Genomic DNA, 57671 nt, shown 5'->3' with positions numbered 1-57671 from the left:
ATCATATATGTTGTTGTTCCGTCCCCATCTAATGAAACGATAATAGTAAGGATAGCTGTACCAACAACAATTTTTAAAGGATCACCTTTTACAAATTTTAAAATTTTACTAATAACAGGATCGAATAAACCGCTATCAATCATAATTCCAAAATATAAAATAGCAAACATAAGCATAATACCGGTAGGTGCTAGTTTTTGAATTCCTTCTAACATCATAGGTCCCATATTTGCATAAAAGCCGCCAATTAATGCGAAAGTAATTGGAATTAATATTAATGCTACTAATGCTGACATACGTTTCGTCATAATCAAAAACATAAAGACAAGTACCATCGCAAATCCAAGTAGTGCTAACATGTAATCTCCCCCTCAAAATAATGATTGCGCTTTCAAAATAGAATAAAAATTCAGAAAAAGGTTTTTTGTTTATAATAAAAGCATTCATTCAAATGGTAAATAATTTGAAAAATAACATCATTAGAAGCATAATTTTTATTTTGGTCATTTTGTTCATGAAGGTAATTTTGAATTTTTAAAAAGATAATTTACTTCGCACAAGAATGGTAGAATAAGGTGAAAATAGCGAAGCGTGAAGCAGGGAGTAGATTTTGAATGGAAACAAGAATAGAAGAGATTTATAGTTCGTGTAAAGGAAGAGTAGAAGAGATTTTTATTAATGAATCCTCTTACGTATATGAATGGGAAAAATTAATGATGATCCGAAAGCACGATGGTGAGCTTGAAAAAATCGGGGTTGGGATCAGTGGAAATATAAGATTAATAAATGTAGAAGTTGGACAGGAAATTAGTGCGGATACATTATTAGTTAAGATAGAAGATGATTTGTTAATTACTGGTTGTGAATGATGAGAGATGTGTAGAAATAACTGCACATCTCTTTTTTGTTCCATATATTACAAAAAGAACAATGTTTTTTCACAAATCTCACACAACTTTTTGATATTCTCCTAGTTGAGTACAATGAATAAATTTTTAGGAGTAATGTATTGTCATTAATGGGGAGGAAATAGGGATGAGAGTAAAGTATGCTGTGCTTGTTATATGTTTATGTTTCGTATTTACAATAGTAGGATGTGGGAAAAAGGACATAGAAGCTATTGCGGTTGATGAGAAAAATGATAAGTGTGATATTTGTCAAATAGGGGTAATGGATAATCAATTCGCAACAGAAATTATTTTAGATAATGGAAAAGCCTTAAAGTTTGATGATATTGGCTGTATGTATAAATGGATGGATAACAATAAAAATGAGAAGACGAAAGAAAAGTTTGTACGAGACTATAATACGAAAGATTGGGTTCCATTACAGGACGCAACTTACGTATATGATAAAACAATAACAACACCTATGGCTTATAACGTGATCTCGTTTAAAGATAAAAAAGATGCGGAAAGTTTTGTATCTAAATATAAGGGGAAGGTCCTTTCCGACAAAGAATTATCAGAGCATAGGTGGGAAATGAATAAAGAGATGATGGGGAAACCGAAAAAAGGGAATGGCGGAGGACATTCTCATTAATACGAAGAAGTAGCTAGAGCAAGGACAACCACCCCAAGGTTGTCCTTTTCTATTGTCAGTGAGATGCAAATAGAAAGATAAAAGGTGTAAAATAGTTAGAAGAACAGTTACAATATAATATAGTGACATATTCAGAGTGCATTTGAGTAATTAAGGGTAACAAAGATGTACAAGTATCGCTGAAACATGCTAAACTAATTGCTCCATAATATTAATGATGAAGCTGGGTGGCATATCATTCCAAACATGAATTTATATGTTGAGAAAACATGAACATAAGTATACTATGACAATTGAAGAAGGAATATAAGGTGCTTATGGATAAATCTATTGAAGAAGAGTTATTGCATGTGATGGAGGAATGGTTAAGAAAACATTATCTTTCATAGGAGCTGTAGTTGTGAGAAAACAAAAAATTTTATTATGTACATTATTAGGACTTTTAATGATGGTAGTGGCTTGTGAGAAGCAAGAAGAACCTGAATCGAAACCGGTTCATGTGAAAAACGAAAAAAAGCAAGAAAAGCATAAAGAAAAGGAAACAGATAAAGAAGAGACTGGTATAAATTTAATGGATAAGCAATTATTGCTTTCTGCGACCCTAGGTGATACAGAAACGACTATGAAGTTAATAAAGGACGGGGCAAATATAAACGTAGAGGGCGATAATGGAGAAACACCTATCTTGGCAGCGGTGTATCAAAATCATATAGAGACAGTTAAAGCGTTAATTGATGCAGGAGCCGATATTGAAATCCAAGATGAAAAACAAAGCAATCCATTTCTTTATGCTAGCAGAGAGGGCTATACAGATATTGTAAAACTACTAATTAATGCAGGAGCTAATACGAAAGAAACTACTAAGTCAGGTGGAACAGCATTAATTTCTGCATCAGAGCGTGGTCATGTAGATGTCGTAAAAGAATTATTAGAGCATACAGATATTGATGTGAATTATAAAAATAATCGTGGTGGGACAGCATTATTAGAAACGATTGTTTTAGGAAATGGTAGTGACAGCCATAAAAGGGTAATTCAAATGCTTATTGAGCATGGAGCGGATGTAAATATGGCTAACAATGAAGGGACTACGCCATTGCAACATGCTGAAAAAAGAGGCTTTAAAGATATTGCAACTATGTTGAGACAGGCTGGGGCGAATGAAGTAGTGCAGCCACAACAACCAATGGAGTAAAAAGACGAAGAAATAAAGAGTACGAATTAATCCCATTTAGATAGACAGAATGAAGAAGTCATTTAGTATGATGGATTCAGTAATGTGTATTTAAATGGGATTTTTGTTTTGAGCATGAAAAGTAGAGTATGAATGGATGGTATATGGAGGCTACACATAGTAACTAAGGAGGGTATAAATGAGGCTTCCAGAACTTGAGTTGATAGCAATTCAGGCAGAGGTTTTATTTGTTCATAATCAGGTAGGAAGAATAAAGAGTGTAAATGAAAATGGAAATCCAAAAGCACCGCGTTTTTTTCTTGGCCGAACTCGTGAAGGGAATATAATGAGATATCATTATAACCTGGATAGTGAAATGATAAGTAAGATTGAGAAATTAATTCGAGAATGTTCAAATCACATAGAGATAGCAAAGATCATTAAAGTATTAAATGAAGAAAGAACAGTGGAGAATATTTGGATGGGTCCTGCTTACATGTTTCCCGAAAATTTAAATAAGCCGACTAGGGCGATACAAATAACAGAGAAGAATAAAGAACTCATGCGAGAAAATTTTCCTAATCTAATAGGACAGATGGAATGGAGGCAACCTTATTTTGCGATTGTTGAAAATGAACAGGCAGTTTCTATATGTTGCAGTGCGAGAAGTACACCCGTAGCTACGGAGGCAAGTGTAGAAACTTTAGAGGAGTTCCAAGGAAAGGGATATGGTGCTGATGTTGTTGCAGCCTGGGCAATATCAATACAAGAAGAAAACCGCATTCCGCTTTATAGTACTTCTTGGGATAACTTTGCTTCGCAAGCAGTGGCGAGAAAACTAAAAGTGATTAACTATGGAATGAATTTACATATCACTTGAATTTTAAACAGAGTTGTTTTCTGTTGGAAGTTATTCGTATATCTAGATTATTGTAAAAAAAATATGGTGAATATTAACATGCGATTAACATCTAATTAACAATCTATCAAAACTGGCTTAATAAATACGTAATATAGTAAAGGTAACAAAATAACTAGGGTAGAGAACATTTGAGAACACCCGCTTACATATAACGTGCCACTTTCTTAGGTGTGCTCTATTCCCTAGAGTTCAAATAAGGAGAAAGGTGTTCTATGTAAGTAGGTGTTTTTAGTTTGGATAAAAATAGAAAAGCTAGGTGGAATGAATGTTTAAAGAACCTTATATTGCGATGATAAAGGATTGGAAAGGGTACAAAACATACAAAAAATTACCGAAAACAGTTTTTCTTATGACTGGATCAATGCTGGAGTTACCAGAGCGTGTATACGAATTACAGAAACATGGACATGATGTATTTCTTCATTGTGATTTTATACAAGGCTTAAATACGAACACAGAGGAAGCTCTTTTGTATATTCAAGATGTTATCGGAGCACAAGGTATTATTTCAACAAAGGGTTCGACAATTCGAAATGCCAACAAAATTGGATTAAAAACGATTCAACGTATTTTTATTGTCGATACTTTATCTCTTACAAAATCAATTGAAAATTGTAAAACGACTAAACCGAATGCAGTAGAGATTATGCCTGGTATTATGCCTTCTATTATTAAGCAGCTAGCAGAGGAAATAGAATTTCCTATTATTGCAGGCGGACTGATTCAAACGCGAGAAGATGCGGAAATTGCAATTCGTGCAGGAGCAAGTGCGATTTCAACGAGTCATTATGAAGTATGGATACAAGAAGAAAAAAGGAGTGCAATCTTGTGATTGAATTGAAAAATGTTTCAAAGGTATATAAAAATGCGGAAGAGATAGCAGTTAAAGGCGTATCGGTTCACATTAAGAAGGGAGAATTTTTTGTTTTAGTTGGACCTTCGGGATGTGGAAAAAGTACATTATTACGAATGCTGGCTGGTTTAGAAGAAATTTCTTCGGGAGATTTAATTATTAATGAACGTGTTGCAAATGATTTAGAGCCAAAAGATCGTAATCTATCAATGGTATTTCAAAACTATGCGTTATATCCGCACTTATCTGTAGAAGAAAATATTTTATTCGGACTTAAGGTAAGAAAAGTACAGAAAGAAGAGCGGAAAAAACGATTAATGGAAGCTGTTGAAATGGTAGGACTGAAAGAGTATGTGAAAATGAAACCGGGACAATTATCAGGTGGACAAAGACAGCGTGTTGCACTTGCCAGGGCGATTGTGAGTCAAGCACCGATTTGTTTAATGGATGAGCCGCTTTCGAATTTGGATGCGAAATTACGTGCGCAAATGAGGATTGAAATTAGAGAAATTCAGCAGCGATTAGGAATTACGATGATTTATGTTACTCACGATCAAATAGAAGCGATGACTATGGGAGATCGCATCATGGTTTTAAATAAAGGAAGTATACAACAAGTTGGAACACCGCTTGATATATATAACTATCCAGCAAATGAATTTGTTGCGAGCTTTATAGGTTCTCCTTCTATGAATATTAATGATGGTGAATTGGATAAAGAAAAGGGTGTATTACATATAGGACAATTGCAAATTCCATTATCTATTGGACAGCTAAAGCAATTACCAGAAGGCACTATTCGAATAGGCATGCGTCCTGAGCATATTGTACTGTCTGAGGGAGGGCAAGAAGTGACGCTACAATCTGTAGAAGTATTGGGGAATGAATCTATATTAAACTTTGCGGTAAATGGAACAACTTGGAGTGCGAAAGTCATCGGACAATTACTCCTGAACAAAGGTGACAAAGTAAAATTATTATTCTCGCCAGAAAAACTATGCTTCTTTCACCATAATACGAATGAACGATTAAAAGTGGTAGCTGAAGAAGAGTTGAAAGTGGTGGCGAAGTAATGATTGAAGTAGGTAAGTTACCAGTTCAAACAAAAGTGTCAAGAAAGAAGAATTTATGGAGCAGAACGAAAGATTTAAGAACGGGGCTATTATTTTTAGCACCATCTATCTTGCTATTTTCGATTTTTCTTTTCTATCCATTGTTTAGGACGATTTACTACAGTTTTTATTTAACAGATATACACGGGGAAGCTAACCTTTTTGTGGGCTTAGAAAATTATCAATATTTATTTTCTGATCCTGCTTTCTACAAGAGCGTAAAGTCAACTTTATTATTTGTTGTATATACAGTGCCTACTAGTATTGTATTTGCTTTATTTCTTGCATTAATTGCAAATGAAAAAGTAAGAGGTATTGGGTTATTCCGAGTGCTTTTTTCTTCAACGATGGGGATATCAGTAGCTGCTAGTGCAGTAATCTGGCTATTTTTATTCCATCCAAGCGTAGGGCTATTTAATAATATATTAGCCTCTATGAATCTTCCTGCAATTGCATGGTTAACGAGTCCGGACTGGGCATTGTTTTCTGTATCTGTTACAACTGTTTGGGTGAATACAGGATTTGCATTTTTAGTTATATTAGGTGGTTTACAAAATATTGATACGTCTTTATATGAGAGTGCATCTATAGATGGCGCTAGCTATTTATATAAGCTACGCCGCGTTACATTACCGATGTTATCACCAACTTTATTCTTTATCGTAACAGTAACTTTAATTAGTGCATTCCAAAGCTTTGGGCAAATCGATATTTTAACACATGGTGGACCAAATGATGCAACGAATTTAATTGTGTACTCGATTTATAAAGAAGCATTTGTGAATCATCAATTTGGAACGGCAAGTGCACAAGCGATGGTATTATTTGTTTTCATTTTCATTGCTACATTACTTCAATTCAAGTTTGCAGAGAGAAAGGTGCATTATAAATGATCGTGAACAAGTGGAAGCAAAATTTTCTTTTATATATGTTGCTCATTATCAGTGCAGTAATGGTGTTTTTTCCTGTACTTTATGCATTTTTAATAAGCTTTATGACACCAGACGATATTCAAATGAGAAGGTTATTTCCGACTCAATTTACTTTTGATAATTTCATTAATATTTTTCAAAAAGTACCGCTTTTTACATATTTATATAACAGTTTAATTGTATCGACAGTTGTTATGTTTGGACAACTTATCGTATCAAGCTTAGCAGCTTATGCTTTTGTCTTTCTTCAGTTTAAAGGAAGGGACTTTATTTTCTTCTTGTTTATTTCAACGATGCTCATTCCGTGGGAAGCGACGATGGTACCAAACTTTTTAACGATTCAAAACTTCGGATGGATCAATAGCTTTGCTGGGATGACAGTGCCATTTTTTGCAACAGCTTTCGGTATTTTTTTACTACGTCAGCATTTTATGACACTTCCAAATGAACTGAAAGAAGCTGCTTTTATTGAAGGGATTGGAAATGTAAGATTTTTATTCAGTGTTGTAATTCCGTATTGTAAAACGAGTTTTATTACGCTTGGAGTATATAGCTTTTTAACAACATGGAATATGTATTTATGGCCGCTTTTAGTGACGACTGATGAAAAAGTAAGAACAGTTCAAATTGGTGTGAAGCAGCTCCAGTCTCAAGAAGTTGCAACTGATTGGGGAAGTGTAATGGCTGGTGTTACTGTTATCGTCATTCCAACACTGATTTTATTATTTTTAGGACAAAAGCAATTGCAACAAGGATTAACAAAAGGTGCAATTAAATAAGCATACATAGGAAAAGGTGGGATTGAGATGAGTTTATTGAAAAAAAGTGCTGCTCTTTTGATGGCAGCCACAATGGCGTTAACTGGGGCAGCTTGTTCAAGTAGTAAAACAGAGGGGAAATCTGAAGCACAGGCAAAAGTAGCTCCTGTTGAAAAAAATGGTGATAAAACTGTAATTCGCTTTTGGCATGCGATGGGTGGAAAAACACAAGGTGTGCTAGATGGGCTTGTTGCAGACTATAATAAGTCACAGAATAAATACGAGATAAAGGCAGAGTTTCAAGGAACATACGAAGAGTCTTTAACGAAGTTTAAAACGATGTCTGCTACGAAAGAAGCGCCAGCTCTTGTTCAATCGAGTGAAATTACAACGAAATATATGATCGATAGCAAAAAGATTACGCCTATTGATAACTGGATTAAAAAAGATAAGTACGATACATCAAAATTAGAAAAAGCAATTACGAATTATTATTCAGTTGATGGAAAAATGTATTCTATGCCATTTAATTCATCTACACCAGTATTAATTTATAATAAAGATGCTTTCGCAAAGGCTGGGTTAGATCCGGAGAAAGCTCCAAAAACATATGCAGAATTACAAGAAGCAGCGAAAAAGTTAACGATTAAAGAAGGCGGAAATGTAAAACAATATGGATTCTCCATGCTCAACTATGGTTGGTTCTTTGAAGAATTATTAGCGACGCAAGGTGGGCTATATGTAGATAAAGAGAATGGACGTAAAGATGCAGCAACGAAGGCCGTATTTAACGGAAAAGAAGGTCAAAAAGTATTTGGAATGTTAGATGAATTAAATAAAGCTGGCGCACTTGGAAAATATGGAGCAAGTTGGGATGATATTCGTGCTGCATTCCAGTCTGGACAAGTTGCTATGTATTTAGATTCTTCAGCTGGTGTTCGGGATTTAATTGATGCATCTAAGTTTAATGTAGGCGTTTCGTATATTCCGTATCCAGAAGATTCGAAACAAAATGGTGTTATTATTGGCGGTGCATCATTATGGATGACGAATATGGTTTCAGAAGAAACGCAGCAAGGTGCTTGGGACTTTATGAAATATTTAACGAAGCCAGACGTACAAGCAAAATGGCATACTGCAACAGGATATTTCTCAATTAATCCAGATGCATATAATGAACCGTTAGTAAAAGAGCAATACGAAAAATATCCACAGCTAAAAGTAACGGTAGAACAACTACAAGCGACGAAGCAATCTCCAGCAACTCAAGGTGCACTAATTAGTGTATTTCCAGAATCACGAGATGCAGTTGTAAAAGCATTAGAAGCAATGTATGACGGGAAAAATAGTAAAGAAGCATTAGATGAAGCTGCAAAAGCAACAGATAGAGCGATTAGTATTTCAGCTCGTACGAGTCAACAATAAGAGAAAGCCGTATCCTTAAAAGGGATACGGCTTTCTTTACAGGGAGATAAGGGATCAAAGAAATGAGGAACTCTTATCTCCTTTATATGAGTAAAGGGTCTAGAATGAATCTTGTCCTTTTCATTATTTATTTAACTCCATTGCAACTTGTGTGCCGTTTACGAAAACCTCTGCCACCGCTACTACAACTTCCATCATTTTTTTCATATCTCATCTCTCCTTATTTTTTGTTTCATTTCTTACTTTTAGTATAAGGACATATAGTAATTGCAACTATCGAATTGGATGACAAGAGACTTACATTGTTGTAAGTATAATAGTTTTATTTGTAATAAACATGATTTTGAATTCGAGTTCAGAAATTTCTGTTGTTTTAATCTATAATTAGAAAGAGAGTAGTTTAGAAAGAAGGGGAAAAAATGAAGAGAATCCTTGTCATTAGTGATATTCATGGAGAAATTGATAAATTTGAAAAGTTACTTGAGGAAACACAATACAATGCAAAACAAGATCAATTAATTCTATTAGGGGATTATGTAGATCGTGGCCCGAATGCACGTGCTGTAATTGAAAAGGTGAAAGAGTTAAAAGAAGAAGGAGCGTTCATTTTAAAGGGAAATCATGAGGATATGATGATTAAAGCATTAACGACAGATGAGGAACGTTCATGGAACCATTGGGTAAAAAGAAATGGTGGAGATAAAACGTTATATAGCTATGGGTTTGTAGAAGAAGATATTGCGGTTAATGAGGAGGACTTCCAAAAGCCGATTTTACAATCTCATGTATTAGAGGACCATGTAAAGTTTATTCGAGAATTAGATCATTACATTGAAACAAAAGAGTATATATTTGTACATGCTGGTGTTGAGCCGATGAAACAAGTTTCTGAATCTGAACCTTATACGTTAATGTGGATCCGTAATGAATTTCATAGTGGATATAGTGGCGAAAAGGTTGTTGTATTTGGCCATACGGAAACGAAGACGCTTCATGGTAATGAAAATTGCGGAGTATATTTTGGTAGTAATCGTATTATTGGAATTGATGGTGGGGCTGTGTATGGTGGTCAGTTAAATTGTTTGGAGTTGCCGAGTAAAAAGGTGTATGTAGTGAAAAATTGAAAGAGATAAGGGAAATCTTATTTCTTTCAATTTTTTATTAAGCAAAATTTAAGAAAGAGCTTTTATAATAAAGGTTCAAAATTCTATATCAAGCAAAACCTTAGAAGGAAATAGTTAAAAATGAAAGTACATAATATGATTACATTCTTTCGTTATGAAGAGAAGAGATGCAATAATAAAGAGAGTTGAAATAGATTGTGGAAGGTGAGAATATGCGCTTACTTGTAGTAGAAGATAATACTTCTTTATTAGAGTCTATTGTCCAAATCTTACGTGATGAGTTTGAAGTAGATACAGCGTTGAATGGAGAAGATGGATTATTTTTAGCACTGCAAAACATTTATGATGCAATCCTACTTGATGTCATGATGCCAGAAATGGATGGATTTGAAGTTATCCAAAAAATAAGAGATGAAAAGGTTGAAACGCCAGTCCTGTTTTTAACAGCGAGAGATTCTTTAGAAGATCGAGTGAAAGGCTTAGATTTTGGCGGGGATGATTATCTCGTTAAGCCGTTTCAAGCACCGGAACTAAAAGCGAGAATTCGTGCTTTATTAAGACGAAGTGGTAGTTTAACAACAAAGCAGACAATTCGTTATAAAGGAATCGAATTGTTTGGAAAAGACAAAGACGCACAAGTCGATGGACAAGCGATTAAGCTGACATTAAAACAGTATGAACTTCTAGAGTACCTCATTCAAAATAGCGGTAAAATTTTAATGCGGGAACAAATTTTTGATCGTGTTTGGGGATTTGATTCAGATACAACAGTAGCTATCGTAGAAGTGTATGTACATCATTTGCGTAAAAAATTAGAGCCATTCGGTTATCAGAAAGATATTCAAACTGTTCGAGGTATTGGATATATATTAAAAGAACAATGAAAAAGGGAAGTATGTTTCAAAAGACACGCATTCGTTTAACTATATTAAATTCGTTAGTGTTTATCCTATTAATAGGAGTTTTAGGCAGCATTATTTATGCATACACATATAAACGTACTTATAATGAAGTAAATAGATCTATAGAAAAAACGGTTCAATATAGAGAAAGATTAGATGATAAAATTCCTAATAGGAAATTTATAGGGAAAATTCCGATTGGAGATCCGCGGGTAGTGCAGTTAACTTGGATTGGAAAAACGGTAGAAGTAGATGTTGATAATCGCAAACTTCGTCCCACTTTTGAAGAGAATTTAGAGAAGTTTTATCCCAAAAAGTTAGAATCCGTACAAGATATCGAAGTGCAAGGGAAATATTTTAGAACATTTTCGTTTCAAAAAGATGGAAAAATAGTTCAAATCGTACGTGACACAACGGCAGAAGAAGAGATGTTAAATACACTATTTTTAATTCTCGTTATAGGTTGTAGCGTAGGAAGCCTATGTGCAATAGGCATTGGCTTTTTCCTAGCGGGTAGGGCACTTGTACCTATTCAAAATTCATGGGAGAAACAGCAGCAATTCGTTTCCGATGCATCGCATGAATTAAGAACGCCACTTGCAGTTATTCAATCAAAAACAGATGTGTTATTTCAGTCACCATCCGCTACGATAGAAGAAAAAGCGATGGATATTTCCACAATTTCAAAGGAATGTAGGCGGTTATCGAAACTCGTTAGCAATTTATTATTATTAGCACGTTCGGATTCTAATCAAATTGAGATGGATAAAAAAACATTTGAAATGGATAAATTGTTAGAAGAAATAGTAGATCCATATAAAGAAATTGCTTCTTATCAAGAAAAAGAGATGATATTAAAAGTAGAACGTGATATATCGTTTATGGGTGATAGAGAGAGAATCCATCAAATGATGGTTATATTGTTAGATAATGCGATGAAGTATACGAATGAAGATGGGCATATTCAAATTGATTGCACACAAACGAGTAATTCAATTCGTATACGGGTGAAAGATAATGGGATAGGAGTTAAAGAAGAAGATATTCCAAAATTATTTGATCGTTTTTATCAAGGAGACAAAGCAAGAAGTGCAGCAGAAGGTGCTGGATTAGGCCTTTCAATCGCTAATTGGATTGTAGAAAAGCATTACGGAAAAATATCGGTAGAGAGCAAATGGGGAGAGGGCACTTGCTTTGAAGTAATTTTTCCTAAAAACCAAAGAATATAAGTGAGAAGACGATCTTGTTTTTACAAGGTCGTCTTTTTTAAGGGAAAGTTAAGGAACAACTTGTATCATGTATTACATCATGGAAACTTGTAATAGAAAGAGACGCTGGAGTAGATGTTTTTTGAATGAATTTGATGAATTTGATGAATTTGATGAATCATACTGTTATTTCTAACAGTGATGAAGTTGATGTATAGTATTGAAAAAATTATGGTAAAGATGGAAAAAGAAAGCGTGAGAAGGAGGACGAAGTCTTGAAAAAGAAGATGATGATGGTATGCGCTATTGGAGTAATGAGTTTAAGTATATTAGGGGGTGCCTCTCCTTCTGGAATGACAAAAGGAAAAACAGATTACACGCAGCGTAGTAAAGAACAATTAAATGATGGGAAAATACATGCAATGCATACAGAAGAAAAAGCGGAAAAGTTAGGCATTGAAACGGATGGGAAAGAACAAATTACGCTAGAAAAAGAAATTCATGAGACGGAAGTAGGAAGAGAAGCTGATCAATTAGGTATCTCGGCAGAAGGAAAAGATGTTGGAATTCTTTCAGAAGAAATTTATGAAACAAAAGTGAGGCAAGAAGCGTTGAAACTAGGAATATCTATAGAGAATACGTCGATTGTAAGTTTAATTGATCAAATTAATAAGATTAAAATTAATAGTGAAGCAGAAAAGCTTGGTGTTTCAATTGAAGGAAAAGAAATAGAAGAAATTGAGGAAGAAATCTACGGCACGAAAGTTAAAGAAGAGGCAGAAAAGCTAAGTATTGCTCAACAAGGAAAAGAGATGGAAGAGTTAGCTCAAGAAGTGTACGAACAAAAAGTACAGGAAGAAGCAAAAAAATATCATATTGATTTATATGGCAAAGATATATATCAAGTATTAAGAGAAATAAATGAACAAAAAGTGATGCAAATGGCAGATGAGCTTAATATGGATAAAACAAATATGAATATTCAAGATTTAGCAGAAAAAATAAAACGAGAACAACCTGAAAAGGGAAAAGAACTAAATTTTGTACCGATGATTCAAACCGATGCAGATGCGTTTTATTCTTATTTAACGAATTAAAGAGGACGTGAGAATAGGAGCATGATACGAAATTGGAAAGTGTGTATGTATGTGATTATATTCGGGGCGGTAATATGGGGCATATATACGAATGGGTTTACAAAGAATGCCGAGAAAGTAAAGAGAGTAACAGTATCCACTAATAATCAAGGTGATGAAAGAATCGTCTTATCAAATGTGCCTTTAATTCAGCAATTACCAGAGCTAGAGAGAGGGTGCGAAGTGACGAGCTTAGCGATGATGTTACAATACGCAGATGTTTCTGTAGATAAGATGCAATTGGCAGATGAAATAAAGAAAGTTGATTTTTTGGATAATGGTACACGTGGAAACCCGAATGAAGGATTTGTAGGGGATATTTATACATTTTCTGAATCAGGATACGGTGTATATCACGGACCGCTTTTTCAATTAGCGAAAAAATATTTACCGAATGAAGCTGTGGATTTAACAGGAAAAAGTATAGAAGAAATTTATAAGAGTGTAAAAACAGGGCAACCGGTAGTAATGATTACGAATGCAACATATGCACCATTAGGTGAGGGTGAATTTGCTATATGGGAAACAGATAGTGGCGATGTTTCGATTACTTATAGTGAACATTGTGTTGTACTTGTTGGATATGATAAGGAGTCCGTATATATTCAAGATCCTCTTAATGATAGTCCGAATATAAGCGTACCGAGGGAGAATTTTGAAAAGGCTTGGATACAGATGGGGAGCCAAGCAATTAGTTATGTGAAAAGTTCAAAGTGAATTAAGAGAATAAGAGTATACGGATTATAAAGAAGGTTTTGTGAGAAGTGTTTTAAAGAAGCAAAATTGATAAGAAGAAAGGGAACTTCTATGTATGGAAGTTCTCTTATTTTGTAATTTAAACTTTTAAGAATAATTACATATGTAAAAATGCATAATCAACAAAAAAAATACGTGTTATTATTATATTTTGTTTCAAAAATTAATCGAGCAGCAGAAACAATGAAAGGTTTAGCTGGCGATGAAAATGAAGTAACGAATGCTATTGATGAAATTGCAAAGGCTACAGAAGAACTATAAGAAATGATTAGTAAATTTAAAGTATAATAACAGCAAATAAGTAAGGTGAAAATAATATCACCTTACTTATTTTTCTATTCAGCAATTAGGGGAGTCATTAACGGGATGAAAAAAAGAAAAAGACTATGGAATTTATGGAAAACGATTACATTATTAGTGTGTACTGTTGTCATTTTTTCTTTACTTGTGACAGATATTTTAATCAGCCATAATGTTGAACGAACGACAGAAGAAAGCCAAGCAGAGAAGGCAAAAACGATTGCACATATTGTAGCGAATGATTCGGTGGTAATCGATGGTTTAATTGGGAAAGCAGATACTTCCGCCATCCAAACGTATACAAATAGGATATTAAAAAATACAGGTGTTCAATTTATTGTCGTTATGGACATGGATGGAATAAGAAAATCTCATCCAAATCCCCAAAAAATAGGTCATCATTTCGTTGGAGGGGATGAAGGAACGGTATTGAAGGGAAAGGAATACGTATCTTTAGCAGAAGGAACTTTAGGTATTTCAATGCGAGTATTCGTTCCTGTTTTTGCTGACACAGGTGAACAGCTTGGTGCGGTTGCTGTTGGTATTTCAGCTGATAATGTAAAAGAGAGAGTTAAGGAAAGTAGACATATTATTTATATAGGTGTCGGAGTTGGATTGTTAATTGGAATTATAGGAGCGATATTGCTAGCTAGACATATAAAGAAGAGTCTGTTTGGTCTGGAACCGCATAGGATAGCGAAAATTCTTGAAGAAAGAAATACGATGTTGCTTTCGGTGAAGGAAGGTATTATTGCTGTAGATAAAGAGGCGAACGTAACCTTAATCAATAATGAGGCAAAACGGTTATTTAAGAAAAGTGGACTTGAAGAAGATTTTATTGGTAAAGACGTTGAATTGTATATGCCGAATTCACGTATAAAAGAAGTGTTACAAACTGGAGAGGTACAATTAAATGAAGAACAAAATATTTATGGAATTACGATTGTTACGAATCGTGTTCCTTTATATGTAAAAGGAGAAATAGTCGGTGCGATTGCAACATTTCGTGATAAAACAGAAATCAGAAAATTGGCAGAAGAACTAACTGGTATTAGGCTATATGCGGAAGCATTACGGGCTCAATCTCATGAATTTATGAATAAAATGCATGTCGTATTAGGGCTAACACATATGAAACAGTATGAAGAATTGCAGAAATATGTAAGTAGTATGGTATCAGAGCATCAATATGAAATTGGGGGGATTATGAAAAAAATTCAAAGCCCAGTATTTGCTGGATTTTTACTAGGTAAACTTAGTTATGCTAGAGAGAAAAATATAAAGTTAATTATAAAAGAAGATTCTTACTTACCAGAAATATATGATGAACGTATCATTCATGAACTAATCACCATTGTCGGAAATTTGATTAATAATGCATTAGAAGCAGTGATGAATTGTGAGAAGAGGCAGGTTGAAGTTGGAATACAAGATGGGGATACATTAATCATTACAGTACAAGATACGGGGAAAGGCATAAAAGAAGATGAAATTGATGCATTATTTATAAAAGGTTATTCCACAAAGGGTGATAATCGGGGGTATGGTTTGCATCTTGTAAAGGAAAGCATACAGCGAATAAATGGGAGAATTTATGTTCATTCATTGTTAGGAATGGGAACGACAATAACGATTGAAATACCTAAAAGTAGGGATGAGAGATAAGATGATCAAAGTTTTGATTGTAGAAGATGATCCGATGGTTGCGATGTTAAATACGCATTATTTAGAGCAAGTGGGAGGATTTGAACTTGTTCATGCAGCTAAATCAGTAAAAGAGGCGATAGAAGTATTAGAGAAATCACGAGTAGATTTAGTATTACTTGATATTTTTATGCCTAAAGAGACTGGATTTGAGCTGTTAATGTATATTCGGAATCAAGAAAAAGAAATTGATATTATGATGATTTCAGCTGTACATGATATGGTGAGTATTAAAAAGGCATTACAATATGGCGTAGTAGATTATTTAATTAAACCATTTACATTTGAACGATTTAAAGAGGCATTAACTGTATATCGAGAAAAACTCATTTTCATGAAAGAACAACAAAAAATTAGTCAATCGGAATTAGATTCGTTAATTTTGCAAAAAGAAAAAAGAGAATCTTTTGTTAATAAAGAACTTCCAAAGGGATTAACGAAGCAAACATTGCAACTAATTTGGAAGAAAATCGAATCGCTTAATGGACAAGCATTTACAACTGATGAAATGGCACAATTAGTAGGGGTTTCGAGAGTTTCTATTCGAAAGTATGTAATGTTTTTGACTGAAATCGGAGTATTAGAGAATGAAATGGTGTATCAAAATGTGGGAAGACCGGTGAGTAAATTAAGGTGTATTGACCAAAATAAAATAAATTTTTACGTATAAGCGACTTATTATAGGTTGCTTATACTTTTTTTAATTACAAAAGTAGTTACAAAACTTACAAAAACTATTTTTACTATTGAAAGCGTTTTAATATTGTTATTAAGAAAACAAGGGGGTGCCATATGGGAATTCAAAAGAATGTGGAAGCGGTATCATTTTCTGAAGGAAATGAGGTACAAAGAGAATCGTTCGCTTCTAAAATTATGAATGTAAAAATCGGTGTAATACCTTTACCGTTATATGTAGTACTGGCTGCTATTATTTATGGGGCATCTGTATATAATAAATTGCCAGCAGATATGATTGGTGGATTTGCAGTTATTATGATTATGGGTATTTTCTTAGGTGACATTGGGATGAGAATTCCAATTTTAAAAAATATCGGTGGTCCAGCAATTCTCTCATTATTTATTCCATCGTTACTTGTATTTTTTAACTGGATGAATCCAGCTTCAATGGAAGCTGCGACTATGTTAATGAAAAAATCGAACTTTTTGTATTTATATATTTCTTGTTTAGTAGTTGGAAGTATTTTGGGAATGAATCGTAAAGTATTAGTACAAGGTTTCGTTCGTATGTTTATTCCTTTAGTAGTAGGGACGTTAGCTTCTGTAGCAGTAGGTTTATTAGTTGGTTCACTATTTGGATTTGAAATGAAGCAGACATTCTTCTTTATCATCGTACCAATTGTGAGTGGTGGTATCGGGGAAGGGATTTTACCATTGTCGCTAGCTTATAGTGATATTTTAAATGAATCATCAGCAACATTTGTATCACAGCTTATTCCGGCAGCTATTATTGGGAATATGTTTGCAATCGTGAGTGCAGGGTATATGAAGCGTTTAGGTGAGAAGAAACCGGAGCTTAGTGGTAACGGTGTATTAGTGAAAACAGACAATCAAGCAGAGTTATTAAAAGAACAAAATACAGAGAAGCCAATTGACTTCTCATTAATGGGAGCAGGTTTATTAATTGCATGTACGTTCTTCATCTTCGGAGGATTTGCTTCTAAGTTCATCGGTATTCCTGGGGCAATCATTATGATTTTCTCAGCAGCACTTGTGAAATACTTTAAATTAATGCCAGCAAAAATGGAGCAAGGAGCATTCCATTTATATAAATTTATTTCAAAGAATTTAACTTGGCCGTTAATGGTCGGGTTAGGATTGCTATACATTCCGTTAAAAGACGTAGCAGCAGTTCTTTCTGTAGGATATGTTGTTGTTTGTGCATCAGTTGTTCTTACAATGGTAGCATCAGGTTTTCTTGTAGGGAAAGTGATGAAAATGTATCCAGTTGAATCAGCGATTGTAACTGGATGTCATAGCGGTTTAGGTGGAACTGGAGATGTTGCTATTTTATCAGCTTCAAATCGTATGGAATTAATGCCGTTCGCACAAATTTCAACGCGTTTAGGTGGGGCTGCAATGGTCGTAACAGCGACAATTTTATTAAAAATGTTTTCATGATCAAACAAGCTAGCTATATTCATATAGCTAGCTTGTCAAATTAAGGGGAGATTATAAGTATGTTAGAAAAACAAATTAATGAAAGATCATTGTTATTGCATAAAGAGTTAGTAGGGAAAATTGAAATTACAAGTAAAGTAGAAGTGAATACAGCGGACGATTTAAGTTTGACCTATACACCGGGGGTAGCAGAGTCTTGTAAAGCAATTGCAGCAGATGAAGAAACAGCTTATGACTATACAGCACGTGGTAATATGGTGGCAGTCGTTTCAGATGGAACTGCAGTACTAGGCTTAGGGAATATTGGGCCGAAAGCGGCTATGCCTGTTATGGAAGGGAAAAGTATTTTATTTAAGAAGTTCGCGAATGTAGATGCTTTCCCGTTATGTTTAGGGACGACGGATGTGGATGAAATCGTTACCCTTGTGAAAAATTTAGAACCTACATTTGCAGGAATTAATTTAGAAGATATTGCAGCACCACGTTGCTTTGAAATTGAAAAGCGCTTAAAAGAAGAAACGAATATTCCTGTATTCCATGATGATCAACACGGAACGGCTATTGTTGTTTTAGCAGCTGTAATTAATGCATTAAAAGTTGTAAGTAAACAGATGGATGATGTGAAAATCGTTATTAACGGTGCTGGTTCAGCAGGAATTGCAATTGGAAAATTATTATTAAGAGCTGGAGCAAACCATATTACATTAGTAAGTTTAGAAGGTATTGTTTGTGAAGGTGAAGCGTGGATGAACGAAGCGCAAATCGAAGTTTCACAGAAGACAAATCGAGAATATGTACGTGGAACATTAAAGGAAGCGATTCATCAAGCTGATATTTTCATCGGTGTATCTGCTCCAAACGTATTAACGAAAGAACTTGTACAGACGATGAACGAGAAATCAATTGTGTTTGCAATGGCGAATCCAATTCCAGAAATATTCCCAGAAGATGCATTAGAAGCTGGGGCAGCTGTAGTAGGAACTGGGCGTTCTGATTATTCGAATCAAGTAAATAATGTATTGGCGTTCCCTGGAATATTCCGCGGTGCATTAGATGTGCGCGCGACTGATATTACAGAAGAGATGAAATTAGCGGCAGCATATGGGATCGCTAACATAATTACGGATGAAGAGCGTAATGCGAATTATGTCATTCCAAATCCATTAGATAAAAGAGTTGTTCCAAGTGTTGCAGAAGTAGTAGCGAAAGCAGCCATTGATTCAGGGGTGGCGCAAATTATGAAAATACCAAGCTATAAATAGTAAAAAGCAGTGCCTAAAAAGGCACTGCTTTTTTTGAGACAAGAAATCAAAATAATGAAGAAGTGTATTTACTCGGCATTAATTACAAATTGATCATAATATCTTTCATTCACATATATGTTTAATATCCATAATCCAGATGAAGGTAGTGACATAGTGAGAGGGAGTTCGGTTGTAGTAGAATCGATTGTATTTGAAGTGGTCCAAATTTGTTTGGAAGTTTCTTTTTGAAAGAGTACTGGTGTTGGAGTTACAGTTCCTTGTTTTAGCGCGATAATAGATAGTTTTCCAGTTGGCATTTCAGGATCTAGAAAATACCACATAATTTCATTTTGTTCATTTGTGACAACAGTGGTATCAGCCATTGCAACTTTTCCAGCGATGCCTTTTAAAGGCATTTTTCCTTCTACGAAAGATGGCGCTTCTTCCCAATTTACATCTTTTAAGACACTAAGATGAAAAAAGGAAGGTGCGTTAATTTCCGAGGATGAGGTTTCTAGTGCTTCTTTTTTAGGTACATTTGAATCGGGCTGCACTTGCGCGCATCCAGTGATGAGGAAGGAGAGAAGTAGCATAGTTCCGATTTTTTTCATGGTGCCACACTCCTAATTTTTATTGTTAGTGTAATTGTATTTGCTAGCAGGCGGGACAATTCCTTTAAATCATAAAAAGAGGTCGTAAGTTTTGTACGACCTCTTTTGACATTTTCTATATTTGTTCAGTTGAAAAGGTGGGTTCTCTCTCTTTTTGAGGCATTGTTAAGAAAATAACAGAAAGAACGATACATACTCCGCCTAATAATTGATATGCTCCAAAAGATTCATTAAGCCAAGCGATTGAAACGATGGCAGCTACAAGTGGTTCAATGCTAGATAAAATACTTGTTTCTGTTGCTGCTAAGTATTTAAGACTCCCGATATAAAGAAGGAAAGAAAGAGTGCCACTTATAATGATAAGAATAAGCATAGAAAAAGTTTGAAGTGTGAAAGTTTGCGAAATCTGATTCCATTCAAAAGAACGATTACAAATAAGCAGTGCAATCCCTCCAATTAACATCCCCCAGCCAATTACTATAGTTGTTCCGCATTCTTTAATAAGAGAAGCCGGATGAAGGGTATAAAACGCAAAACCAATCGCTGTTAATAGGCCGAAAGTGATAGCTGCTTTAGATAAAACAATATTTTCAATTGAACCGTTTGTAATAATAAAGTATGTCCCTGTTAGAGCAGTTATAATTGCGAGTATTTGCATAGAAGCAGGGAATTTCTTTTGCTCAAACGCAACGTAAATAGTAATAAGAACAGGACCTAGAAATTGAAATAGTGTTGCCGTTACGGCATTACTAATATGAACTGTTTCGATAAAAGCGTACTGCGCACCAAGCATGCCAAGAAGAGAGAAAATTATAAGATGTATAAAGTGTTTAGGATGTTTCCAAATTTGAAATATTTTTTGTTTCTTTATAAGTAAGAAAGACAAAATAAATATTCCTGCAAGCAACAGGCGAATTGTTAAAAAATCAATTGATGATACGTTGGTATGTCGAAATAGCCACTGAATCATGGGACCAGATAATCCCCATAGGATAGCTCCTGTAATAATCATCATAAGTCCGATGCGTCTACCATTGTTCATTATCATGCATCTCCTCTCTAGTATTTGATTATTAATGTGTTACATGATAAAAGGAATTATATAGAACTTCTGGCACTGTAAAAAGTATCAGTTATGTATTTTTAGGAGGGGTCAGATGTTGTGTTAGAATTAACGCCTAATTTGAATGCAAATAGTAAAACGGCATTGTATGTGCAATTGTATGAGTATATAAAAAAAGAGATTAAAGATGGAACGATTCCGGCCTTTACGAAATTACCGGCTAAGAGGAAGCTGGCGACATATTTACAAGTGAGTAAAAATACAGTTGAAGCTGCTTATGAGCAACTTCTTGCCGAAGGATACATTGAGTCGATTTCTAGAAAAGGTTATTTTGTATGTGAAATCGAGCAAATGATTCATGTGGAAGGCAGCGAAGAGGTAATAGGAGAAGCGCCTTTTCAAGATAAGAAGTATAAATTTGATTTCACTCAAACGGGTGTTGATACTAATACTTTTCCGTTTCGTGTATATCGAAAAATTACGAATGAGGTATGGCAATTTGGAAATAAAGATTTACTTTTTATTGGACATCCGCAAGGGGAGGTAAGTTTACGAGAAGCAATCGCGAGCTATTTGTATGAATCAAGAGGTGTACGATGCGTAGCAAGTCAAATTGTAATAGGAGCGGGTACGCAAATATTAGTAAAAATGTTATTTCAGCTGTTAAAGGGAAGTCGTTATGCAGTTGAGAATCCTGGGTACCATCGGAAAATGGTTGTTTTTGAGCAAGGGGAACAAAATGTACAAATGTTATCTTTAGATAGAGATGGAATTCGTATGTCACAGTTAGCTGATAGCCATGCAAATGTTGTATTCGTTACACCTTCGCATCAGTTTCCTTGCGGGATGATTATGCCAATTACGAGAAGAATGCAGCTTTTACAATGGGCGAAAAAAGAAGAAGGAAGATATATTATTGAAGATGATTATGATAGTGAATTCCGCTATTCAGGAAAGCCGATTCCAGCGCTGCAAGGGCTAGATAGAGATGGGAAAGTAATTTATATGGGGACGCTCTCTAAAGCGCTATTGCCATCATTACGGATGAGTTATATGGTGTTGCCAAAATCCCTCATTAAGCAGTATCAAGAGCAATATTTATTTTATACACAAAGCGTTTCGAGAATGGATCAAGAGATCATTAGAAAATTTTTAAATGACGGGCATTGGGAAAAACATATTCATAAAATGCGTGTTGTGTACCGAAAGAAGAGAGACCGTCTTGTTTCTGTATTAGAAAAATATTTTTCTAATCGTATTGAAGTAATAGGGGAAGATTCTGGCCTACATATTTTATTAAAAGTGCATAATGGGATGGAAGAGAAAGAATTAATGGAAACTGCAGCTGAAAGGAGTATTAAAGTGTATCCTGTTTCGATGTATTATAAGGAAGGGACTTCTCCCAAAAATACAGTATTACTTGGATTTGCGACTTTATTAGAGGAAGAAATTGAAGAGGCCATTCAATTATTATATACAGCATGGTTTACAAGAAAGTAAAAAACATCCTCATAAATGGAGGATGTTTTTTTGTTATTTTTCTTCATCTAGGAAAAGAACCATATGCTCTTCATCCCAATATTGTCCGTTATATTTTAATGAGCGTTCTTGCACACCAAATGTTTTAAATCCTAATGACTCATAAAGCTTTTTTGCACCATCGTTTCCGACAACAACATCAAGCATAACTTGTTCTACCTCTAAAGATTTAGCAAGTTCCAGACATTCTTTAATAAGTGCTTTTCCTGCTCCAAGTCCGCGTGCTTTTGGAGACACGTATACTGAACCGATTTTCGCTTTATGTTCTTGTTTTACATATGGTTTCGTTTCCAGTGTTGCAACTCCGATTAATTTTCCATCTTTAAATGCACCTAGTGTATAGTTTTCATCTTGTGCTAATTTTTGGGCTTTATATTCAATAGCACACTCTTTATTAATAATATCTTCATAAGAAGAGCTGAAAGCTTCCGGGTTTTGTTTTAATCCTTCTACTCGAAGTTCTAAGTAAATTTCTGCTTCGTCTTTTGTTAATACATGGATATCCAATTATATCACCCTCCAAATCTTTGACAGTTATACCTATATTTTATATTGAAATAAGAATAATTTCAAAAGCTTAGCTTATAATAGTTGGTTTTATAAATAAAATAGCACCAGTAGTGTTGACTACTACTGGTGATTTCACGCATATATTATTCAAATGGTAATTCAATTATAAATTCTGTTCCGACTTCTAATTCGCTTTTAACTTCAATAGAACCATTATGAAGTTCTACAATTTCTTTTGCAACAGCTAGCCCAATACCTTTTCCGCCTGTAGCTCGTGTTCTAGATTTATCGACACGGTAAAAGCGATCGAAAATGTGTGGGATATCTTCTTTTGGAATCCCTTCACCTTCATCTTGAATACTTATTGTAAAAGTATTCGCACTGGTTAGTACACGTATTGTTATAGAAGTGTTTTCTGGTGAATGTTGATAAGCATTATGCAATAAATTTAACAGCACTTGCTCCATACGTCGTTCATCTATACAAACTTCTAAATCATTTTTACAGTATACATGAATTTCTATTTGTTTGTTGGTTAATGTTGTTTTTGTTTTTTCAACCATGTGTTCTAAAAATAGCCTCAGGAGCATTTTTTGTTTTTTAATAACGAATTGATGTTGCTCTAATTGTACGAGCATAAATAAATCTTGTACGAGATCAGTTACACTATCGGTTTCATCCTCGATGATTTGTAAATACTCTTCACGTTCTTCCTTCGTTAAAGAATCTCTCTTTGCCACTTTCGCATAACCTTTCATATAAGTTAGTGGAGTTAGTAACTCGTGCGCTACACTGGCAAGAAATTCGTTTCGCTCTTTTTTCATATACGTAAGTTCACTAGACAGTTCCTCAATGGTTGTGGCTAAACTTCCAAGTTCATCATTTCGTTTAATTCCTAATTGAATTGGCTGGTTCAATTTGGACATTTTTTCAGTAGCTCTTTTCATCTTTATAAGAGGTTCTGTAATCACCCGAGAAAAAACGAAGACAGAAATAGTTGTTAAAATAATTGTTAAAATACTAATGATAATAAATTGATTCATGAGTTTAAGTAACATATTTTCTAAGAAAGATGTCTTTAATAACAAATGTAAGTTACCTTGAAATCCATTTATTTCAAGTGGGCTTACTGTTGAGATGAATTTCGATTTTTTCCAGTTTTTTTCTACAATCAACCCGCTTTTAGGAATAGTTTCCGTTTTACAAGTAAGTTGTTTTTGCATTTCTTTCGTTACGGGTTCTGAGGTGGAAATGATTTTGCCGTTATTGTCAGTTATAATGATAGTGATATCGGTGTTAGCAATTAATTCTAAGCCAATTAATTCTTCAGCTGCATGCTCGATAGTGAACTCTTGATACCAAGGGCGTTTAGTACGTTCGGTGTTTGGATTTTGTTTAGAATGTTCACTCCATTTTGCACGGTTTACAATTTTGTCACGATACCGATTGCCTTTCTCTAATAGAGCAACTGTTTCCTCTTCAACCCGCATTTTTGAAAGGCTTTTATAAAAAGATACGAAAGCAATTGTTTCAATACATAAAGCTAATATTAAAAAGTATGTCCCAATTTTAAGGGAAAGTTTACTCATTTTCTCACCATACCTTATTTTATATAAAGTGAAATTTTGGAGATTTCACGGATTATTATCCTGCATTAATTGGAGCCTTATTGCCCATTAATGCAGGATAAAGGGTCAGTGGACTACTATTGTCCACTGACCAAATTAATTATTCACCTTTCCATTTATATCCGACTTTATAGACAGTTTCTAAGTAATCTTCAACTGGAAATCCTTTTTTGCGTAATTTATCACGGATATTGCGAATATGTGAATCGATTGTTCTATATTCGATGTCTGTTTCATAGCCCCAAATTTTCTCGATTAAATCATCTCGACTATAAGCACGATTTGTATTTTGTAAAAATAGTCCAAGTAACGAAAATTCGATAGGTGTTAGTGAGATTCTTTCATCATAAACTGTAACAGTATGTTTTGTTTTATCCCACTCAATACCATTGAAGCTAACAAAGCTATCTTTCTTTGTGCGACGTAATATAGCCTCGATTCGTGCGACTAATACATGTTCATCGAATGGTTTTGTAATATAGTCATCTGCTCCCATGGTCAGGCCTTTGACCATATCATAATTTTGGTTGCGAGCTGTTAGCATAATAATTGGAACGTTGGAAATTTGACGGATTTGATAGCAAGTATCCCACCCATCCATATTCGGCATCATAACATCTAATAAAATAATATCGAAGTCCTTTTGTTCGATTAATTCTAGCGCTTCAAGGCCAGAAGTAGCTTTCATACAAAAATAGCCACGAGGGCTTAAGAACAGATCTAATAATCGTAACATACGTTCTTCATCGTCTACTAATAAAATTTTCACCATAATCTTGTGCACCCCAAACTATTCATTCTACTTGTATAGTTTACATGAAAATAATAAAAAACTCTTTTTATGTGATTGAATGGATGGCTGATTTTTTCAATCAGGGCAATTGACATAAAAAATGCACTAGTTTTGCACAACTATTTTTTATAATAGAAAACGTAGCGACACAAATACCCTATGTTGCGACATAACGTCATGTCATTTTATTTATAAAATGACAATTCCATTCTATTGTGTATGTGAGATAGAGAGGGTTTTCGTATTCACCTCGCATCGGATAAGAAAAATTTCCTATCTCACACTTTTTTTAATATAAAGGGGATTGTACACATGAGTAAAAAAGTAGAACTTTTACAAAAAGAAAAGCAAGATCGTAATGCGATTGTAATGTGTGTTGCGGTATCTATGCTTATTATGATAAGTTGTGTAAATAAATTTTTCGGGATTTTATAATAGAAAAAAAGCTTATTGCTTCTTAAGAAGCAATAAGCTTTTTTAATGTGTTCTATATAATAAACCAAGGTAGAATTGCCAGTCCAGAAGTTACAATTGCTGTAGCAAATATTAAAAAGATAGCTTGTTTGTTTTGTTTCATGTTACATTCTCCTCTACATATCAATTGCATGCTATACGTTCATTTAATAATCAGCGGGAGATGGTTCCTCCTCTCTGAGTAAAGTTTCACTTTATATTTTTAGTATAACGAATGGAAAGGATTGGAACGATCGATAAAGGTGACATGAAGATTACATTGTTGTAATGAAAAAAGCATCTTAATTAATAAGAAGATGCTTTTGAAAAATTATATTAAAATGTTAATTATTTAAGAATAAAACCATATGCTCTTCGTCCCAATATTGGCCATTATGTTTTAAGGACCGTTCTTGTACGCCGTAAGTTTGGAAGCCGAGGGACTCATATAATTTTTTTGCAGCAGTGTTATCAGCAACAACATCAAGCATGAGCTGTTCTACATGTAATTTATCGGCATTTTCAATAATCGCTTTAATTAAAGCTCGTCCTGCACCGAGACCACGCGCTTTTGGAGAAACAAAAACGGAGCCGATTTTCGCTTTATGCTCTTGCTTAATAAACGGCTTTGTTTCTAGAGTAGCAATACCGATTAAATCATTATCTTTGAAGACACCTAGAGTATACTTATCCGGATTGCTTAATCGCTTTGCCATAGCAGCGACAGGGTTTTCCTGTTTCAAAACATCCTCGTAAGAAGAGCTAAAAGCCTCAGGGTTTTTCATTAAACCTTCCATACACACTTTCAAATAAATTTCTGCGTCCTCTGTTGTTAATAAGCGAATTTCCATAGTTGTAACCTCCTAGGTTGATTCAAATTTAATTCATTAACTTTGTAAGATTAAGTATAGTTAAATGTATTCTGTGACTATTCTTTCTTAATTTGTAAAAGAATGAAAAGATTATGCTACTATGTTTTCATTTTATTTATGTAATGAAATTATATATTAACTTTATTAACTATTCAAGGTTTTAATATATTGCATTTTTATAACTAAAATAACCCGTTTGTAAAGGAGTCATTTTTATCTCACTATTCATGGGAGTCAGATTGCCCGTAAAAATCCGATTGGTGTGGGCTAATAATCAGTGGAGGAGGGACAAAACCCCCACTGATTAAAGTTTCATTTTATTTTACCTATTCAATCGTTTATTTTGTAGCCATCAATTCGCTCTGGATGTGTATAAATATTGCAAGATCCATTTCGAATAAACCCTACTACGGTAATACCTAAATCATGGGCGAGTTGCAGAGCTAGTTTAGTTGGAGCTGATTTAGATAGAACAATTTCGCAACCTATTTTTGAAACCTTTAACAAAATTTCAGATGAGATGCGTCCGCTAAACGCAATGATTTTCCCTTGAACAGATATATTGTTTCGTAAACAATGACCGTATATTTTATCTAGCGCATTATGTCTTCCGATATCCATTCGTGCTAAAAGAATGTTTTTTCGATCACATAGAGCGGTATTATGCACACCACCCGTTTGGCGAAATGTAGTTGAAGATTGTTGTAAGGACGTCATTAGGTGAAAACATTCTTCCGGAGTAATAGTTATATGTATATTATGTAACTTTTTTGCTTTTGCTGCATCGTTGACGAAAACAAAACCTTGTCTACCTTTTCCGCAACAAGAAGTTACGTACCGTTTATTATATAAAGTTTGATAGAGCGGATTGATTTTTGATGATTTCACATGAACAATTCCGTTTTCTTTTTGGATCCATAAATCTTCAATATCTTTATAAGAAGAAATAATTCCTTCAGAAATTAAAAAACCGATTACCATATCTTCAATGTAATTAGGAGTGCATACAATCGTTACGTATTCTTCGCTATTTAATTTAATTGTAATAGGAGATTCTGTAACAACCTCATCGGTTTGTTTTGAAAATGTACCAGATTGATAGCGTACAATGGTATATCTTTCTTGAGTAGGCCCCATGTTAAATTCCCCTTTATATATATTTTTCTCCATATTTATCATAAAACATCGAAAAAACAAAAGCATCTACTAGTAAGAAGATAGCAGATTATTTTGGTTATTATTGTATATGTACGATATAATAAATTTGTAGAATAGCGACATTTTCAAGCTTTCGTAGTTATACCTTATAACATCTAGAATCGACTTCCAAAGGAAAGTATTTCAACAGGGCGTTTCAAAAATATGTACAGCAACGCAATTTTGAAAACGGATTCATAATTGTGTTGTACAGTTAGTTGTAAGGAGAGGGGAAACTATGACAGAACAGACAGTCCGTGTAACCGTTGATGGTAAAGAATTTTTCGCATCAGGTGAAAAGACGATACTCCAATTATTTAACGAAAGTAATTTAGAACATCCTCAAATTTGTCATGTACCAGAGGTAGATCCTATTCAAACTTGTGATACATGTATTGTAGAAGTAGATGGGAAGTTAATGCGTGCTTGTTCAACAAGGTTAGAAGAGGGCATGCATATTGAAAGACAATCACAGCGTGCTAAAGAGGCACAGACCGAGGCAATGGATCGAATATTAGAGAATCATTTATTGTACTGTACGGTATGTGATAACAATAATGGTAACTGTAAGGTCCATAATACAGTGCATATGATGGAAATTGAGGAACAGAAATATCCATATGAACCGAAAGTAAGCGCGTGTGAAGTAGATACGTCTCATCCTTTTTATCGTTATGATCCCAATCAATGTATTGCATGTGGACAATGTGTAGAAGTGTGCCAAAATTTACAAGTGAATGAAACTTTATCGATTGATTGGAGCTTAGACCGCCCGCGTGTTATTTGGGACAATGGTGTGAGTATAAATGACTCGTCTTGTGTTAGCTGTGGGCAATGTGTAACAGTTTGTCCTTGTAATGCATTAATGGAAAAAACGATGCTAGGAGAAGCTGGATTTATGACTGGTTTAAAACCAGGTGTGCTAAATCCAATGATTGATTTTGTAAAAGATGTAGAGCCTGGATATAGCAGTATTTTAGCAGTTTCAGAAGTAGAGTCCGCGATGCGTAAGACGAAAATTAATAAGACAAAAACAGTTTGTACATTTTGTGGTGTAGGTTGTTCATTTGAAGTATGGACGAAAGATCGTCAAATTTTAAAAGTGCAACCTGTTTCAGATGCACCGGTTAATGGTATTTCCACATGTGTAAAAGGCAAATTTGGATGGGACTTTGTGAACAGTGAAGAGCGTATTACAAAGCCGTTAATTCGCCAAGGGGATATGTTTGTTGAGGTTTCATGGGAAGAGGCTCTTGAAGTTGTTGCATCTAATATGCAACATATTAAATCAGAATATGGTAGCGATGCGTTTGGGTTTATTTCTTCTTCGAAAGTAACAAATGAAGAAAACTATCTTATGCAAAAACTAGCTCGTCAAATATATGGAACAAATAATATAGATAACTGTTCACGTTATTGCCAATCTCCAGCAACAGATGGTTTATTTAAAACTGTCGGTATGGGCGGAGATGCTGGAACAGTGAAAGATATTGCTGAGGCAGGTCTTGTTATTATTGTTGGTGCAAATCCAACAGAAGGACATCCTGTACTTGCAACTAGAGTGAAACGTGCTCATAAATTACATGAACAAAAACTGATTGTCGCAGACCTTCGTAAACATGAAATGGCGGAGCGTGCTGATATATTTGTTCACCCGAGTCAAGGAACGGATTATGTATGGCTTGCTGGGATAACGAAATACATTATTGATCAAGAATGGCACGATAAAAAGTTCATAGCTGAAAATGTAAAGAATTTTGATGAATATAGCAAAATGCTAGAAAAATATACGCTTGATTATACTGAGGGAATTACAGGGATTTCTAAAGCTCAGTTAAAAGAAATGGCTCGTATGGTATATGAAGCAGATGGTACTTGTGTACTTTGGGGAATGGGTGTAACTCAAAATACAGGAGGAAGTACAACGTCGGCAGCAATTTCAAATTTACTTCTCGTTACAGGTAACTACCGTCGTCCTGGTGCCGGTGCGTATCCGTTACGCGGGCATAATAACGTACAAGGTGCTTGTGATATGGCGACATTACCGAACTGGCTTCCGGGTTACCAAGCGGTTTCAGATGATGTACATCGTGCGAAATTTGAAAAAGCATACGGTACTACCATTCCGAAAGAACCGGGATTAAATAATATCGCAATGTTACTTGCGGCCGAAGAAGGAAAACTGCGTGGTATGTATGTTATGGGAGAAGAAATGGCTTTAGTAGATTCAAATGCCAACCATGTACAACATATTTTAGCGAATTTAGACTTTCTTGTTGTTCAAGATATGTTCTTATCGAAAACAGCTCGTTTTGCCGATGTTATTTTACCGGCAGCACCAAGCTTAGAAAAGGAAGGAACATTTACAAATACAGAGCGCCGTATTCAAAGATTGTATGAAGTATTGAAGCCACTTGGTGATTCTAAGCCAGATTGGTGGATTTTACAAAAAGTAGCTCGTGCACTGGGCGGAGACTGGAATTATGGAAGTCCAAGTGAAATTATGGATGAAATTGCATCGCTTGCCCCGTTATACTCACAAGCAACGTATGACCGTTTAGAAGGCTGGAATAGTTTATGTTGGGGTAGCCATGATGGTAGTGATACACCATTATTATATGTAGATGGATTTAACTTCCCAGACAAACTAGCACGTTTATCACTAGATGAATGGGTTCCGCCAGTTGTAGCACCAGATGAGTATGATTTACTATTAAATAATGGCCGTATGCTAGAGCATTTCCATGAAGGAAATATGACGAATAAGTCGGCTGGAATTTTATCTAAAGTGTCTGAAGTATTTGTTGAAATTTCACCTGAGCTTGCTAAAGAACGCAATGTGAAAGATGGTGGTCTTGTAGAGTTAGCATCACCATTTGGAAAGATTAAAGTACAAGCGCTTGTTACAGATCGTGTAACTGGAAATGAGTTATATTTGCCGATGCATGCGACAGTAAATGAAGAGGCAATCAATATTTTAACAGGAACAGCAACAGATATTTATACGTGTACACCAGCTTATAAACAAACAATGGTGAAACTGCGCGTATTACGTGAAAAAGGAAATCGTCCGTTACCATCTTCAAACCCGAGAGATAAAAAGCGTCATCCGCAAAATGGTGTTGAAATCGAGCAAAAGTGGCAAAGAAACCAATACGTATCACTTGTGGACCAGAATTAGGGGGCGGAGATAATGGCAAAAGAGATTACTTTAATTAAAAAGAAGATTGTAACAGAAGAAGAAAAGAAACAGCAAGTAACAGATGAACTGTTAAATGATCTAGCTGAAAATAGAGAAGCAGTAGAAGAGACGATGCAGCTATTAGCGCAGTTGCAAAAAGCTGGAATTTTAGATGCAGCAATTAGTTTACTTGCTGCAAAAGAAGATGTTTCCAAAATAGCTGTTGAACAATTGAATCGTGAACCAGTAAAAAACGCATTAAACAATATGATGGGGGCAGGAGAGGTATTATCTTCAGTGGACCCAGAAATAACGAAACAAATTACATCAAGCCTAGTTACTGGATTACAATTTGCAACAGAAGAATTAAATAGTGGTAAAAAAACAAAAGTGATGGATTTCTTTAAAGTATTAAAAGACCCGGATATCAATAGAGCAATTACATTCGGTTTTAGCTTTTTGAAAGCATTTGGGCAAGGATTAGAGAAAAAATAGAGTAGATGAAAAAGTGATGGGAAATAGCCATCACTTTTTTCATTGTATGTATAAGAGTGTTCATGTTAAGCGGAATATATTATTATTAAAAAGATGGATTAGAAATGGAAATGTGGAATCCATTTCAAATATCGTTTTAGAATGTGGAGGAATATATGCAACACCGTAAAAGACTATCTATACCAGGAGTAATGAGCCATTCCTTTCAAACAGTAAAATTTGCTTTTTGGAATGTATTAACCTTTCAACTTGCTTATAAATTGTTAGCAGCGATTGTATTTGTTCCACTATTTGGGATAATTTTTAATAAATTATTGTATTTTGGTGGTTACGCAAATGCGACAAATGATGAATTATTAGCATTTTTAAAGACACCATACGGCATTTTGGCAATCGTAATTTTATCATTGTTAGCACTGTTTCTTATCTTTACGGAATTTGCGGTGCTTATTATTATTTCGTATTTCGCTCATAAAAGACAAAAGGTGAAATTACGCCCGATTTTATATAAAACCGTAACGTATTTACCTACTCTTTTCACATATTGCTTACCAGGATTTATTTTATATGCTGTCGTATTATTACCTCTTTTAAATATGGGATATGAAACGGCATTAATTCCGCAAATTCAAATTCCTAACTTTATTACAGGAGAACTCTTCAAGACAACGATGGGACAAGTTGGTTATTACACGTTCTTTGCTGTAGTCGCGTATTTGAACCTTCGCTGGATTTTTGTTCTACCTATTGTCGTTTTAGAGCAAAAAACATTTCGCGTGGCAGCACGCAAAAGTGCAGCTTTAGTAAAAGAAAGCTTTTTTAAAGTACTATTCTTTTTAGTAGGTTTTTTCATTTCAATAGGGATTGTGTATGTTGTATTTTGGGGAATATATTTATTGTGCCTATGGGGTGTATATGAATTTACAAACCCGAAAGGAACATTCGCATTGTTAGCTGAATCAACAATGTCTGTATTCCTAACAAGTACATTGTATTTATTTAGCTTTATCGTGACACCATTTTATATTATGGCTATAACAAGATTGTACTTACAAAAGGTTCCAGTTGAAGATGTGTTATTAGAAGAAGGATTAGATTATTCGAAAACGAAAGCAGATAAATGTTTCTTCCAAAAACATCGCTGGAAATTTATTAGTGTATATATTGTAGGGATTATTACGGCCGGAATGGTTGTTGCCTTCATTGTAACGTTTATTTCAAATTCGTATAAAGAACCGATTATTATGGCGCACCGCGGATATATATCAAAAGGTGTAGAAAATACGAAAGAGGCTGTGCAAGGTGCTATTGATGCAAAAGCAGACTACGCTGAAATAGATGTATTACAAACGAAAGACGGTGAACTGGCGGTTATACATGACTTGAAGTTAAAACGTCTTGCAAATGCCAATGTGCATGTGTCAGATTTAACGATGAATGAATTAAGACAGCTTACTCTTAGTCAAGATGGATTTTCAGGACAAATAAGTACACTTGATGAAATCATTAAGCTTGCAAAGGGGAAAATCAAACTCAATATTGAAGTGAAGCTTCATGGGGGCGAAAAAGACTTTGTAAACAAAGTCTTAAAAACGATTAAAGATAATGAATTTGAGAAGCAATGTGTAATTCAAACGTTACACTATCCACTCATTAAAGAGTTTAAGCGTGCAAATTCAGATATAAAAGTAGGATATATACTGTATGCAAGTAGAGCTAACTTAAAGAATGTGAAAGCTGACTTTTATGTAGCAGAAGAATACATGTTAAATAAGAAATTAGTAAAAGAAGTAAGGAAGTTAAATAAGCCAATTTACGTATGGACAGTGAATGATATGGAAAGTTTAAAGGCATATTATAAGTTAAACGTAGATGGTATCATTACCGATTATCCTGAAGACGCACGTGAAACAATTAAGATGTTAAAAGAACAAGAAGCTGAAGAAAGCGATATATTTGATAAAATTACAGAAACGACAGAAGATTTATTTTCAAAGTTATTTATAAGTTATCCAGCTGCTGGCTAAATGCTAGTAGCTGTTTTTTTATGAAAAGAATATATTTCTAAAGTATTGTACAAAGTAATAAGTGTATATGTATACGTAACTACTTAGTTTTTTTGCATTGTTACATTATTGTCAAATAATAAATAATTACTATGCGTTTTGAATGAATATAATGTAAATAGAGTACTAGATGATGAAGTGGTACGAATAACCCAATAGAATCAATGTTTTATATATTTACACTATTCTAAATATATAAACTTTAAAAAAATAGTATGTTAGCGTTTTCATAACTTTTAAGTTATGCTAGAATAAGGACATAAGTTATTAATTATTACAAAAAGAAAAAAGAATTCCTTTTTTCTGTTAATTATAAGGGGGCATTTCATTATGCGTATTGGGGTACCAGCAGAAATTAAAAACAACGAAAACCGTGTGGCAATGACACCAGCAGGTGTTGTACATTTAGTTCGTAACAATCACGAAGTATTCATTCAAAAGGATGCAGGTGTAGGATCTGGTTTCACAGATGCTCAGTATGTTGAAGCGGGAGCAAAAATTGTTGATACAGCTGAAGAAGCTTGGAACATGGAAATGGTTATGAAAGTTAAGGAACCAGTTGAAAGCGAATACAAACATTTCAGTGAAGGTTTAATCTTATTCACATACTTACACTTAGCTCCAGAGCCAGAATTAACAAAAGCGTTAATTGAAAAGAAAGTTGTTGCTATCGCATATGAAACAGTACAATTAGAAAACCGTTCATTACCATTACTTGCACCTATGAGTGAAGTAGCTGGTCGTATGGCTGCACAAATCGGTGCGCAATTCCTTGAGAAAAACAAAGGCGGTAAAGGTATCTTACTTGCAGGTGTTCCAGGAGTTAAACGTGGTAAAGTAACAATTATCGGTGGTGGACAAGCTGGTACAAATGCTGCTAAAATTGCAGTTGGACTAGGGGCGGATGTAACAATCATCGACTTAAGTGCAGAACGTCTTCGTCAATTAGATGACATTTTCGGCAACCAAGTAAAAACTTTAATGTCTAATCCTTACAATATTGCAGAAGCTGTAAGAGAATCTGATCTTGTAATCGGTGCAGTATTAATCCCAGGTGCAAAAGCGCCAAAACTTGTAACAGAAGAAATGATTCAATCAATGGAACCAGGTTCTGTTGTTGTAGATATCGCGATTGACCAAGGTGGTATTTTCGAAACAACTGACCGTATTACAACTCATGATAACCCAACTTATGAAAAACACGGCGTTGTACATTATGCAGTTGCAAACATGCCAGGGGCGGTTCCACGTACATCAACTCTTGCATTAACAAACGTAACAGTACCATATGCAGTACAAATTGCTAACAAAGGCTACAAAGAAGCTTGCCTAGGCAACACTGCATTATTAAAAGGTATCAATACATTAGAAGGTTATGTAACATTCGAAGCAGTTGCAGAAGCTCACGGTGTAGAGTACAAAGGTGCAAAAGAATTATTAGAAGCAGAAACAGTATCTTGCTAATAGCAGCATTATACAAAAAAAAATCGAACAATATATAATACAACATGATAAGAGCTAAGAGATAATACCTCTTAGCTCTTCTTAGTAAAAGGGGGCATTCATCGTGGCCAACCTATTCAAAAAGAAATCCGTTACGCAATTGTTAGGGGAAAGTAAAAGTAAAACTTTGACGAAAACGCTAGGGGCATTTGACCTAACAATGCTAGGGATTGGTGCGATAATTGGTACAGGAGTTCTAGTATTAACGGGATTAGTAGCAGCAAGAGATGCTGGTCCAGCAGTTATTTTTTCATTTATGATTGCAGCAATTGTTTGTGGATTTGCAGCTTTATGTTATGCAGAGGTTGCATCTGCACTTCCTGTTTCAGGTAGTGTGTACACATATTCATATGCAACAATTGGTGAATTTGTTGCCCATTTAATGGGATGGACATTGCTATCCGTATATGTCGTAACGACTGCCGCAGTAGCTGGCGGTTGGACAGGTTATTTCAATAATTTAGTGAGTGGATTGGGACTTGAAATTCCAAAAGCATTGTTAACGATTCCATCGCAAGGTGGTATGGTGAACTTACCCGCAGTTATCGTTACGTTGGTGATAACTTGGTTATTATCACGAGGTACAAAAGAAAGTAAGCGTGTGAATAACATAATGGTATTAATTAAAATTAGTATTGTTGTTTTATTCATTGCAGTTGGTGTATTCTACGTGAAACCAGAAAACTGGATACCATTTGCACCGTACGGCTTAAGTGGAGTCTTTGCCGGAGGAGCAGCAGTATTCTTCGCTTTCTTAGGATTTGATGCATTAGCAACTTCTGCGGAAGAAGTAAAAAATCCGCAACGTGATCTGCCGATTGGTATCATTGCTTCATTAGTCATTTGTACAATCATTTATGTTGTAGTTTGTCTCGTTATGACAGGTATGGTTTCTTATAAGGAATTAGATGTACCTGAAGCGATGGCCTATGTACTAGAAGTTGTAGGGCAAGATAAAGTGGCTGGTGTAATTGCTATTGGAGCTGTAATTGGTATTATGGCTGTAATTTTCGCTTACATTTATGCGACAACACGTGTATTCTTCGCGATGAGCCGTGACGGTTTATTGCCAAAATCTTTTGCGAAAATTAACAAGAAGACTGAAGCACCAACATTTTCAGTTTGGTTAACAGGAATTGGTAGTGCTTTAATTGCTGGATTTATCGATTTAAAAGAATTGTCAAATTTAGCGAATATTGGAGCGTTATTAACATTCGCGATGGTTGGTGTAACTGTCATCATTCTTCGTAAAACGCATCCGAAATTACAACGTGGATTTATGGTACCACTTGTACCAATCTTACCGATTATTTCAGTTGCATGCTGTCTATTCTTAATGGTAAATCTACCATTAAGAACATGGATATACTTCGGTGTTTGGTTGGCAATTGGAGTAGTTGTATACTTTGTATATTCGAAAAAGCATAGTCATCTAAAAGAAGATGGAAGTTCGCAAGATAGTTTAGAAAAAGCTAATTAAAGGGATATAAGATAGTAAGCCTTGTGCGTCTAGGGAGCGCGCAAGGCTTTTCTTTTGGGGAAATAAAGGTGACCAATGCTACTTTGTCGAATTTTTATGTCGGAATATGAAAAAAGGGGTTGGAGGATGGAGATGAAAGTTGTCGTTGGAGCAGAGGGATATAATAATAACCCAGGTTGGTTACATACAAATGAGGATGAATTAAATTTATTAAGAAGAGAAATGTGGATTAATAAATTTCAGCCTAATTCTTTATCAGTAATTTTAGCTGAACACGTATGGGAGCATTTATCGTATGAAGAAGGTGTTGAAGCAGCTAAAATATGCTATGAGTTTTTACAAGATGATGGTTACATTCGGTGTGCAGTACCAGATGCATTTTTTCCAAATGAAGAATATCAGCAAGGTGTGCAAGTAGGAGGGCCAGGTCCATTAGATCATCCGGCTGCCAGTCATAAAATTGTACATAACTATAAAACGATTGTATCTATGTTTGAAGTAGCGGGTTTTCAAGTAAAGTTGCTAGAGTATTGCGATGAAAATGGAGAATTTCATTATAATGACTGGAATGAGCAAGGAGGTTTTATTTATCGCTCGAAGCGCTTTGACCATAGAAATCAAGATGGAAAGTTAGGATTCGCTTCGTTAATTGTGGATGCAGTGAAAGTTAATAAATAAGAAAAGGATGCACGATAGCTTTCGTGCATCCTTTTTGTATGAAGATCATGATAGATGCTGAGAATATTTATAGGTGTATTTTGAAATGTGAACGGAATTATCAAAAAAATCTTGCGGTTTTTATTGACACATATGAATGGACGCTCATATAATAAAGTTATAAGATATATGAATAGTTGTTCATATGTTCAAATGAAGAGGTGAGCTGTGATGGCTGAAAATAAAGTAGAAACGCAACAGGAAGCATGTTCTCAAACGGTAATTCACGAGGAAATCGTGGATCAAGTAAAACAAACAATTCCGGCTGATGAAAGTTTAAGTAAAGTAGCAGAATTATTTAAAGTATTAGGTGACCGTACACGTACGAGAATATTACATGCATTATTTGAAGCTGAAATGTGTGTTTGTGATTTAGCGTATTTATTAGGAATGACGCAATCTTCAATCTCACATCAGCTTCGTGTATTAAAGCAAGCAAAGCTTGTAAAGAACCGTAAAGAAGGAAAGGTAGTTTATTATTCATTAGCTGATCAACACGTAATTCATATCTTCGAGCAAGCGTTTGAACACGTAAACGAGGAAGAATAAAAACGCGAGGAGGGAGAACGATGGCAGAAGCATTAGTGAAAAAGAAACTTATGCTAGAAGGTTTAGATTGTGCAAATTGTGCAATGAAAATTGAAAAAGGTGTTGGGAATATAGAGGGAGTAACGTCTTGTTCCGTAAACTTCGCAACAAAAACGATGCTTTTAGAAACACCGCAAAATAAAGAAAATCAAGTTGTTACGGAAGCGAAGCAACTTGTTACAAAATTAGAGCCGCATATTAAAGTGCAAGAAGAACAAAAAACAAAATCAATAAAAGAAGTATTTGTATTAGAAGGCTTAGACTGTGCAAATTGTGCAATGAAGATTGAAAATAAGGTAAAGGAAATGCCAACAGTTTCAGAAGCGACTGTTGATTTCGTATCAAAGAAATTACGAGTAGAAGTTGCGAATAAAAGAGAACTTGAATCGACTGTGCAAAATATAAAAAATGTTGTTCAAAAGTTAGAGCCAGATGTAAAAGTTGTTCGTGAAGAGGAAAAAGGACACGATCATAGTCATGATCATGGTGATGGAAATGTGAAAAAGATGATAGGGCGATTAGTAGTCGGTGGAATTTTGACAGGAATTGCTGCGCTAGCCGGATTACCGCAAATGATAACAATTCCATTATTTGTCCTTGCGTATTTATTAATTGGTGGAGATATTGTTTGGAGAGCGGTAAGAAACATAACTCGCGGCCAAGTATTCGATGAAAACTTTTTAATGGCGATTGCAACTTTAGGAGCTTTCGCGATTCAACAATATCCAGAAGCGGTAGCAGTTATGCTATTTTACCAAGTAGGGGAACTGTTCCAAAGTATTGCAGTAAATCGTTCTCGAAAATCAATTACGTCATTAATGGATATTCGTCCTGACTACGCGAATGTGAAAGTTGGAAATGAAACGAAACAAGTATCACCAGAAGATGTGCAAATTGGTGAGTATATTATCGTAAAACCAGGTGAAAAAGTACCGTTGGACGGGAAAGTAATTGAGGGAACATCAATGATGGATACTTCAGCGTTAACAGGTGAGTCTGTACCGCGAGAAGTAGAAGTTGGTAATGACGTATTAAGTGGTTTTGTAAACCAAAATGGTGTATTAACTGTTGAAGTTACAAAAGAGTTCGGTGAATCGACTGTATCGAAAATTTTAGACTTAGTACAAAATGCAAGTAGCAAAAAAGCGCCAACAGAAAACTTTATTACGAAGTTTGCACGTTATTATACTCCTGTTGTAGTTGTAACAGCAGCAATAATGGCATTTATTCCACCACTTATTTTAGATGGTGCTACATTCTCCGATTGGATTTATAGAGCTTTAGTGTTCTTAGTAATCTCTTGTCCATGTGCGCTCGTTGTATCGATTCCTCTTGGATTCTTTGGCGGTATTGGTGGGGCATCTAAAAGTGGTATTTTAGTAAAAGGAAGTAACTATTTAGAAGCATTGAATGATGTGAAATATATCGTTTTTGATAAAACAGGAACATTAACAAAAGGTGTCTTTAAAGTTACGAAGATGGAGCCTAGTGAAGGTATTACAGCTGAAGAGCTATTAGAATATGCAGCATTTGCAGAAGTATATTCAAATCATCCAATTGCACAATCTATTCGAAATGCATATGGAAAATCAATCGATGAAAATGCTATTGAAGACTATAGTGAAATTTCTGGTCATGGTACGGTTGTAAAAGTACAAGGAAAAGAAATTTTCGCAGGTAATGCTAAATTAATGAGAAAAGAAAACATTGCATTTAAGCAACCAAATACAGTAGGTACACTAGTTCATGTTGCTGTAGATGGTAAATATGCGGGTTATATAGTTATCTCTGATGAGGTAAAAGAAGATTCAAAACAAGCAATTCAAAAGTTAAAAGAACTAGGTATTAAGAAAACAGTCATGTTAACTGGTGATGCAAAATCAGTTGGTGAAGCTGTTGGTAAAGAATTAGGTTTAGATGAAGTTCATGCCGAATTATTACCACACCAAAAAGTAGAAGAAATTGAAAAAATTGATGCAGCAAAACGCGGTAAAGAAAAGATTGCATTCGTCGGTGATGGTATTAATGATACACCAGTATTAGCGCGAGCAGACGTTGGTATTGCGATGGGGGGCCTAGGGTCAGATGCAGCAATTGAAGCTGCTGATATCGTTATTATGACTGATGAGCCTTCAAAAATTGTGACAGCTGTAAAAATTGCAAAACGTACACGTAGTATTGTATGGCAAAATATTATATTTGCATTAGGGGTAAAAGGGTTAGTGTTATTACTTGGCGCCTTTGGTATTGCAACAATGTGGGAAGCAGTCTTCTCAGATGTTGGTGTGACGTTACTTGCAGTTTTAAATGCAATGCGTGTACTGAGAGTGAAAGATTTATAAACAAAATTCTTATCATTATGTTAATATATTTTCAACTCATATACGTATAACATTGAAAAAACAGAGAAGGAGAAACTTCTCTGTTTATTTTTGTATATTTTTCGCAACCTTTTCTCGAACAGTTTGAATGTAATTCATTTTATGATCCCAACATTCTTGGCTTAAATCTACAGGGTACTCTTCAGGATTTAAAGTTCGCATATACTCTTCCCAAAATAGTGAGAGGCTGCGTTCGTTATATTTTTGGATATCTAATATATTAGGTAATTCATACGCTCTTTTACCGTTAATGAAAATATCTTGATGCAGTTCGCGTGCTTCAAAGTTTGTTACGAATTTACTTATATATGTATGAACAGGATGGAACATTTTTAGACGCTCTTCTTTTCCAGGTTCTTCAGACTCTAAAGCAATATAATCGCCTTCTGCATGATCGTTAACACGGTTAATAATACGATAAATTCGTTTAAGTCCTGGAGTTGTAATTTTTTCAGGGTTAGATGAAATTTTAATCGTATCATTTAATTTCCCATCGGTATCTTCAATAGCGACTAGTTTATAGACAGCACCTAATGCTGGTTGCTCAAAGGCTGTAATCAGCTTTGTGCCAACACCCCATACATCAATTTTTGCCCCTTGAGATTTCAAGTGCATAATCGTATATTCGTCTAAATCGCTAGAAGCGATAATTTTTGTGTTTGTAAATCCAGCTTCATCAAGTTGTTTTCTGGCTTCCTTTGATAAATATGCCATATCACCACTATCCAGGCGAATGCCATAAAAATCGATACGATCCCCGAACTCTTTTGCAACACGAATCGCATTTGGAACACCAGATTTTAAAGTGTCGTATGTGTCGACGAGAAATACACATTTTTTATGTGTTTCAGCATATTTTTTAAACGCAACATATTCATCACGATATGCTTGAACGAAAGAGTGGGCATGTGTGCCAGCTACAGGAATGCCGAAACGTTTTCCTGCACGAACGTTACTCGTAGAAGAAAACCCACCTATAAAGGCGGCGCGTGTCCCCCACAGAGCAGCATCAAACTCATGAGCACGCCTTGTACCGAACTCTAAAAGTTCATCATTATTTGCAGCGTGCTTCATACGTGCGGCTTTTGTAGCAATTAGTGTTTGGTAATTTACAATATTTAAGAGGGCGGTTTCAATTATTTGTGCCTCGCCGAGCGGTGCATCAACACGTAATAAAGGCTCATTATTAAAAACAACTTCACCTTCTTGCATACTACGAATCGTGCCAGTAAATTTCATGTTTTGTAAATAATGAAGGAAGTCTTCTTCAAATTGCAGCTCTGCTAAATAAGCGATATCGCTTTCGGAAAAGCTGAAATTTTCTATGTACTCTACGATTTTCTCAAGACCAGCAAAAACAGCATAGCCGTTTTCGAATGGAAGCTTTCGAAAGTATAAATCAAAAACAGAACGGCGAGTATGAATACCATCTTTCCAATATGTATAAGCCATGTTGATTTGATATAAATCTGTATGTAAGGCGTAACTATCGTCTTTATAATGATTCATTGTGAAAACACCTCCGTAAATTGGTTATAGTATACCAATTTTCTACCTTCCGTAGCAAAGAAGTAATATTGTAATGAAGTCAAGAGAGAAAAAAATGAAATAATGCATATTTTTTAGAAAATTTACATTTATCAATTTATATTTCTCTAGATTTTATGTATTATTAGAGTAATGGGGGTAATGAGAATGGAGGAGGACAATGCAACAAACATTAGAAAAAATAGGCAAGCAAGTTTTTTATAAACGGCTACAGCAAAAAATGACACAAGAAGAATTATGTCAGGGCATTTGTTCTGTCTCATACTTAAGTAAGATCGAAAATGGAAAGATTGAAGCATCAGAAGAAATTCTACAATTGCTCTGCACAAAACTAGAAATTGCTGTGACGGATTTGAGAGATGTAGAAGAAGATGTGAAAGTGAAGTTGGACGAGTGGTTGAATGCATTAATCCGTTTGGACAAGGCGCAGGTTGAACGTATATATAATGAATTACAAGAAGATATGCAAAATGTTTTAGATTTTGAAATTATAAATTATTATAAACTACTTAATATACGTTATTTAATGATAAAAAGGGACTTGCTGGCGATTGCAGAAGAGTTGGAGAAACTTAAGAAGGCATATAAGAAATTCTCGCCTTTTCAGAAGTTGTTGTATACGTATAGTAAAGGATTATTATGCTGTTTACAATATAAGTGGAAAAAGGGATTAAGTTATTTGTTAGAGACAGAAATCATGGCAAAAGAGCTAGGATATCATGAGACAGGAATTTATTATAATATCGCTCTTACTTATAGTCATTTGGAAATCCAACATCTTACGTTGCATTTTGCAAATATTGCACTAGAGGCATTTAGAAATGAGTATAAATTTAGGAACGTGATAAACTGTCAAATTCTTATTGCATTAAGTTATGCGGAACAAGGGCAATATGAAGAAGCTTTAGAAATGTATGAGAGTATACTGAGAGAATCAGAGGCTTTTGCAGATAAAGACGTTCTAATGGCTATTACTTTAAGTAATATCGGGAATATATACTATAAAAAGAAAAAATATAATCAAGCGAAAGATTATTATTTAGAGAGTTTACAACTTCAAAAACAAATAGATTTAAATTATATAGATACATTATATGAAATGGCATTAGCGTGTATTAAATTAGAGCAGTTTGAAGAAGCGAGAGAATGGATTGAGAAAGGTATTGGCGCTGCTAAACGTGAAGAGAGATTTAATACAAAATTGTATTTACTGCTTATGCTTCGAAATAAGTATTTTGAAGAGGCGCGAGAGTATAAACAATTTTTGGAATTAGAAGCTATTCCGTTTTATAAATCAGCAGGCAATAAAATAGAACTGAAGAAAGTATATGTGGAGCTTGCGGAATATTTTTCTAAGTCACTAAACTTTGAGCAAAGTAATCACTATTATAAGCTAGTTATTGAAATGTTAGAAAATCATAAGGAGGATGAAAAATGAAAAAAGCATTAGCTGGAATTTTAGCAGTTGCAGTAGTACTTACAATTGTCGGCGGAGTACAGTATACGAGTAAACCGGATACTTATGGATTAGATGCTAGTGTATCACAAACTGTAAATGTATAATAATAAAAAACCCCTTTCCAACCGGAAAGGGGTTTCTCAATATTTTATCCTCAAAATTCTACAAAACTTGAGAAAATAATTATTTGAATTTTTAGTATATTAATAGTGGAAACATAATGCTAATATGAAACTACTCTTTTCAAAAATTTTTTATTAGGGGGAAGGTTATATGAAAAGAAAGAGTTTAGCGTTAGTGTTAGCGACAGGAATGGCAGTTACAACGTTTGGAGGGACAGGCTCTGCGTTTGCGGATTCTAAAAATGTACTCTCTACGAAGAAGTACAATGAGACGGTGCAGTCACCTGAATTTATTTCTGGTGATCTAACTGGAGCAACTGGCAAGAAAGCGGAATCTGTTGTGTTTGATTACTTAAACGCGGCAAAAGGTGATTATAAGCTAGGAGAAAAGAGTGCCCAAGATTCTTTCAAAGTGAAACAAGTGAAAAAAGACTCTGTAACTGATTCCACAGTAGTACGTATGCAACAAGTTTACGAGGGAGTACCTGTATGGGGGTCTACTCAAGTAGCTCACGTAAGTAAAGATGGTTCTTTAAAAGTACTGTCTGGAACAGTTGCGCCTGATTTGGACAAGAAGGAAAAGTTGAAAAATAAAAATAAGATTGAAGGCGCAAAAGCAATCGAAATCGCGCAGCAAGATTTAGGGGTAACACCTAAATATGAAGTGGATCCAAAAGCGGACTTATATGTATATCAAAACGGTGAAGAAACAACATACGCATACGTTGTGAATTTAAACTTCTTAGATCCGAGTCCAGGAAACTACTACTATTTCATTGAGGCAGAAAGCGGTAAAGTATTAAATAAGTTTAATACAATTGATCATGTGACGAATGATGATAAGTCCCCAGTTAAACAAGATGCTCCTAAACAGGATGCGAAAGCGGTTATAAAGCCTGTAACAGGAACGAATAAAGTAGGAACTGGTAAAGGTGTATTAGGAGATACGAAGTCGCTTAATACAACATTATCTGGATCATCTTACTACTTACAAGATAATACGCGCGGAGCAACGATTTTCACATATGATGCGAAAAACCGTTCAACATTACCAGGAACATTATGGGCAGATGCAGATAATGTTTTCAATGCAGCATATGATGCAGCGGCAGTTGATGCTCATTACTATGCAGGTAAAACATATGATTATTATAAAGATACATTTAACAGAAACTCTATTAATGATGCAGGAGCACCATTAAAATCAACTGTGCATTATGGAAGTAAGTATAATAATGCATTCTGGAACGGTTCACAAATGGTATACGGAGATGGTGATGGTGTAACATTCACTTCATTATCTGGTGGTATTGACGTAATTGGTCACGAATTAACGCATGCGGTTACGGAAAATAGCTCGAATTTAATTTATCAAAATGAATCAGGAGCATTAAATGAAGCGGTTTCTGATATCTTTGGTACATTAGTAGAATTTTATGATAACCGTAACCCAGATTGGGAAATTGGTGAAGATATTTATACGCCTGGTAAAGCAGGAGATGCACTTCGTTCTATGAGTGATCCAGCGAAATACGGTGATCCAGATCATTACTCTAAGCGTTACACTGGTTCAAGTGACAACGGTGGAGTTCATACAAACAGTGGTATTATTAACAAACAAGCTTATTTATTAGCAAATGGCGGTACGCATTACGGTATAACTGTAACTGGTATCGGTAAAGATAAATTAGGTGCGATTTACTACCGTGCAAATACACAGTATTTCACGCAATCTACTACATTTAGTCAAGCTCGTGCTGGCGCAGTACAAGCTGCAGCTGATTTATATGGTGCAAATTCTGCTGAAGTAACAGCAGTTAAGCAATCATTTAGTGCTGTTGGTGTAAACTAAGGATTTAAGGGATAGTTATTAATAAAATACCTCAAAAATAAAGAAGGAGCCTATGCTCCTTCTTTATTTTTTTCTCCATTTTTTCCACAAATAAAATAATCCAACGCAACCTGCAATTGTTACAATCCACTTCGCTTCATTTGTTCCGTTCATAACTTGGTATGCCGAATATACTTCAATCAATAAGGCTGGTATTTTACCTATTGTACTGGCAATGCTGAAGGAGAGTAATGACATTTTGCCTAGAGCTGCAAATAAAGTGACGATGCTTGATGGGATGAAAGGGATGAGACGAAAAGATAGAACGAGTAGAAAGGCCTCTCTTCCTTCTACGTATAGGAGACGCTCTACCTTTGGATACTTATTTACTTTGTCGTGAGTGAACTTTTGAAGGCCTATGCGATAAATATAAAACGAGATAATAGCCCCTAATGCCTCACCTGCGATCGAAATGATTGTGCCATTTGTTACACCGAAGAGCTGTATATTAATGGCGGTCAAAAAAATACTAGGGATAAAACCTAAAAGACTGATGATGATGTTGATTAAGATACTAAGTGGAATTGCGATTGAATAATAGTCTGTTAAGAAGTTTTGAATTGTTTCAGCCATCTTATAAAATCCTTTATCTTTTTTTGCATTACACCATATTTTCGTTGTATAGGCAAGTGTAAATTTACATAATGTAGAAAAGAGTTGATAGGAGGGCATCTGTATACCTTATATAGGTATTGGGTATATAAAAGTAGGGGTATATTTAGTTTATTTAAAAAACACTCCATAAACCCCGTATTTAAAGGGTTTATGGAGTGTTTTGATTGGTGTTTTTATATGGGAAATAATTTAAAAAACATGGGGGTATATTTTAAGGTGGGCGAAAAACAGTGATTTGATGAAAATAGATTGGAAAATATATCAAAATGAATGAGGGCTTTTAAAACTGTATACATTTTTTCTTTGTGAAATTGACTTTTAGTGGAGTTGCGATAATAATCATGGAAGAGGTGATACGATGAAACGACTAAGTAGTCTTTTCTTGAGTAGTTTATTGGCACTAATGCTGATTTTAAGTGGATGTGCAGGAAAAGAACAAAAAACAGAAAAACCAAAAGAGGATCATTCTACATCAGTAGAAAAAATTAGTGACAATATTTTAGATGAAATGGAAGGACCACCTAAAAATGGTCATACGATTGAAAGGCATGTTGGAAAAACAGAAGAAGAGCTGAAAAAACGTTTGAGTACAGATAAAGTTTCAGCGGCAAGTACATACTATGATAAGGAAACAGCGACAAAGGCTGTGAAAGATAGTTTAAAACAACATGATAAAGAAATTCAGGATTGGTTAAAAAACTCTAAAGAGGCTCGCCTTGTATTGAATACAACTCATTCATTTCCAGTTGGAAAAACGGTAATAAAGAAAAATATGAATGTAAAAGACAAACTAGTAAAGACTGTTACTGTTTTAGCGAGAGATAAATCAGGAAATCTAGGATTTAAGATTATTACTTCTTATCCATCAGATAAATAAAGGAGGGAGTATATATGTATCCAACATTACAATACTTTTTAAAATCTTACTGTACGTTGAGTGTTCATGAAAATGAATTAGCTAGTGTAATGGAAGAATTTCTAGAACAAGAAGAAAACGAAACTGTTGCGAAGTTACGAGATGAATTATTATATATGAAGAAAAAGAACGCGTGGGAAGAAGCTTGCGTATTAGTTGCGAAGCAAGGGAATCGTATATGGTCTTTAGAAGAAACGAAAGACCATCTTGAAACTTTTTTACTATTATTGCAAAAGAAAAAGGCGTGATCTACTCACGCCTTTTTCTTTTGCTTTTTGAAGTTTGTCCGTTTGATATTATCTCATTGTTTTGGGGCACTTTTATATACGCTTTTTGAAATTTGTCCATTTGATATTACTTCACCGTTTTGTGTTACTTTTTTATACGTAACCGCCGTTATTTTATCACCAGTATTACTAATTACTTGAGAAGAAACTTCAACATTTTTACCAGTATTTGTACCGAAAATGCGTGTAGTAATACTACCTCCATTTGAAAATGCTTGAATGTAAATATGATTACCTGTATTGTTTTTAAATTTTAAATCCGGACCATAATCTGCCACTGCTGCATCTTGCCCAAGTGGTAAATAATTTACGGGCATAGAATGATTGCTTCGAGAAACAATTCCTAAATCTGCCCTTAAAGCTGCGCTATATAAAGTACTACTGACTTGGCAAACGCCTCCGCCGGCACTTTGTATAACTTTACCTTGTGAATATACTGCTGCGGATTTATAACCATGTACAGCATCAGTTACGCCAACGCGTCCGTTAAAACTAAACGTTTCATCAGGTGCTACAATAACTCCACTTAAAGTATTAGCTGATTTATTTACGTTATAAGATTGATTTCCATTACGGCCAGCCATTGGAGTAGAGTATTCGGCGATTACTTCTTTAATCCCCATTTTCTGTATATCTTCTGTAGAACGTTCTGGTTTTATTAATGTAACCGGTAATGTAACATCTGATTTACCAGTAGTAATAGCTTCGCTTGTTAAATTGTTTAGTTTTCCTTTATCAATTTTTTCTCCATTTTGACTTTGACTAATATTTACTGTAGAGCCTTCAACACTTAATTCTGCATTAACAGGATTTTTTAATGTTTCATTATATTTATCTTTTATAAAGGTTTCATAAGCTGTTGTATTTAATTGTGGTGTTAATTTATAGTCACGTTTTAATTCACCGTTTTCAGCTTGCTTGCGCATTTTGTAACGATTCATTACGTTTCCTTCTTGTTCTTTAAAAATTTTGTCGACAATATCTTTCTCTTTATAATTTATTCCTAAATCTTTCCATGTGTAAGTTTGTTTATCATCTTTGAATATGTAGGTAAGGGATTTTTGATCTAGTTCAGTTACTTTTTGATTAATAATTGCTTGAATATCTGCTTTATTTTTTCCATCAAGAGAAATACCTTCAAACGTAGTATTTGGTAATGCGGTTTTATTTAATTGATTATTTAATGTGGATACATATTGATATCCACCAATACCGCCTGCACAAAGTAATATGCCCCCTGCAATTGCTGAACCAATCAGTATTTTACTTAGCTTCATTTATTTCCCCCCAGAAAATTATGTATAAATATATGTATTACATTTTTTGTATAAAAATGATGAAAATAACATTATGTACGTACTAGTATACTATTATTTTCATTACGTGTGTAATGTTTTCATAAAAAATGTTACACTGTTGTAATAATTGTCTCTTTTTGTCACAATATGCATGAGAAATATGTTGAAAATTATAATAAAAAGGCTGCTTAGAAAGATCTAGCAGCCTTTTTATTATAATTTTTTATGTTCATTTTTATTCGTAACACCGAGATGTTCTTGAAGCGTTGTCGATATATTATTGACACTTTTTTCGTTTGGAACGTAATAATAAATACCACCTATATATTTATCAGTACCTTCTACTTGCATTTTGTCCATTTTCAAATCTGAATTCATTGAATTTTTGGCAATTGTCATCATATCATCAAAAGTTAAATTTGTTTTTAAGTCTTTATCGACAGCATCTAGTAGGCCACCGATTTTATTAATGGAATTAAGAGATAGTGCTTTTTCAGCAATAGCTTCTAAAACAAGTTGTTGTCGTTGACCACGCATATAATCGCTATCGATATGGCGAGTTCTAGCTAGTGCAAGTGCCTCTTCTCCATTTAAATGTTGACGTCCTTTTTTAAGATGAATGGCATCTGCTTCATCGCTACTATTTTGTTCTGTGAACTCAACTGGAACGTCGACAGTAATACCACCAAGAGAATCAACAATTTTGATAAAAGATTTAAAGTTGAATTTTACATAGTAGTCAACTGGAACGTCTAAAAAGTTCTCTACTGTATCAATCGTGCTGTCTACACCACCGAATACGTGTGCATGTGTAATTTTATCATATTTATCACGTGATTTAATGTAAACGCGTGAATCACGTGGAATGCTGACTAGTTTAACAGATTTATCGTTTTTATTAATTGTTGCAAGTAGTAATGCATCTGTACGAGTCGCTTTTCCGTAACCTTTTTCCCTGATATCACTTTCATCAACACCCATAATCAGGACAGAAATATTGTCAGTCATAGGTTTAACAGCTTTTTCACGTTTGCTGGATTTATCTCCTCGGCCTAGTTCGGAATAGGCGTTGCTTAAGACGGATTTTGCTTTACTGTATATATGGAAGGAATATCCTCCTGCTCCCATTGCTACAATAAGTAAGGGAATAAGAATGAACCAAAGTAGGCGCTTTTTCTTCGAACGTCCTTTTTTGGCTCGAGTTTCATTGTTAATGTCGGATTTCATCATTTTTTCTCCTTTAAAACAATCAAAGTGTATACATCTAGAAGTGTATTAAGACACATAAAAAATATTGTACGCTAAATAAAAGGTATTGTACATGTATAAAAAATAGATGTCTTGATTATTTATCCCGCATTAACGGGCAGTAAAACTCCCACCTCAAAGTCCAGCGAATGCAAGGAAGTTAGGTGGGAGATAACTGCCCGTAAATGCCCGATTGATTCAACTAATAATCAGTGGGGGATAGCCCCCCTCTGATTAAAGTTTCACTTTATAAGACATCTATTCGTTATTGTATACAAAAGACAGGGATAAGAAAATGATAAAATTTTTCCTAATTAAAGCATAATACTTACAATAATCGCAGATAAAATACTAACAAGAGTAGCTCCGTATAGTAATTTTAGGCCGAAGCGGGCAACAACATTGCCTTGTTCTTCGTTTAACCCTTTTACCGCACCAGAAATAATTCCAATGGAAGAGAAGTTGGCAAAAGAAACAAGGAAGACAGAAATGATACCAATTGTACGGGTAGAGAGAGTACTGGAAATTTTGCTAAGGTCCATCATGGCAACGAATTCATTAGTTACAAGCTTCGTGGCCATAATGCTACCAGCGGTGACAATTTCAGAACTTGGTACGCCGATAAGAAATGCAATAGGGGCGAATACATAGCCGATTAATTGCTGGAAAGTAATGCCGAATATAATGAGGAATAGGTCATTAATGCAACTCATTAATGCGACGAATCCAATGAGCATAGCGCCGACGACAATTGCTACGCGAAAACCATCAAGAATGTATTCCCCGAGCATTTCAAAAAAGCTTTGCTTTTCACCTTTTATTTCCAAAATATCTTCGTCATCGTTAACGTCGTAAGGATTAATAATGAGTACGATAATAAAACCGCTAAATAAATTGAGAACGAGTGCGGTTACTACATATTTTGGTTCGATCATTGTCATATAAGCGCCGACAATGGACATGGATACTGTTGACATAGCAGAAGCACAAAGTGTATAAAGACGATGTTTTGGGATTTGAGCTAATTGTTTTTTTACAGTAATGAAGACTTCTGATTGGCCGACAATAGCGGAAGCGATGGCGTTGTAAGATTCTAATTTCCCAAGACCATTTATTTTGCTAAGAAAGAAACCAATCCAATGAATGAAGAATGGTAGTATTTTGAAATGTTGTAATATACCAATTAAGACGGAAATAAAGACAATCGGTAATAATACGTTAAGGAAAAATGACATTTCCCCTTTATTTGCAAGACCGCCAAATACAAAGTTTATACCACTGGCAGCATACTCAAGTAGCCTCGTAAACAGGTTGGAAATTATCGTAATAAGTATGAGACCAATTTCTGTATTTAATAATAAATAGGTTAAAATTAACTGTATAATAAGCATGATGAAAATTGGTTTGAATTTAATGTGTTTTTTATTGTTGCTAGCAATGTAGGCAAGGAAAAAAACAACGATAAGTCCAACGAAAAAAGTGATAAATTTCATAATAAGCCCCCTAAAAGAGATATTCTGATATATATGTTTTTCATTTAAAGTGAGAATATGCATGTTTGGTAAAGAGAGGAATAGAGGAATCATGAATATATGTAGAGTACATCACGTTGCAATTATTTGTTCAAATTATGAAGTGTCAAAGGATTTTTATACACGAATATTAGGTTTCAAAGCGATAAATGAAGTATATAGAAAGGAACGAAATTCTTATAAGTTAGATTTATGTGTAGGAGGAGAGTATCAAATTGAATTATTTTCATTTCCAAGTCCGCCGAAGCGTCAAAGTTTTCCAGAGGCTGCTGGACTTAGACATTTAGCTTTTGCGGTTACTGATATAGAAGAAGTTGTGAAACATTTACATCAATGTGGTGTTGAAACTGAGTCGATACGTATTGATGAAATAACGGGGAAAAAATTCGTCTTTTTTCAAGATCCTGATGGTTTGCCATTAGAATTGTATGAGGTTTAAAATTGGTGAATTTTATATAGGGTTGCTTTCAAATAAATGAAGAAACTAAAGTGAAACTTCTTTATTTAAAGGAGGTGTAACTTTAGCTAAGAAAAGCTAAAGGACATATGTGGATATTTTAAAATTATTGATGGTAGCTGTTCTTATTGCGCTAACAGGTTTCTTTGTAGCTGTAGAGTTTGCAATTATAAAGGTGCGTAGCAGTCGTATCGATCAACTCGTTAGTGAAAAAAGACGAGGCGCATTGGCAGCTAAAAAAGTAACTTCAAATTTAGATGAGTATTTATCGGCATGTCAGTTAGGAATTACGATTACTGCTTTAGGGCTCGGGTGGTTAGGAGAACCGACGATTAAACATTTACTCGAACCGCTGTTTTTAAAATTGGATTTATCTCCTGCAATTGCAAGTACAGTTTCATTTATTATTGCATTTGCAGTTATTACGTTTTTACATGTTGTAATTGGTGAACTTGCTCCAAAGACTTTTGCAATCCAAAAAGCAGAGCAAGTTAGCTTATTATTATCAAAGCCCATTATTTATTTTTACCGAGTTATGTATCCATTTATTTGGGCTTTAAATGGCTCTGCACGATTTGTGACAGGCTTATTTGGTTTACATCCGGCTTCTGAACATGAAGTTGCGCATTCTGAGGAGGAACTAAGATTAATCTTGTCTGAGAGTTATGAGAGTGGCGAGATTAATCAAACTGAATTTAAATATGTAAATAACATCTTTGAATTTGATAACAGGGTAGCAAAGGAAATCATGGTACCTCGTACTGAAGTTGTTGGTTTATATGAAGATGAGCCGTTTGAGACACATATTAAAGTAATCGCACAAGAAAAATATACGAGATATCCAGTATTTGGTGAAGATAAAGATGAAATTATTGGGATGGTTAATGTAAAGGACTTATTTATTCGTTATGTGGATGGTAATCGAGATGAAGAGTGTTCGATTACACCATATACACGTCCAGTTATTGAAGTGTTAGAAAATATCGCAATCCATGATTTACTATTGCAAATGCAAAGAAGGCGCATTCCATTAGCTGTATTATATGATGAATATGGTGGCACAGCAGGGATTGTTACATTGGAAGATATTTTAGAAGAAATTGTTGGAGAAATCCGAGATGAATACGATGAAGATGAGCATCCACCTATAGAACATATAAGTGAAGTGTGTAAAATTGTAGAGGGGAAAGTGCTTATTAGCGAAGTAAATGATTTATTTGGCATACATTTGGTCGCCGATGATGTTGATACAATTGGTGGTTGGATTATGGTACAAAAGCAAATCGTTGCTGAAGAGGATATTATTGAGAAACACGGCTTTTCTTTTAAAGTTCTTGAAAAGGATATGCATCAAATTAAGCGAGTTGAAATAAAGAAAGTAGAAGAATGAATTTTCTATTATATAAACTTTAATAAAAAGTATATATAGAAAAATAAATGTTTGCGCTTTCAAAAAAGGTGCTATATAGTGAAGGTGGATACTGAAGAATTCTTTTAATGATACTCGTATTTTATAGGGCGAATTCTTTAGATAAGGATTTAGAATGAAAAGTATAGGTGATGAAAAATGATAGCAACGAAGGATATACGTATAGAAAAAGATTTTTTAGGTGAAAAGGAAGTACCGAGTGTAGCTTATTATGGTGTACAAACATTACGTGCCGTAGAAAACTTTCCTATTACAGGATACCGCATTCATCCGTCACTCATTACGGCAATGGCAATTGTAAAGAAAGCGGCAGCGCTTGCGAATATAGATACAGGTTACTTAGCTAAAGATATCGGACAAGAAATTGCAGAAGCTGCACAAGAGATTATGGATGGAAAGTTCCATGATCAATTTATTGTAGACCCAATTCAGGGCGGGGCAGGTACTTCAATTAATATGAATACTAATGAAGTAATTGCTAATAGAGCGTTAGAACGTATGGGATATGAAAAAGGTGAATATGCGAAAATTAGCCCAAACACTCATGTGAACATGGCCCAATCAACAAATGATGCGTTTCCAACTGGAATTCATATTGCAACTCTTATGATGCTAGAAGAACTTCTTGTTACAATGGAAGAACTTCACTCTGCTTTTCATGATAAAGCAAAAGAGTTTGATCACGTTATTAAAATGGGGCGTACACATTTGCAAGATGCAGTTCCAATTCGCCTTGGACAAGAATTTGAAGCATATAGCAGAGTGCTAGAGCGTGATATAAAAAGAATTAAACAGTCTCGTCAACATTTATACGAAGTTAATATGGGTGCGACAGCTGTCGGTACGGGATTAAATGCAAACCCTACTTATATAGAACAAGTTGTGAAGCATTTACGAACTTTTAGTGGTTTCCCTCTTGTTGGTGCAGAGCACTTAGTTGATGCGACGCAAAACACAGATGCATATACAGAAGTATCTGCAGCACTAAAAGTATGTATGATGAATATGTCTAAAATTGCAAACGATCTTCGCATTATGGCATCTGGTCCACGTGTTGGATTAGCTGAAATTCAATTACCAGCTCGTCAACCAGGTTCATCTATTATGCCAGGTAAAGTAAATCCAGTTATGGCAGAAGTAATTAACCAAGTCGCTTTCCAAGTAATCGGAAACGATCATACAATTTGCTTAGCATCAGAAGCAGGACAATTAGAGTTAAACGTAATGGAGCCTGTGCTTGTATTTAATTTAATTCAATCTATCAGTATTATGAATAACGGATTCCGTGTATTCCGTGAATATTGTATTAAAGGGATTACAGCGAATGAAGAATTGCTGAAGCAATATGTTGAGAAAAGTGTTGGAGTTATTACAGCGGTGAATCCTCATATTGGTTATGAAGCAGCTTCTCGCATTGCACGTGAAGCAATTGCGACAGGAAAATCTGTTAGGGAGCTATGTTTAGAACATGGTGTACTTACAGCAGAAGAGCTTGATATTATTTTGGATCCATACGAAATGACGCATCCTGAAATTGCTGGTGCATCTTTATTAAAAAATAAAAAAGTATAAAATAAAACACCGATCCCCCTTATATAGGAATCGGTGTTTTATTTTAAAAGATATTAAATACAGAGTTAAGTTGAAGTAAGCTAATAATAGCTAAGAAGATTAAACTATATTTCATCACTGTTTTAAATAAGGCAGATTCTTGACCAACTAGTCCAACTGCTGCACAAGCAACTGCTACAGATTGTGGTGAAACCATTTTTGCGATTGTACCACCAACTACGTTTAATGAAACGAGAGTAGATGGAACGAGGTTTAACTGATCGGCAGTTACTGCTTGAAGTGGTGCGAATAATGAACCACTTGATACGACTGAACCTGTAATGAATACGCCAATCCATCCTAAAATTGGAGAAAGAACTGGGAATGCATTTCCTGTAGAAGAGAATGCAAGTCCAAGTGTAGATGACATACCAGAGTAGTTCTCTACGTAAGCTAAAGCGATAACGCTACAAATTGTATATACTGGAACTTTTAATTCTTTTATTGTTTCGATCATTAATTCTTTAATCATTTTGCCGTTTACGCGGTAGACGATAAGTGAAACGATAATTGCTAATACAATCGCAGTAGTTGTAGAAGAGAATACATCTAGTTTGAAAATAGCTGCGAAAGGTGTATCAGCCTTTGTAATTGGTGCAGTTTTCATAACCGCATTATGAAGACCAGGGAATTGAATGTTAAATACTAAGTTTGCCAATGGACCATCCGGAGCAAATAAAGCTTTAATTGGTTTTAAATTAAAGATTGTTACAAATGCAGTTAAGAATACGAATGGAGACCAAGCATATAAAATTTGATTGAATGTATGAGATTCTTTTTCTTCTTGTTTTTCTTCTTTAGCAGAAGATTTTGGTTGCCACACACGTAAGAATAATGCAAGAGAGACCATACTTACAACGGCTGCGAAAATATTAGTAAGTTCTGCACCTAAGAAATAAGTTACAAGGAATTGAGTAATTGCGAAAGAAACACCACTTACAAGAATACCTTGCCAAGTTTCTTTAATACCTTTAATTCCATCTACCATTGAAACAAGTAAGAAAGGTAAAACAATGCTAATGAATGGTAAAATGTAAACAGTTTGACGACCGACAGTTAATGCATCAAGCTGAGTTAATTGTGCAGGTACTGTAACTGGAATACCCATAGCACCCATAGCACCACCAGCGATATTAGCTACTAAGCAAATACCGGCTGCCTTTAATGGATTAAAGCCCATACCTACAAGTAATGCTGCTGTAATAGCAACTGGAACACCGAAACCAGCTGCGCCTTCTAAGAAAGCACCGAAAGAATAAGCAATTAATAATACTTGTAAACGTTGATCATTTGTAATGCTTGAAATACTATCACGAATGACATTGAATTGTTCTGTTTTAACAGTTAATTTGTAAAGGAAAATAGCTGCGATAACAATAGTACAAATTGGATAAAATCCAGATAAAACACCAAATCCCGCAGATGCTACGGCCATAGTTGCTGGCATTTTATAAACAAATATTGCAAGAACAATAGCGACAATTACACTATAGAGACCAGCGATATAACCTTTCATTTTGAATCCCACTAAACAAATAATGAAGCAAAAAATTGGGAGTGCAGCGATTAGTGCAGATAACCAAATGTTGTTTAATGGGTCATAAATTTGTGTCCAAGTACTCATAATAATGACAACTCCTATCTATTTGTATGTGAAGAAATTCACATTATTTGTGAAACTATTCACAATCAACTTACATGCTTAGTATATTCTCCTTCAACACTATTGTCAACGTAAAAAAGTATAATTATTCCATAATAGTGTTAAAAGAAAAGCTTTGTTCATAAAGTAGACAAAAAGCGCACTCAAACAAATTTGAGTGCGCTGTATAAATTATTTGCATATTCCTTTACTTGTTCATATGTCATTGTCCCGACAGGCATATATTAGATGCCATCTGTTGTATCGAGTATAAAGTTTGATACGTAGTACCTATCTGTCCTGTTTGATCCAGTGGGGAGGACAAGTGTATTTATTTAATAGGAAGTTTTGAATAACATTCCAGCCGATTGTAATACGAATAAAAAATAAGAAGCAATTTCTTAATACTATATCTTCTCTTTTTACTGAAAATTCCTTTTAGTGTAACAAAGAGGTTAAATATGGTTCAACTACGTTACGATAGGTTATCAATTATAGATGGTATTTTACAATACCATTACTGTACGTTTCAATGAGGTGAAAATATAACAAAAAGCCTGATAAAACAACGTTTGCAAGCAAAGTATTCGTAGCCCTTTATTTTGCTTTTTCGCTATATTATATAGTATAATATTCAAAATCAGCAAGGAATTTTTCCTGAATTCTTTGCTGATAAAGATGGAAAAAATTTTCGGCTTTATAGGTTGATAAAGTTATGTCGTAACAGGAAATATAAGAACAGATATATAAATAAATAAAAAGAAAATAAAAAATGAAAATGAGGGGAATTTTATGAACCAAAACCAATTTGACTGTCGTATTTCAGAAGAAGACGTACAGATGTTAAGAGCATTAGCGCATCCGCTACGTCTACGTTTAGTAATGGAACTAATGCAGCGTGGAACATGTAATGTAACACAATTACAAGAGGTATTAGAAATTCCGCAATCAACTGTTTCACAGCATTTAACGAAATTAAAGCAAAATAAAGTAGTACGCTTTGAGAGACGCGGGTTAGAAGTGTATTATCAAATTCATAACGATAAAGTAAGTGAAGTAGTAAAAACATTATTTTCTTAATTTTTGAATATTATGGAAAAAAGACGTGTAAAATATACGTCTTTTTTTATTTGGAAAGGATGTAATAATAGGAAGATATTAGCGCGTGAGGAAGAAACAAACTATCGGTTGAAGTGCTAAATTGACGGAATATATTCTGAAGGGATATGAAAAGATAGAAAGGAGTGTTGTAAGCCAAAGGAGGAATACTATAATGGATGTAAAACGTGTGAAACAGATATTATCTTC

The 57671-nt window shown here is 34.7% G+C and carries 53 protein-coding genes (2 of these 53 running past the window's edge); 39 read left to right on the top strand and 14 right to left on the bottom strand.

What is annotated here, in order from left to right:
* Positions 1–359, bottom strand: the start of a protein-coding gene (locus FT637_RS18755) for a CitMHS family transporter (RefSeq protein ID WP_193647594.1). Its footprint begins 946 nt before the window's first position; the window shows 359 of its 1305 coding nt (coding positions 1–359); it begins with the start codon at positions 357–359; the stop codon falls past the left edge of the window.
* A 255-nt stretch (positions 360–614) separates the two neighbouring features.
* Between FT637_RS18755 and FT637_RS18750 the strand changes: the two genes are divergently transcribed.
* The 19 genes from FT637_RS18750 (at position 615) to FT637_RS18660 (ending at position 19249) form a co-directional block, all read left to right on the top strand.
* The gene (locus FT637_RS18750; RefSeq protein ID WP_193647593.1) at positions 615–869 is read left to right on the top strand and encodes a hypothetical protein; all 255 of its coding nucleotides are present in this window, start codon (positions 615–617) and stop codon (positions 867–869) included.
* A 166-nt stretch (positions 870–1035) separates the two neighbouring features.
* Positions 1036–1542: a nitrous oxide reductase accessory protein NosL gene (locus FT637_RS18745; RefSeq protein WP_193647592.1), complete on the top strand. Its 507-nt coding sequence runs from the start codon at positions 1036–1038 to the stop codon at positions 1540–1542.
* A 361-nt stretch (positions 1543–1903) separates the two neighbouring features.
* Entirely contained in the window at positions 1904–2737 is an 834-nt protein-coding gene (locus FT637_RS18740) for an ankyrin repeat domain-containing protein (RefSeq protein ID WP_227493857.1), read from the top strand.
* 178 nt (positions 2738–2915) lie between these two features.
* A complete protein-coding gene (locus FT637_RS18735) occupies positions 2916–3596 on the top strand; it encodes a GNAT family N-acetyltransferase (protein ID WP_193647590.1) in 681 nt (226 codons plus the stop codon).
* A 307-nt stretch (positions 3597–3903) separates the two neighbouring features.
* Positions 3904–4470, top strand: coding sequence for a glycerol-3-phosphate responsive antiterminator (locus FT637_RS18730; RefSeq protein WP_061677001.1), 567 nt, complete (start codon positions 3904–3906; stop codon positions 4468–4470).
* Positions 4467–5564 carry an ABC transporter ATP-binding protein gene (locus FT637_RS18725; protein WP_193647589.1) on the top strand — a complete coding sequence of 366 codons (1098 nt, stop codon included), beginning with the start codon at positions 4467–4469 and terminating at the stop codon, positions 5562–5564. Before FT637_RS18730 ends, FT637_RS18725 begins: the two co-directional genes overlap by 4 nt.
* Positions 5564–6496 carry a carbohydrate ABC transporter permease gene (locus FT637_RS18720; RefSeq protein ID WP_193647588.1) on the top strand — a complete coding sequence of 311 codons (933 nt, stop codon included), beginning with the start codon at positions 5564–5566 and terminating at the stop codon, positions 6494–6496. Before FT637_RS18725 ends, FT637_RS18720 begins: the two co-directional genes overlap by 1 nt.
* Positions 6493–7314: a carbohydrate ABC transporter permease gene (locus tag FT637_RS18715; protein ID WP_193647587.1), complete on the top strand. Its 822-nt coding sequence runs from the start codon at positions 6493–6495 to the stop codon at positions 7312–7314. The genes FT637_RS18720 and FT637_RS18715 overlap by 4 nt, the downstream gene beginning before the upstream one ends.
* A gap of 27 nt (positions 7315–7341) precedes the next feature.
* A complete protein-coding gene (locus FT637_RS18710) occupies positions 7342–8718 on the top strand; it encodes an ABC transporter substrate-binding protein (RefSeq protein WP_193647586.1) in 1377 nt (458 codons plus the stop codon).
* Between the two features lie 419 nt (positions 8719–9137).
* Positions 9138–9842, top strand: a complete 705-nt coding sequence (locus FT637_RS18705; RefSeq protein ID WP_193647585.1) for a metallophosphoesterase family protein — start codon at positions 9138–9140, stop codon at positions 9840–9842.
* Positions 9843–10054: 212 nt separating this feature from the next.
* Positions 10055–10726 (top strand): response regulator transcription factor, encoded by a 672-nt coding sequence (locus FT637_RS18700; RefSeq protein WP_193647612.1) that lies wholly within the window; start codon positions 10055–10057, stop codon positions 10724–10726.
* Entirely contained in the window at positions 10723–11973 is a 1251-nt protein-coding gene (locus FT637_RS18695) for a sensor histidine kinase (protein ID WP_193647584.1), read from the top strand. Before FT637_RS18700 ends, FT637_RS18695 begins: the two co-directional genes overlap by 4 nt.
* 254 nt (positions 11974–12227) lie before the next feature.
* Complete coding sequence (locus FT637_RS18690) at positions 12228–13049, top strand: transporter (RefSeq protein WP_193647583.1); 822 nt, start codon at positions 12228–12230, stop codon at positions 13047–13049.
* Between the two features lie 21 nt (positions 13050–13070).
* Positions 13071–13805 (top strand): C39 family peptidase, encoded by a 735-nt coding sequence (locus FT637_RS18685; RefSeq protein WP_193647582.1) that lies wholly within the window; start codon positions 13071–13073, stop codon positions 13803–13805.
* 150 nt (positions 13806–13955) lie between these two features.
* Positions 13956–14105 (top strand): hypothetical protein, encoded by a 150-nt coding sequence (locus FT637_RS18680; RefSeq protein ID WP_193647581.1) that lies wholly within the window; start codon positions 13956–13958, stop codon positions 14103–14105.
* A gap of 105 nt (positions 14106–14210) precedes the next feature.
* Positions 14211–15809, top strand: a complete 1599-nt coding sequence (locus tag FT637_RS18675; RefSeq protein ID WP_193647580.1) for a sensor histidine kinase — start codon at positions 14211–14213, stop codon at positions 15807–15809.
* Between the two features lies 1 nt (position 15810).
* Positions 15811–16518, top strand: a complete 708-nt coding sequence (locus tag FT637_RS18670) for a response regulator (RefSeq protein WP_193647579.1) — start codon at positions 15811–15813, stop codon at positions 16516–16518.
* Positions 16519–16640: 122 nt separating this feature from the next.
* Positions 16641–17987, top strand: a complete 1347-nt coding sequence (locus FT637_RS18665; RefSeq protein WP_000512725.1) for a 2-hydroxycarboxylate transporter family protein — start codon at positions 16641–16643, stop codon at positions 17985–17987.
* Between the two features lie 59 nt (positions 17988–18046).
* A complete protein-coding gene (locus FT637_RS18660; RefSeq protein WP_193647578.1) occupies positions 18047–19249 on the top strand; it encodes an NADP-dependent malic enzyme in 1203 nt (400 codons plus the stop codon).
* Between the two features lie 68 nt (positions 19250–19317).
* On the opposite strand, the gene FT637_RS18655 is transcribed toward FT637_RS18660, so the two are convergent.
* Both FT637_RS18655 and FT637_RS18650 read right to left on the bottom strand, forming a co-directional pair.
* Positions 19318–19842 carry a DUF4871 domain-containing protein gene (locus FT637_RS18655; protein WP_193647577.1) on the bottom strand — a complete coding sequence of 175 codons (525 nt, stop codon included), beginning with the start codon at positions 19840–19842 and terminating at the stop codon, positions 19318–19320.
* A gap of 115 nt (positions 19843–19957) precedes the next feature.
* Positions 19958–20884 carry a DMT family transporter gene (locus FT637_RS18650; RefSeq protein ID WP_193647576.1) on the bottom strand — a complete coding sequence of 309 codons (927 nt, stop codon included), beginning with the start codon at positions 20882–20884 and terminating at the stop codon, positions 19958–19960.
* A 120-nt stretch (positions 20885–21004) separates the two neighbouring features.
* On the opposite strand from FT637_RS18650, the gene FT637_RS18645 reads away from it, so the two are divergent.
* Positions 21005–22405, top strand: coding sequence for a PLP-dependent aminotransferase family protein (locus FT637_RS18645; RefSeq protein WP_193647575.1), 1401 nt, complete (start codon positions 21005–21007; stop codon positions 22403–22405).
* A 33-nt stretch (positions 22406–22438) separates the two neighbouring features.
* Here FT637_RS18645 and FT637_RS18640 read toward each other — a convergent pair whose 3' ends face one another.
* The 3 genes from FT637_RS18640 to FT637_RS18630 form a co-directional block, all read right to left on the bottom strand.
* A complete protein-coding gene (locus tag FT637_RS18640; protein WP_105586161.1) occupies positions 22439–22951 on the bottom strand; it encodes a GNAT family N-acetyltransferase in 513 nt (170 codons plus the stop codon).
* Positions 22952–23097: 146 nt separating this feature from the next.
* Complete coding sequence (locus tag FT637_RS18635) at positions 23098–24543, bottom strand: ATP-binding protein (protein ID WP_193647574.1); 1446 nt, start codon at positions 24541–24543, stop codon at positions 23098–23100.
* Positions 24544–24682: 139 nt separating this feature from the next.
* Positions 24683–25354 (bottom strand): response regulator transcription factor, encoded by a 672-nt coding sequence (locus tag FT637_RS18630; protein ID WP_193647573.1) that lies wholly within the window; start codon positions 25352–25354, stop codon positions 24683–24685.
* 333 nt (positions 25355–25687) lie between these two features.
* Here FT637_RS18630 and FT637_RS30335 point away from each other — a divergent pair, with 333 nt between their 5' ends.
* Positions 25688–25810, top strand: coding sequence for a hypothetical protein (locus FT637_RS30335; RefSeq protein ID WP_002010441.1), 123 nt, complete (start codon positions 25688–25690; stop codon positions 25808–25810).
* 362 nt (positions 25811–26172) lie between these two features.
* Here FT637_RS30335 and FT637_RS18625 read toward each other — a convergent pair whose 3' ends face one another.
* Positions 26173–26679 (bottom strand): GNAT family N-acetyltransferase, encoded by a 507-nt coding sequence (locus FT637_RS18625; RefSeq protein WP_002010444.1) that lies wholly within the window; start codon positions 26677–26679, stop codon positions 26173–26175.
* Between the two features lie 351 nt (positions 26680–27030).
* Complete coding sequence (fdhD, locus tag FT637_RS18620) at positions 27031–27837, bottom strand: formate dehydrogenase accessory sulfurtransferase FdhD (protein WP_193647572.1); 807 nt, start codon at positions 27835–27837, stop codon at positions 27031–27033.
* A gap of 298 nt (positions 27838–28135) precedes the next feature.
* Here fdhD and fdhF point away from each other — a divergent pair, with 298 nt between their 5' ends.
* The 8 genes from fdhF to FT637_RS18580 all read left to right on the top strand — a co-directional run bounded on the left by fdhF (position 28136) and on the right by FT637_RS18580 (position 40269).
* Positions 28136–31078 (top strand): formate dehydrogenase subunit alpha, encoded by a 2943-nt coding sequence (fdhF, locus tag FT637_RS18615; RefSeq protein ID WP_193647571.1) that lies wholly within the window; start codon positions 28136–28138, stop codon positions 31076–31078.
* Between the two features lie 12 nt (positions 31079–31090).
* The gene (locus tag FT637_RS18610) at positions 31091–31573 is read left to right on the top strand and encodes a DUF1641 domain-containing protein (protein WP_088031322.1); all 483 of its coding nucleotides are present in this window, start codon (positions 31091–31093) and stop codon (positions 31571–31573) included.
* Between the two features lie 155 nt (positions 31574–31728).
* Positions 31729–33600, top strand: a complete 1872-nt coding sequence (locus FT637_RS18605) for a glycerophosphoryl diester phosphodiesterase membrane domain-containing protein (protein WP_193647570.1) — start codon at positions 31729–31731, stop codon at positions 33598–33600.
* Between the two features lie 369 nt (positions 33601–33969).
* A complete protein-coding gene (ald, locus tag FT637_RS18600) occupies positions 33970–35103 on the top strand; it encodes an alanine dehydrogenase (RefSeq protein WP_193647569.1) in 1134 nt (377 codons plus the stop codon).
* Between the two features lie 103 nt (positions 35104–35206).
* Entirely contained in the window at positions 35207–36622 is a 1416-nt protein-coding gene (locus FT637_RS18595; protein WP_193647568.1) for an amino acid permease, read from the top strand.
* Between the two features lie 126 nt (positions 36623–36748).
* Positions 36749–37300: a class I SAM-dependent methyltransferase gene (locus FT637_RS18590; RefSeq protein ID WP_193647567.1), complete on the top strand. Its 552-nt coding sequence runs from the start codon at positions 36749–36751 to the stop codon at positions 37298–37300.
* A 210-nt stretch (positions 37301–37510) separates the two neighbouring features.
* Positions 37511–37888 (top strand): ArsR/SmtB family transcription factor, encoded by a 378-nt coding sequence (locus tag FT637_RS18585; protein ID WP_193647566.1) that lies wholly within the window; start codon positions 37511–37513, stop codon positions 37886–37888.
* 20 nt (positions 37889–37908) lie between these two features.
* Entirely contained in the window at positions 37909–40269 is a 2361-nt protein-coding gene (locus FT637_RS18580) for a heavy metal translocating P-type ATPase (RefSeq protein WP_193647565.1), read from the top strand.
* 84 nt (positions 40270–40353) lie between these two features.
* Here FT637_RS18580 and FT637_RS18575 read toward each other — a convergent pair whose 3' ends face one another.
* The gene (locus FT637_RS18575) at positions 40354–41817 is read right to left on the bottom strand and encodes a nicotinate phosphoribosyltransferase (RefSeq protein ID WP_193647564.1); all 1464 of its coding nucleotides are present in this window, start codon (positions 41815–41817) and stop codon (positions 40354–40356) included.
* A gap of 199 nt (positions 41818–42016) precedes the next feature.
* Between FT637_RS18575 and FT637_RS18570 the strand changes: the two genes are divergently transcribed.
* The 3 genes from FT637_RS18570 (at position 42017) to FT637_RS18560 (ending at position 45289) form a co-directional block, all read left to right on the top strand.
* A complete protein-coding gene (locus tag FT637_RS18570; RefSeq protein ID WP_193647563.1) occupies positions 42017–43294 on the top strand; it encodes a tetratricopeptide repeat protein in 1278 nt (425 codons plus the stop codon).
* Entirely contained in the window at positions 43291–43419 is a 129-nt protein-coding gene (locus FT637_RS18565) for an NprX family peptide pheromone (RefSeq protein ID WP_193647562.1), read from the top strand. The genes FT637_RS18570 and FT637_RS18565 overlap by 4 nt, the downstream gene beginning before the upstream one ends.
* 169 nt (positions 43420–43588) lie before the next feature.
* The gene (locus FT637_RS18560) at positions 43589–45289 is read left to right on the top strand and encodes a M4 family metallopeptidase (RefSeq protein WP_193647561.1); all 1701 of its coding nucleotides are present in this window, start codon (positions 43589–43591) and stop codon (positions 45287–45289) included.
* A 63-nt stretch (positions 45290–45352) separates the two neighbouring features.
* Here FT637_RS18560 and FT637_RS18555 read toward each other — a convergent pair whose 3' ends face one another.
* Positions 45353–45901, bottom strand: a complete 549-nt coding sequence (locus FT637_RS18555; RefSeq protein WP_193647560.1) for a TVP38/TMEM64 family protein — start codon at positions 45899–45901, stop codon at positions 45353–45355.
* Between the two features lie 400 nt (positions 45902–46301).
* On the opposite strand from FT637_RS18555, the gene FT637_RS18550 reads away from it, so the two are divergent.
* Entirely contained in the window at positions 46302–46820 is a 519-nt protein-coding gene (locus FT637_RS18550; protein ID WP_193647559.1) for an RNase A-like domain-containing lipoprotein, read from the top strand.
* A 14-nt stretch (positions 46821–46834) separates the two neighbouring features.
* Positions 46835–47107: a hypothetical protein gene (locus FT637_RS18545; RefSeq protein WP_193647558.1), complete on the top strand. Its 273-nt coding sequence runs from the start codon at positions 46835–46837 to the stop codon at positions 47105–47107.
* A gap of 53 nt (positions 47108–47160) precedes the next feature.
* Here the strand turns inward: FT637_RS18545 and FT637_RS18540 are convergent, their stop codons facing one another.
* The 3 genes from FT637_RS18540 to FT637_RS18530 all read right to left on the bottom strand — a co-directional run bounded on the left by FT637_RS18540 (position 47161) and on the right by FT637_RS18530 (position 51185).
* Complete coding sequence (locus FT637_RS18540) at positions 47161–48423, bottom strand: VanW family protein (RefSeq protein ID WP_193647557.1); 1263 nt, start codon at positions 48421–48423, stop codon at positions 47161–47163.
* A gap of 234 nt (positions 48424–48657) precedes the next feature.
* The gene (locus tag FT637_RS18535; protein ID WP_319805953.1) at positions 48658–49674 is read right to left on the bottom strand and encodes an LCP family protein; all 1017 of its coding nucleotides are present in this window, start codon (positions 49672–49674) and stop codon (positions 48658–48660) included.
* A 332-nt stretch (positions 49675–50006) separates the two neighbouring features.
* A complete protein-coding gene (locus FT637_RS18530) occupies positions 50007–51185 on the bottom strand; it encodes a NupC/NupG family nucleoside CNT transporter (RefSeq protein ID WP_193647555.1) in 1179 nt (392 codons plus the stop codon).
* A gap of 91 nt (positions 51186–51276) precedes the next feature.
* Between FT637_RS18530 and FT637_RS18525 the strand changes: the two genes are divergently transcribed.
* The 3 genes from FT637_RS18525 (at position 51277) to aspA (ending at position 54682) form a co-directional block, all read left to right on the top strand.
* Entirely contained in the window at positions 51277–51663 is a 387-nt protein-coding gene (locus FT637_RS18525) for a VOC family protein (RefSeq protein WP_193647554.1), read from the top strand.
* A 109-nt stretch (positions 51664–51772) separates the two neighbouring features.
* Entirely contained in the window at positions 51773–53071 is a 1299-nt protein-coding gene (locus tag FT637_RS18520; protein WP_193647553.1) for a hemolysin family protein, read from the top strand.
* A 177-nt stretch (positions 53072–53248) separates the two neighbouring features.
* Positions 53249–54682, top strand: coding sequence for an aspartate ammonia-lyase (aspA, locus tag FT637_RS18515; RefSeq protein WP_193647552.1), 1434 nt, complete (start codon positions 53249–53251; stop codon positions 54680–54682).
* Between the two features lie 43 nt (positions 54683–54725).
* Here the strand turns inward: aspA and FT637_RS18510 are convergent, their stop codons facing one another.
* The gene (locus tag FT637_RS18510; RefSeq protein ID WP_193647551.1) at positions 54726–56345 is read right to left on the bottom strand and encodes an L-lactate permease; all 1620 of its coding nucleotides are present in this window, start codon (positions 56343–56345) and stop codon (positions 54726–54728) included.
* 810 nt (positions 56346–57155) lie between these two features.
* Here FT637_RS18510 and FT637_RS18505 point away from each other — a divergent pair.
* Together FT637_RS18505 and FT637_RS18500 are read left to right on the top strand one after the other, a co-directional pair.
* Positions 57156–57443, top strand: coding sequence for an ArsR/SmtB family transcription factor (locus FT637_RS18505; protein ID WP_001075217.1), 288 nt, complete (start codon positions 57156–57158; stop codon positions 57441–57443).
* A 193-nt stretch (positions 57444–57636) separates the two neighbouring features.
* Positions 57637–57671, top strand: the start of a protein-coding gene (locus FT637_RS18500) for an acid-soluble spore protein H (protein ID WP_193647550.1). 145 nt of this gene lie beyond the right edge of the window; only the first 35 of its 180 coding nucleotides appear in the window; it begins with the start codon at positions 57637–57639; the stop codon falls past the right edge of the window.

Source organism: Bacillus cereus, from assembly GCF_015071065.1.
GTDB lineage: Bacteria > Bacillota > Bacilli > Bacillales > Bacillaceae_G > Bacillus_A > Bacillus_A cereus_BA.
The sequence above is the reverse complement of the archived record's forward strand: the minus strand, read 5'-3'. Positions and strand labels throughout refer to the sequence as shown.

Bases quoted from the DNA above. Each gene is read 5' to 3' on its own strand.
- FT637_RS18750 (WP_193647593.1), top strand. From the start codon at position 615: ATGGAAACAAGAATAGAAGAGATTTATAGTTCGTGTAAAGGAAGAGTA.
- FT637_RS18745 (WP_193647592.1), top strand. From the start codon at position 1,036: ATGAGAGTAAAGTATGCTGTGCTTGTTATATGTTTATGTTTCGTATTT.
- FT637_RS18740 (WP_227493857.1), top strand. From the start codon at position 1,904: ATGGTTAAGAAAACATTATCTTTCATAGGAGCTGTAGTTGTGAGAAAA.
- FT637_RS18735 (WP_193647590.1), top strand. From the start codon at position 2,916: ATGAGGCTTCCAGAACTTGAGTTGATAGCAATTCAGGCAGAGGTTTTA.
- FT637_RS18730 (WP_061677001.1), top strand. From the start codon at position 3,904: ATGTTTAAAGAACCTTATATTGCGATGATAAAGGATTGGAAAGGGTAC.
- FT637_RS18720 (WP_193647588.1), top strand. From the start codon at position 5,564: ATGATTGAAGTAGGTAAGTTACCAGTTCAAACAAAAGTGTCAAGAAAG.
- FT637_RS18715 (WP_193647587.1), top strand. From the start codon at position 6,493: ATGATCGTGAACAAGTGGAAGCAAAATTTTCTTTTATATATGTTGCTC.
- FT637_RS18710 (WP_193647586.1), top strand. From the start codon at position 7,342: ATGAGTTTATTGAAAAAAAGTGCTGCTCTTTTGATGGCAGCCACAATG.
- FT637_RS18705 (WP_193647585.1), top strand. From the start codon at position 9,138: ATGAAGAGAATCCTTGTCATTAGTGATATTCATGGAGAAATTGATAAA.
- FT637_RS18700 (WP_193647612.1), top strand. From the start codon at position 10,055: ATGCGCTTACTTGTAGTAGAAGATAATACTTCTTTATTAGAGTCTATT.
- FT637_RS18695 (WP_193647584.1), top strand. From the start codon at position 10,723: ATGAAAAAGGGAAGTATGTTTCAAAAGACACGCATTCGTTTAACTATA.
- FT637_RS18685 (WP_193647582.1), top strand. From the start codon at position 13,071: ATGATACGAAATTGGAAAGTGTGTATGTATGTGATTATATTCGGGGCG.
- FT637_RS18680 (WP_193647581.1), top strand. From the start codon at position 13,956: ATGCATAATCAACAAAAAAAATACGTGTTATTATTATATTTTGTTTCA.
- FT637_RS18675 (WP_193647580.1), top strand. From the start codon at position 14,211: ATGAAAAAAAGAAAAAGACTATGGAATTTATGGAAAACGATTACATTA.
- FT637_RS18670 (WP_193647579.1), top strand. From the start codon at position 15,811: ATGATCAAAGTTTTGATTGTAGAAGATGATCCGATGGTTGCGATGTTA.
- FT637_RS18665 (WP_000512725.1), top strand. From the start codon at position 16,641: ATGGGAATTCAAAAGAATGTGGAAGCGGTATCATTTTCTGAAGGAAAT.
- FT637_RS18660 (WP_193647578.1), top strand. From the start codon at position 18,047: ATGTTAGAAAAACAAATTAATGAAAGATCATTGTTATTGCATAAAGAG.
- FT637_RS18655 (WP_193647577.1), bottom strand. From the start codon at position 19,842: ATGAAAAAAATCGGAACTATGCTACTTCTCTCCTTCCTCATCACTGGA.
- FT637_RS18650 (WP_193647576.1), bottom strand. From the start codon at position 20,884: ATGAACAATGGTAGACGCATCGGACTTATGATGATTATTACAGGAGCT.
- FT637_RS18635 (WP_193647574.1), bottom strand. From the start codon at position 24,543: ATGAGTAAACTTTCCCTTAAAATTGGGACATACTTTTTAATATTAGCT.
- FT637_RS18630 (WP_193647573.1), bottom strand. From the start codon at position 25,354: ATGGTGAAAATTTTATTAGTAGACGATGAAGAACGTATGTTACGATTA.
- FT637_RS30335 (WP_002010441.1), top strand. From the start codon at position 25,688: ATGAGTAAAAAAGTAGAACTTTTACAAAAAGAAAAGCAAGATCGTAAT.
- FT637_RS18625 (WP_002010444.1), bottom strand. From the start codon at position 26,679: ATGGAAATTCGCTTATTAACAACAGAGGACGCAGAAATTTATTTGAAA.
- fdhD (WP_193647572.1), bottom strand. From the start codon at position 27,837: ATGGGGCCTACTCAAGAAAGATATACCATTGTACGCTATCAATCTGGT.
- fdhF (WP_193647571.1), top strand. From the start codon at position 28,136: ATGACAGAACAGACAGTCCGTGTAACCGTTGATGGTAAAGAATTTTTC.
- FT637_RS18610 (WP_088031322.1), top strand. From the start codon at position 31,091: ATGGCAAAAGAGATTACTTTAATTAAAAAGAAGATTGTAACAGAAGAA.
- FT637_RS18605 (WP_193647570.1), top strand. From the start codon at position 31,729: ATGCAACACCGTAAAAGACTATCTATACCAGGAGTAATGAGCCATTCC.
- ald (WP_193647569.1), top strand. From the start codon at position 33,970: ATGCGTATTGGGGTACCAGCAGAAATTAAAAACAACGAAAACCGTGTG.
- FT637_RS18590 (WP_193647567.1), top strand. From the start codon at position 36,749: ATGGAGATGAAAGTTGTCGTTGGAGCAGAGGGATATAATAATAACCCA.
- FT637_RS18585 (WP_193647566.1), top strand. From the start codon at position 37,511: ATGGCTGAAAATAAAGTAGAAACGCAACAGGAAGCATGTTCTCAAACG.
- FT637_RS18580 (WP_193647565.1), top strand. From the start codon at position 37,909: ATGGCAGAAGCATTAGTGAAAAAGAAACTTATGCTAGAAGGTTTAGAT.
- FT637_RS18575 (WP_193647564.1), bottom strand. From the start codon at position 41,817: ATGAATCATTATAAAGACGATAGTTACGCCTTACATACAGATTTATAT.
- FT637_RS18570 (WP_193647563.1), top strand. From the start codon at position 42,017: ATGCAACAAACATTAGAAAAAATAGGCAAGCAAGTTTTTTATAAACGG.
- FT637_RS18565 (WP_193647562.1), top strand. From the start codon at position 43,291: ATGAAAAAAGCATTAGCTGGAATTTTAGCAGTTGCAGTAGTACTTACA.
- FT637_RS18560 (WP_193647561.1), top strand. From the start codon at position 43,589: ATGAAAAGAAAGAGTTTAGCGTTAGTGTTAGCGACAGGAATGGCAGTT.
- FT637_RS18555 (WP_193647560.1), bottom strand. From the start codon at position 45,901: ATGGCTGAAACAATTCAAAACTTCTTAACAGACTATTATTCAATCGCA.
- FT637_RS18550 (WP_193647559.1), top strand. From the start codon at position 46,302: ATGAAACGACTAAGTAGTCTTTTCTTGAGTAGTTTATTGGCACTAATG.
- FT637_RS18545 (WP_193647558.1), top strand. From the start codon at position 46,835: ATGTATCCAACATTACAATACTTTTTAAAATCTTACTGTACGTTGAGT.
- FT637_RS18540 (WP_193647557.1), bottom strand. From the start codon at position 48,423: ATGAAGCTAAGTAAAATACTGATTGGTTCAGCAATTGCAGGGGGCATA.
- FT637_RS18535 (WP_319805953.1), bottom strand. From the start codon at position 49,674: ATGATGAAATCCGACATTAACAATGAAACTCGAGCCAAAAAAGGACGT.
- FT637_RS18530 (WP_193647555.1), bottom strand. From the start codon at position 51,185: ATGAAATTTATCACTTTTTTCGTTGGACTTATCGTTGTTTTTTTCCTT.
- FT637_RS18525 (WP_193647554.1), top strand. From the start codon at position 51,277: ATGAATATATGTAGAGTACATCACGTTGCAATTATTTGTTCAAATTAT.
- aspA (WP_193647552.1), top strand. From the start codon at position 53,249: ATGATAGCAACGAAGGATATACGTATAGAAAAAGATTTTTTAGGTGAA.
- FT637_RS18510 (WP_193647551.1), bottom strand. From the start codon at position 56,345: ATGAGTACTTGGACACAAATTTATGACCCATTAAACAACATTTGGTTA.
- FT637_RS18505 (WP_001075217.1), top strand. From the start codon at position 57,156: ATGAACCAAAACCAATTTGACTGTCGTATTTCAGAAGAAGACGTACAG.